We start from the raw sequence: 50,057 nt of genomic DNA on the forward strand, positions 1-50,057 counted from the left end.
TCAGGAAGAGGCCCACCTGGTGTACGCCGGGATCGCCCATGCCGACCCCTTGCAACAGGACCGGCGCCTGGTGGTGGACATCGGCGGTGGCTCCACCGAATTGATCATCGGCCAGGGCAGCCAACCACTGCTCACCGAAAGCCTGGCCATCGGCAGCGGCACCTTCGGCACTCGCTATTTCCCGGGTGGTGTCATCAGTGCCACCGGCCTGTTGGAAGCCGAGCGCGTGGCCTGCCGGCAATTCGAACGGGTGGCCCAGCGCTACCGCGAATTGGGTTGGCAGCAGGCCATTGGTTCATCGGGCACCGCGCGCATGCTGGCCAAGGTGCTCAAGGCCAACGGCCTGAACGATGCCGGGGAGGAGGGCATCACCTACGGCGGCTTGCTGCGCTTGTCCCTGCGCCTGCTGCAGGTCGGGCACGTTCGCCAACTCAGGTTGCTGGGGCTGCAACCCCAGCGCCTCGGCAGCCTGCCCGGTGGCCTGGCGCTGATGTTGGCGGCTTTCAAGGTGTTTGGTGTCGAGCGCATGGCGCCTTCGGAGCCTGGGTTGCGGCTGGGCGTGCTGCATGGGTTGATGAGCCAGCGCCTGAACTGATGCGGGTCGAAGAGGCCTTCGAGGGCCGGTATTGACCCTCGATGCCGATTAACCGGCAGCTACTTGAAGTGCTGCTCGAAGCTCGCCACCTGCTCCGGGCGGATTAGCTGGTAGGGCACCCAGACAAAGGTCTCCACCGGCTCACCCTTGATCAGCTTCAGCGCCGCTTGCATGGCACTGGCCGCCTGAGCCTTGGGGTCCTGGAACACTGAGGCGGCCAGTTGCCCGCGCTTGATCGCGTTCAGGCCGTCGGGCAGACCGTCGATGCCCACCACCGGCACTTCGCCCTTGGCCTTGCCGGCCTGTTGCAGGGCCATGGAGGCACCAATGGCCATCTCGTCGTTGTTGGCGACGATGGCGTCGACGTCGACCCCGGCCAGCAGCCAGTTGCTGGTCAGGTCCATGCCTTTGCTGCGTTGCCATTCGGCGCTTTGCTCGCCCACCACCTTGATGCCCGGGTAGTCCTTGAGCACCTGCTTGGCGCCCTCGGTGCGACCCTGGGTGGCGTTCTGCGCGAGGTCGCCCATGATGATCGCGACGTTGCCCTTGCCGCCCATTTTCTCGGCCAGGAAGCGCATCTGCAGTTGCCCGGCCTCGATGTCGTCAGAAGCCACCGCCACCACGCCCTTGGGCAGTTCGGGCTGGTCGGGGCGGCGGTTGACGTAGACCAGCGGGATTTTCGCGGCCACGGCAGCACGGGTGATGTTGGTGGCAGCGGCGGTGTCCACGGGCAGCACGATCACTGCGTCGACCTTTTGCGCGAGGAAGTTCTCGACTTGGCTCAACTGGCGCACCACGTCGCCCTGGGCGTCCTCGAACTGGACCTGCACCTGTTGTTGCTTGGCCGCATCGGCCAGGCCGCTGCGCACGTAGGTCATGAAGTTGTCGTCGACCTTGGCGATGCTCACGCCAATGCGGTAGTCGGCCAGGGCCAGGTGGCTGAACAGGGTCAGGGCCCCGGCAAGCAGAAATGAGTAGCGACGCATGATGGTTTTCCTTTTGTTGTTATGGGATGAAATTCATCAAGATCCATCGGTGCTGCAGTGGGCTCTCGGGGCCGGGCGGTCCGCCGAGAGCCCGGTGCTGTTCACGCCAGGGTGAAGGCGTGGCGGAAGCTTTCCAGGGCCTGTTCGGAATCCCCCGAGGCCCAGCCTTCAAGGCCGACCACTCCCTTATAACCGATGCCGTGCAAGGCCCTGGCAATCGCCGGGTAATGAATTTCGCCGGTGCCCGGCTCCTTGCGCCCGGGCACGTCGGCCACCTGGATTTCACCGATAGCCGCACCGGCGCGCTGGATCAATTCGATCAGGTTTCCCTCACCGATTTGTGCGTGGTACAGGTCCAGGTTCATTTTCAAGTGGGCGCTGCCCACGGCTTCCACCAGGGCCAAAGTGTCGTCGGCACGGGCGAACGGGGTGCCGGGATGATCCACCGCGGTGTTGAGGTTTTCCAGGAGAAACACCTTGCCGGCGTCTTCGCCCAGGCGGGCAATCTGCTCCAGGGTCTTGCACGCCCGCAACCACTGGGCGCCGCTGCTGCGGGCCACGGGCCGTACCGGCAGGCCCCGGTTGTCCAGGCCGGTGCCGTGCAGGTTGAGGCTCGGGCAGTTCAGGCGGGCGGCCACGCCGAGGGATTCCCGGGCGCTGTCCAGCAGATTGCGGATGCCTTCGGGCTCGGTCAGGTTGCCGCTGATGTAGCCGGTCATGGAGGTGAAATCGGCGCCGGTGGCGGCCAGGGCGACGATGTCCTTTTGCGTCCAGTCCCAGATTTCCGCGCTGAAACCGAGGGCGTGGATGCGCTGCACCCGCTCCACGAACGGCAGTTCGAGGAACACCATTTCGGCGCTGACCGCCAGTTTGAACGGGCAGTGGCTCATGACCGGGCTCCTTCCACGCGCACCGCCTTGCCTTGCTGGAACGAGTCGATGCAGGCCCGGGCGATGGCCAGGGCAGCCCGTGCATCGGCGCCGCTGGCCAGGGGTTGCTCGCCGCTGCGCAGGCAGTCGACAAAGTGGTTGAGTTCGGCGATGTAGGCATCGCGCAGCAGGTCGGTGTCCAGGCGCAGGGTATCGGCCTGGATGCCCGTGGCGGTGTAGCGCAGCAGGTCGCTGTCGCGGATCTCGCCCATGGTCAGCATGCCGGCGCTGCCGAACACTTCGCCGCGCACGTCGTAGCCGTACAGCGCCTGGAAGCTGGCCTCGGCGGTGGCCAGGGCACCGTTGTCGAAGCGTATGCTGACCACAGCGGTGTCCAGCAGGCCCTTGGCCTTGTATTCGGGGGCGATCAGGGCGTCGGCCATGACGTGGACTTCAACCGCCTCGGCGCCCGGGTTGAGGTAGCGCAGGGTGTCGAAGTCGTGGATCAGGGTTTCCAGGAAGATCACCCATTGCGGCGAAGCGGCGGGGTTGTTCAGGGCCGGGTCGCGGGTCAAGGAGCGCAGCAGTTGCGGGGTGCCGATGCGCCCGGCGAGCACGTCCTGGTGAGCGGCGCGGAAGCTGCGGGCAAAACGCCGGTTGAAGCCCACCTGCAACGGCACCTGGGCATCGGCGGCGGCCGCGATGGCACGGTCGGCTTCCACCAGGGTGATGGCCATGGGTTTCTCGCAGAAGATGCCTTTGCCGGCCCGGGCGGCGCTGATCACCAGTTCGGCGTGGCTGCGGGCCGGGGCGGCGATCAGCACGCCATCGACTTGCGGGTCGTCGAGCAGTTGCTGCGGGTCGGTGTAGACCCGTTCGACCCCCAGTTCCGCCGCCAGGCGCGCGGCTTGGCCGGGCGTTGGGTCGGCGATGGCCACCAGGTGCGCGCCGGGAATGTGCCGGGCAGCGGTCTGGGCATGGAAGCTGCCCATGCGACCGGCGCCGATAAGGCCGAGGCGGATGATCTTGGGTGCTGGCATAAGGTGATTCCTTGTTGTTGTGGGTCGGGCTCGGGGCGCATCGCAGCGCCGTCCCTGACCCTTCAGCAAGGCCTGTGCCAGTTTTTAAGTGATTGATATTTATGGCTATTTTATGAATTCACACGCTTGAAGTGTGCATGTCGATGACATGTCTATAATGACATGTCAAAAATATGAACATGGTCAGGAAGCCCTCATGCCCCTCACGTTGCTGCCCACCGCCATCGGCCCGGACGACCTCGATTACATCACCGCCCTCGGCCCGGTGGCGTTGAACGAGGGGCCCATTCCCCAGGTGCAACAGGCCTGGGAGCAGTGTCTGCAGGGGCACCTGGAACGGCCGGCCGGTGTGCGGCAGGTGATCTGGGCTTCGTGGCGGCGCAGCGTCGAGGCCGGGTTGGACCCGCAGGACGCCGCCTACCGTTTTGTCAGCCCTGAAGCCCTGGCGGCCACGCTTTCCGCCAACCGCCAACTGATCGCCACCGCCGAACAGATCATGGGCGGGCTGCTGGCCTATAACCCCCGGGGTCATATCAACCTGACTGACGCCGAAGGCACCACCCTGGCGTTCTGTGGCCTGGACCTGACCCCCGTGGGCAGCCGCTTGCTGGAGTCGGTGCAGGGCACCAATTGCACCGGCCTGGCCCTGGCCGAAGACCGCCTGGTGTATGTGCTGGCCGAGGAAAACTTCGCCAGTGGCCTGCGCCAGCGGCGCATGCATTGCGCTGCCGCGCCGATCCGCGATGCCCAGGGCCGGACCCTGGCCATGCTGACCCTGACCGCCGAACCTGGCTGGTTCCATTTTCATACCCTGGGCACGGTGCAGGCGGCAGCCGAGGCGGTGTCACGGCAGATGGCCCTGCACACCCTGCTGGAAGAACAGCGCACGGTGCTGGAAGTGCTCAACGAAGGCTTGGTGGTGCTGGACCAGGAGGGCCGGATCAAGGCCCTCAATCGTTATGCCCGGCAGCTGTTCCGGGTCGGTTCGGAACTGCTCGGGCAGCCTTTCCAGCAACTGGGGCAGAGCGAGCTCAAGGAGCAGGTATTGCTGCGCGCGGGCGAAGGGCTGCGGGACCTGGATTGCACCTTCGAACTGCACGACCGCACCCAGCTGGCGTGCCTGGTGTCGGTGTGCGCCCTGGAACAGGGTGGGCGCATTGTTTCGCTGCGGGAGAACCGGCGCATCCGCGAAATCACCCGGCGCCTCATCGGCACCCAGGCCAGCTACACCTTCGACACCATCCAGGGGAACTCCCGGGTGATCCAGGATGCCTTGCGCCTGGGGCGGATCGCCAGCCGCAGCGATTCCACCACCCTGATCCTCGGCGAAAGCGGCACCGGCAAGGAGCTGTTTGCCCAGGCCATCCACAACGCCAGCGACCGGGCCAGCGGGCCCTTTGTCGCGGTCAACTGCGGGGCCATTCCCCGCGACCTGGTGCAGAGCGAATTGTTCGGCCACGTGGAAGGCGCCTTCACCGGTTCGGCCCGGGGTGGCTCGGCCGGCAAGTTCGAGCTGGCGGACGGCGGCACCATTTTCCTCGACGAAATCGGCGACATGTCCTTCGACGCCCAGGTCAGCTTGCTGCGGGTGTTGCAGGAGGGCGAGGTGACCCGGGTCGGGGCGAAAAAATCCCAGCGGGTGGATGTGCGCATCATCGCGGCCACCCACCGCAACCTCAGCCAGGCGGTGGCCCAGGGAGCGTTTCGCGAGGACCTGTATTACCGCCTCAACGTGCTCAACCTGACGGTGCCACCCCTGCGCCTGCGCCGCGAAGACATCGCCCTGCTGGCCTGGCACTTTCTCCAGCGCTGCGCCCAGTCCCTGCGCAAGGCGGTGCAGGGCATCGCTCCTGCAGCCATGGAAGCCTTGGCCGCCTACCCCTGGCCGGGCAATGTGCGCGAGCTGGAAAACACCATCGAACGGGCCACCAACCTGGCCAGCGGCGCGCAGATCCAACTTGGCGACCTGCCCCTGGAGATCCTCCAGGGCCCGCGTCGGCCAGGCCTGGCCACCAGCGCCGAGCCCCGGGCGGCGCTGGACCTGAGCACCCAGGAAATGCAGGCAATCATCGCTGCCCTGCGCGCCAGCGGCGGTAATATCCGCCTCGCCGCCCGCCAGCTCAACGTCTCCCGCGGCGGCCTGTACAACAAAATGAACCGCTTCGGCCTGAGCGCCGACAGCTTCCGTGGGGGCGCGGAGGGCTAGGTGCCGGGCTGCTGGAATCACCTCGCGCCGCCCCCATCGACCCCGATCATGCGGCGCTTTTTTTTACTCATGGAAAAGGATGGCCTTATGCGCGAACGTCAATCGGCCCGGTGGCTGGTCTTGAACCCCGACCGGGCGCTGCTGTTGTTCCACTTCCGGCACCATGACGATGCCCTGGCCGGGCGCAGCTATTGGGCCACGCCCGGTGGTGGTGTCGAACCCGGCGAGAGCTTCGAGGCTGCGGCGATTCGCGAGCTCTGGGAAGAGACCGGGTTGCGTATCGAGCACGCGGGGGCATCGGTGGGCGAGCGCAGTTTCCCCATGCTTTTGCCCAGTGGTGAAAAGGTGCGGTCCGTCGAGCGCTACTACCTGCTGCAGGTGAGCGATGCCCGGCTGTCCCGGGAACAATGGACTGTCGAGGAACAGCGGGTCATGGCCGACCATCGCTGGTGGTCCAGGGCTGAACTGGAAGCCACCCACGACACGGTTTATCCCCTGGGCCTGCTGGAAATGCTGGAGCAAGCGGGGGCGTTCTGACGGGCCGCGGCGTGGTTTTTCTGCCCGTCAGTCTGTTGGCGATGCCAGGGCTTCAGTCGTGCTGCGGCCAGGCGTCGGTGATGCTGTGCCACGGCGCCTTGTCGGCCACGTAAAGGTGTTTTTGTCGGGGGGCGAGGAAGGGCGTGTCCAGGCTGCCGAGGGCGATCGAGACCCAGTCGGCGTAGGCGCCCTGGGTGTTACTCCAGAACAGTGAGGCACCGCAACGGCCACAGAACTGCCGGGCCACACCGGGGGAGGAGGCGTAGCTGTTCAGCGCCTCTGGCTCACCACTGATGTGCAGGCTTGAGCGCGGCACGCTGGCGTAACTGGCAAAGGCTGCGCCGTGACCTTTGCGGCATTGGCTGCAATGGCAATGGGTCACGGCTTTGGGTGGGCTGCTCAGCCGATACTGCACGGCGCCGCACAGGCAACGGCCGTGGTAATCGGCGGGGGCTTCAGTAGAAGTCATAGTAGATCGCCCATTCGCCGCTCTCCCGGTGCTTCCAGAACATCAGGCTGCCGCTGTGGATCACGTTGAGGTTGATCTTGGCGTCGGACGAGATTTGCATGACAAATTCGAAGCCGTCGCCGGGGTCGATGCCGGCCTGGCAAAAGGACGGGTAGCCCCCCAGTTTGTGCTCGTAGCAGTGGCTCACCAGGTCGTAGTAACAACTGATGGTGCCGTCTCGTTCGAGGCTGAGGACTTCCAGTTCCAGGTCCCGGGGGATACCGCCGCCGTCCCACAAGGGATAGTCCTCGGCAACGACTTCGGCTTTCAAAGGAAAGGGTTTTAGGAAGGCCTTGGGCGCCGTCAGCTCCTTACGCACCAGCACGTCGTCGGCGCGGTATTCGCGAATCACCCAGTTGTTGCCCATGGGTTCCAGCTCATCGGGGAAGGGGTTGCCGACGAACAGGGTCAGGACTCGCACGCCTTCCAGCCATGGGCTGCTGAAGGGCAGGGCCGGCAGGTAAAACTGGGCGAAGGGCAGCAGCGGCTCACCCTGCGGGTTGCAGGGCAGTTCTTCGTCGGGGCCGTACAGAAAGACGCGACCCAACCAGCTTTCTTCATCGCTGTGGGTGGGGCGAAAACCGCCGGCGCTGAACTTCACGGCCGGCTTGGCCAGGCGTTGCTTGAGCTCCTGAATGTCCATGGTCAGGTGATCTATCCCTATCGGTCAGTCGTGGAAAAGGGCGCTACTGTGGGCGGTTTTGCCCGTGCTTGGCAAGCCTGGTGGCCAGGGAAAACAGGTCACGCCCGGGGCGCGGTTTGGCATAAGATCCGCCCCAGCATTTTTGCATTCAGGGACAGGCAGCACCGTGAACTGGGACGATCTGAAGTTTTTCCTGGCCGTGGCCAAGGCCCACAACATCACCGATGCCGGGCATGCCCTGAAGGCCTCGGCGTCCACCGTTGCGCGCAAGGTGGCCGCCCTTGAACAGGCCCTGGGCCAGGGCCTGTTCGTGAAGAACACCACCGGCTATTTCCTCAGCGAAGCCGGGCAGGCGCTGTTGCCCCTGGCCCTGGAGACCGAGGCGCGCTTCCTGCAGATGCAACGTCAAGTGGCCCATCCCGGCAGCGGCCTGGAAGGCAGCGTGCGCATCGAGTGTCCGGAACTGATGGGCACCCACTTGATCATTCCCGGCTTGCTGGGCTTTCGCGAGCGCTACCCGCAGATCCGTTTCGACCTGGTCAACGCCGCACGTTCCAGCAAGCTGGCCCACAGCCAGAGTGACGTGATCCTGCGGTTGCGCCGAGCCGAGAGCGGCCCGTTCACCCAGCGTCGGGTGGGCCGGCTGGCCCAAGGGCTATTCTGCTCCGACGCCTACGCCGCACTTCAGGGGCTGCCCGGGTCGGCGGCCGATCTGCCGGCCCATAGCCTGATCGGCTGGAGCGAGGACATGGCCCACATGCCCCTGGCGCGCTGGCTGGCGCAGATCAGCGACGGGCAGGGCTTGTGGTTGCGGGTGCCGACCCTTAATGCCCAGCTCCAGACGGTGCAGGCCGGCCTGGGGATCGCGGCCTTGCCGGCCTATGTCGGGCATCGCCTGGGGTTGTGCCCGGTGCTGCCGATGCTGACGGCACCGGGGGCGGAGATCTGGCTGCTGCGCAATCAGGCGAGCCAGGGGCTGGCGCGGGTCGACCGGGTGGTGGAACACCTCGACCAGTGGTTGCAGCAGCACGCGGCCGAGTTGCAGTAAGCGCGTCGAGTCCGCTCAGATCGACCAGGCCCTGAACAGCATCCAGCCGGCCACGGCCACCAGCAGCAGCCCGAATACGGCGTTCTGCAGCACCAGCCAGCCGGGTCGGGTACACATCAGGCGCTGCACTGTCGCCCCCAGGGACACCCACAACAGGTGGGCGCAGAAGTTCAGGGTGATCAGCGCCGCGCTGAGCATCAGCACCTGGGTCGGGCGGGCGTCGTCCACGGGCAAAAAACTCGCGAACATCACCAGCAACATCACCAGCCCCTGGACATTGCCCAGTTGAACCACCACACCGTCGCGCCATTGCAGCGGCCTGGAGGGCTCGGCGCTGGCGGTTGGCGGGCGTCGCAGCAGGCGCAGGCCGCGCCAGAAAATGTAGGCGCTGCCGGCTATTTGCAGGCTGCGCATCAGTGTCGGGTAGGCACTCAGGCTGTGGTACAGCCCGAGCCCCATCAGCAGTGCGAGCAGCAGGTAAGTGAGGTCGAGCCCGGCGATAAACCTCAGAGAATGGCGCACGCCACTCTGCGCCCCGGAGGTGGCCACCATCAGGTTGCCGGGGCCGGCGCTCAGGGCCAGGGGCGCCATGGTGGACAGCCACAAGGCCCAGTTGATGTCGACGATGGCCTGCACAGGCGCTTCCTTGTTGGCAGCGCGGAGTGCGCCGCAGGCAGTCTATGGCGGGTGATGGCGGGTGGTTAGCACCAGGAATGGAAAACGATTTTCCAGACGGGAGTGTCGCTCGGTGTCAGCGAGGCGCGGTGCTGGGGTCTTGATGGGCGGCTTGCAGCCAACGGGTGAACTCACGCAGCCGCTGGCTGAACCCCGGGACCGGTGCCGCACTGTACCGGGCGTGCTGCAGGAAAAAAGCGCTGGCCGCCGCCATGGCCGGGTAGCCTTCGACAAACAGCTCGGCATGCTCTTCCAGGCTGGCCGGCCAACGCGGCTCCTGCTCCGTGCGCAGCAGGTTGGTCGAGCGTATGAGCTTGCGTGCGGCCTCGCGCTGCCAGCGGGGCACGTCCACGGATTGCCCGGCGCCATCGATGCGATCGGCGTACCCCAGGAGGACGCTGGCGAAGTCGCCATTGACCGCGATGGCAATGGCCCGGGACGGCTTGAACGGCGTGAAGTGTGTGCTCAGGTCGTTGCCCCACAGGCAGCGGCAGTGGTGCTTGAGCCAGTAGCCCCAGCTCGCCCGATGTTCGGGGGCCAGCACCTCGGCGCGCAGGCCGATGTCGAAATCGATCTTCAGCACTTCCGGATGCTGCGCCGCCAGGGTCTGCCGCAGGCATTCCAGGTCTGCCTGTTCCTCGGCGCTGGCCGGGCGCTGCAGCACCAGGGTCAGGTCCAGGTCCGAGGCCCCCAGCTTGGCATCGCCCCGGGCCACGCTGCCGTACAGGTACAGGCCGTCGAGCAGGTTCGGGAATTGCTGGCTCAAGCGGCGGCACACCTGGGCCACCAGCCCCCGGAATTCGGCCTGGATCGGGCCGTCGGGGGCGGCGGCGATACAGCCGTCAGGGGTGGGCGAGGTGGCCATGGGCGCTCCGGGGTGGGGCGTTTTACGCCGTTTGCCGGCGCATGGTCAGGATCGCGCTGCCGAAGAAGATAAAGGTGGAACCGACCACGCGATTGACCCACTTGGAAAACGCCGGGCGCGTCAGCACGCCTTTGGCCCGCGAAGCGAGCAGGGCGTAAGCGCTGAGGGAGATCAGCGACAAGGCCATGAAGATCAGGGTCAGGATCAGGAACTGTGGAACCAGCGCCGCCTGTTGATCGATGAACTGCGGGAACAGCGCGGTGAAGAAAATCGTCGCCTTGGGGTTGGTCGCCGCCGTCAGGAAGGCCGACTTGTACAGCTTGAGCGGCGAGGGCATGGCCTCTTGCGGCTGGCCGTCGCTGGTCACCGCCAGGGTCGGGGTTTTCTTCAACAATTGCTTGGCGCCGAGGTAGAACAGGTAGCCGGCACCGGCGATCTTCACTGCGTTGAAAATCAGTTCGGAGCTGGCGATCAGCGCCCCCAGCCCGAGCATGGCGGCGGCCGACATGCAGAACAGGCCGCTGACGTTGCCCAGCGATGACCAGAGGGTCGACTTGGCGCCGTACGCCACGCTGTTGTGCAGGGCCATCAAGGTGGCAGGGCCAGGGCTGGCGATGGAAATGGCAGCGACCAGGGTGTAGGTCAAAACCGAGTGAACATCCATTTTTCGGGCTCGATAAACAGGGGAAGAGGGCGCGATTCTAACGAGAATAATGGCGGCGCGTCAGCCTGCGCTTGTTCAATTCGGCGCCGAGCATGCGGCCGGCAGATTCTGCGCGGCCTATTTCTGCGGGCCAGTGTTCCAGCAAAGTGGGGGCGACGCGTGTCAGTTCATCGGCGTTAGCCGGCTCAGTTGTTCGCTGCTGGGAAAGCCCAGGGTGCGGTAGCGCGGGGGGTAGTGCTCGCGGTCCGGGGCCAGCAGTTCACCCAGGTGGGTTTCGACGTCGTGCCAGGCGACCACCTGGGTGTCGGTGGCGCCCTGGTGGTTGGGACGCACCAGGATGATTCGGTCGGCCTTCGGCAGCGAGGTGTCGACGCCTTCGGTCCAGGTCGCCATCGAGAAGGTCTTGTTGGGATCGCTGGTGTGCTGATAAAGCAGGTAAGTGGCGACGAACAGGTCGTCGTTGAAGGTTTCATGGATTTTTTCCAGGGTTTCCTTCTGCACGCTGTAGAGGCTGTGCCACAGCCTGCGCTGCAGGTCGTCCAGGCGTTCCTGGAGCGCGGCCTGGGCCACATTGAAGGGCACGATCCGCCGGTCATCGTAGGTGTAGACCTGGCTCGACAGGGCGCGGCCGTTGTCCATGGCCTGGAAGCTCAATTCGATCATCTCCTGCAGGCCGTCGAGGTCCTTGTCGCCGGTCACCAGCAGCACGTCATGGGTGGGCATCATGAACACCGGCCGGCCTTTGATCGGCGCCCGTTGCAGCACGTCGGGGAGCAAGGCGCGGCTGGCGTCGTAGCCGTCCTTCCAGGCGCCCAGGTAGAGCCCGGGGATGATTTCCTCGAAGGCGTCGGGGGTGCTGTCGCGCAGGTTGTCCAGGGCCATGGCCAGGCCCTGTTCCAGGGTGATGCCCCAGTCGTTCTGGGGGCCCTGGGTCAGGGTCGAGGTGGCGTCGGGGTAGTCCACTGCCAGCAGCAATACGCAATCCTTGCCCAAGGGCTGATGAGCCAAGGTGAGGGGCGAGTCCCAGCCCTTGCTGCGCACCTGGAACAGCCGAACTTCTTCGAGCATGCCGAGGCTGCGAATCACTGGCCGCAGCAGCGGGCGGACCTCTTCGAAGGGCTGGGGGGCCTTGTCCTGGGTGCCCAGCAGGATGTTCACGTAGTGGGTCAGCACCTGGGGGCGCTGAGCGGGGGCGGCTTGCTGGTACTCGTGGTAGGCATTGTGCAGATTGAAGTAGCACTGATCGCCGTAACCCACGCGAAATTCGTCCGCCTGGTAGTCGAGGTCACTGCGGTAGCCGCCTTCGCGAGCGGCCTGGATGATCTTCTGGGCAAAGGCATCGGGTGTCGGCGGGCGGTTGAACAGTCTGTCGAATAATGCCTTGAGCATGTACCGGGTCCTCCATGGGGGCGAGTGGCGCATGATGCGGGTCCTGGCAGGTGGGGTAAAGCTGCACGCGCCCTGGAGGCTTGGGAACCCGGCATCGGGCACGGCCAGCTTTTTCCTCGCCAGCGACGACAAAAATCATAATTTCGCTATTGCCCGGCTCCGAACAGAATGCGCCCAACCCCCACCTTTCGAGGCACTCCCGGGGCAGCCATGATCCGCATCTGTAGGGGCAAGCCATGATCGACCAGAACCAAGCCGGCACCAGCGCCGCACCGTCATTTATCGACACGCTCATCGTGGGCGCCGGGCAGGCCGGCGTGGCCATGAGCGAGCACCTGAGCAAGCTCGGCGTGCCGCACCTGGTGCTGGAGCGCGAGCGCATCGCCGAACGCTGGCGCACCGGGCGTTGGGACTCCCTGGTGGCCAACGGGCCGGCCTGGCACGACCGCTTTCCGGGGTTGGAATTCGACGGCCTGGACCCCGATGCCTTCGCCTCCAAGGACCAGGTGGCGGATTACTTCGAAGCCTACGCCAAGGCGTTCAACGCGCCGATTCGCACGGGCGTGGAGGTGCACCGGGTGCAACGCAATGCCGACCGCCCGGGCTTTACCGTGACCACTTCCGAGGGGGTGATCGAGGCCCAGCACGTGGTGGTTGCCACCGGCCCGTTCCAGCGCCCGGTCATCCCACCGATTGCCGCACAGGCCGGGGCCATCAGCCAGATCCACTCGGCCGACTACCGCAACCCGCAGCAGTTGCCCGAGGGCGCGGTGCTGGTGGTCGGGGCCGGTTCGTCGGGGGTACAGATCGCCGACGAACTGCAACGTTCCGGGCGGCAGGTGTACCTCTCGGTGGGCGCCCACGATCGCCCGCCGCGCTCCTATCGCAACCGTGATTTCTGCTGGTGGCTGGGGGTGCTCGGCCAATGGGACGCCGAAGGCGTGGAACCGGGCAAGGAACACGTGACCATCGCCGTCAGCGGTGCCCGGGGCGGCGAGACCATCGACTTCCGCCGCCTGGCCCAGCAGGGCATGACCCTGGTGGGGCTGACCCAATCCTTCAGCAACGGGGTGGTGAACTTCGAGGCCAACCTGGCCGAGAACCTGGCGCGGGGCGACGAGAACTACCTGGCGCTGCTGGATGCCGCCGATGCCTACATCGCCCGCAATGGCCTTGACCTGCCCCTGGAGCCTGAAGCCCGCGACATGCTGCCGGACCCAGCCTGCGTGAGCCAACCCATTCTCCAGCTGGACCTGGCCAAGGCCGGCGTGACCTCGATCATCTGGGCCACCGGCTACGGTGTGGACTACCAGTGGCTGCAGGTCGATGCCTTCGACGCCAACGGCAAGCCTCGCCACCAGCGCGGCGTGTCCAGCGAGCCCGGGGTCTATTTTGTCGGCCTGCCATGGCTGTCGCGGCGCGGTTCGGCGTTTATCTGGGGTGTGTGGCATGACGCCCGGCACATCGGCGAACACATCGCCAAGCAACGCAAATACCTGGATTACCGTGACGCCTCGCAACGCCAGGCCGAGCGTGATTCCTCACCCGTAACCACCCGCCTGATGGGAGCCCGTTGATGCCTACTCATACCCGCATTCGTATGTTCAACACCAAAGACACCTACCCCAACCAGAGCCTGGACAACGACCTGTGCCAGGCCGTGCGGGCCGGCAATACGGTCTATGTTCGCGGCCAGGTGGGCACCGACTTCGAAGGGCGCCTAGTGGGCCTGGGCGACCCGCAGGCCCAGGCCGAGCAGGCGATGAAAAACGTCAAGCAACTGCTGGAAGAGGCCGGCAGCGACCTCAGCCATATCGTCAAGACCACCACCTACCTGACCGACCCGCGCTACCGCGAGCCGGTCTACCAGGAAGTCGGCAAATGGCTGAAAGGGGTGTTCCCGATCTCCACTGGCCTGGTGGTGTCTGCCCTCGGCCAGCCGCAGTGGTTGATGGAAATCGACGTGATCGCGGTTATCCCGGACTGAACCCTGGTGCGCCGGCCGTGCCATACAGGCGGTCGGCGGCGGGCTTGACTGATTGCACGTCCCCCTTTTGTGCCTGGCCCTTGCCGGCCGGGCACCAGCCCTTGAGTTCAAGGAGGTTTCATGACCTTTTCCATCGTTGGCCGTTGTGCCGAAACCGGCCAGTTGGGCATTGCCATCAGCTCTTCGAGCATCGCCGTAGGCGCCCGTTGCCCCTGGCTGCGGGCCGGGGTCGGCGCGGTGGCCACGCAGAACATCACCCTGCCGGCATTGGGCCCGCAGATCCTTGACCTGCTGGCCGCCGGCCAGGAACCCGGCGTTGCCCTGGACAGGGCCTTGAACAGTAATGGCTACAGCCAGTACCGCCAGGTCGCGGTGCTCGACAGCCAGGGGCGCAGCGCGATGTTCAGCGGCACCCAGGCGCTGGGCAACAGCCAGGTGCTGGCGGGCGAGCAGTGTGTGGCCGCCGGCAATCTATTGGCGAGCACCGAGGTGATCGGGGCCATGGTCGCCGCTTTCGAACACGCCGAAGGCAGCCTGGCCCAGCGCTTGCTGGCCGCCATGCACGCTGCTGTGGCCGCTGGCGGTGAAGCCGGGCCGGTGCACTCGGCGGCGCTGTCGGTGGTCGAGGAATTGACCTGGCCGATTGTCGACCTGCGCGTGGACTGGGCCGATGACGACCCGATCGGGCAACTGGACCGGCTCTGGCAGGCTTACCAGCCGCAGATGCAGGACTACCAGACCCGCGCCCTGAACCCCACGGCGGCCCCCAGTTATGGCGTGCCGGGCAACGAGTAATGCGCTTCCTGGCCGGGTGCGATTCATCGCCCGGCCGCTTTTTATCGCCATGCCCCAGGAGCCCCGTCCATGCCCACCAGTCGTGAATTGCTGGCCAAGCTGATTGCCTTTAACACCGTCAGCCGCGAGTCCAACCTGGCGCTGATCGCGTTTGTCTTCGACTACCTCAAGGCCCAGGGGGTGGACGCCGAGTTGGTCTACAACCCCGAGCGCACCAAGGCCAACCTGTTCGCCAGCATCGGCCCCAGCGACCGCGGCGGCCTGGTGCTGTCGGGCCACACCGACGTGGTGCCGGTGGCAGGGCAGGCCTGGACTGTCGAACCGTTCCAACTGACCGAGCGCGACGGCAAGTTGTACGGGCGGGGCAGTGCCGACATGAAAGGCTTTATCGCCTCGGTGTTGGCGGCCGTGCCGCAGTTTCTTGCGCAACCGCTGCAAGTGCCGGTGCACCTGGCGTTCTCCTACGACGAAGAAGTCGGTTGCCTGGGGGTGCGTTCGCTGCTGGCTGAACTCGAACAGCGGCCGCACCGGCCCATCGCCTGCCTGATCGGCGAGCCCACCGAGCTCAAGCCGGTGCTCGGTCACAAGGGCAAGCTGGCCATGCGTTGCCAGGTCAAGGGCGCGGCCTGTCATTCGGCCTATGCGCCCCAGGGGGTCAACGCCATCGAGTACGCGGCGCGCTTGATCGGCAAGCTGGGGGACATCGGCGAGCAACTGGCCCAGGGGGCGTCGCATGACCGGCGGTTCGACCCGCCATTCTCGACAGTGCAGACCGGGATGATCCAGGGCGGCCGGGCTTTGAACATCGTGCCGGCCGAGTGTCAGTTCGACTTTGAGGTGCGGGCCTTGCCCGATTTCGATGCGCAGCAGGTGGTGGATCAGTTGGCCGACTACGCCGAACACCAGCTGTTGCCGGCGATGCGCGCCCGCAGCAGTGCCAGCGATATTGCCTTTGAGCCCTTGTCCGCCTACCCGGGGCTGGCCACCGACCCCCAGGGTTCGTTGGCCGAGTTGCTGGCGCGTATCAGCGGCAGCCGGGAATTCGGCACCGTGGCTTTTGGCACGGAGGGCGGGCTGTTTCACCAGGCCGGCATTCCGGCCGTGGTCTGTGGCCCGGGCAGCATGGACCAGGGGCACAAGGCCGATGAGTTCGTCAGCCAGGAGCAGCTCGACGGCTGCGACGCCATGCTCGCGCGCCTGACCGATTGGCTGCGCAGCGGCGCCTGAGGGCGTCCTCACTCGCACCGCGCCCAGCCGTTGTCGCTTAGGGGCAGACGCCGGCAGCCCCGGCACTCAGTTGTTCCTTGCAGTAGGCCACGAACAGCTGGGCGGGTTTGGTCGGCTGGGCGCGTTTCAGCCAGGCCGACACCAGCCCCGAGGTCGATACCTGCTCGGCCAGGTTTACGGCCACCACTTTCTTGCCGTCGTAGGTGCATTCCGAATGGGGCCGGGTGACCAGCAGGGAGAAGCCGAAGCCCTGGCCGACCATGCCCCGGACCATTTCGATGGAGGGCGAGCTGAAGACAATGTTCGGCGTCAGCCCCAGCTCAGTGAAGATGCGCACGAAGTAGGTGCGGCTGGGCAGCACGTCGAGCAGGATCATCGGCTCCAGGCACAGGTCGCGCAGGGACACCTCGGCCTGCTCGGTGAAACGGTGCCCCTCGGGCAGCAGCGCATAGGGCTTTTGCGGCGGCATCAAGGGCTCGGTCTCGATGGTGTTGTCCAGGTCGTGCTCGTAGAGAAAAGCCAGGTCGAAGGTGCCGGCGGTCAGGCCCTGCACCAGTTCCTGCTGGTCACCGTCGCGGATGCGGATGTCCACCCCGGGGTAGCGCTGGCGAAAACCGGCAATCAGGCGCGGCAGGTACAGCGGCGCCACCGTCTCGAAACAGCCGATATCAATCTGCCCGGAAACAATGTCGTTGTCGGCCATGGCGTTCTGCTCGAACTCATGGGCCATGCGCAGCAGTTCCTGGGCTTTGCGATAGAAGCGCGTGCCGCTGGGGGTGAGCGACACCCCTTGGGCGTGGTGGCGGATAAACAGCTGCACGCCGAAGCTTTCTTCCAGGCCCTTGATTGCAGTCGAGATCGACGGCTGGGCGATGTACAGCTTGCGCGAAGCCTCGGCCACGCTGCCGGCCTCCACGGTGGTCACGAAATACTTGAGTTGGCGCAAGGTGTAAGTAGCCACGGGAACCTCTGTCGGGTGATGGCGGCGCAGTTCATGGGCGGCGTTTGGCCGGGGGGCGAGCGGCGGTGCTGGAGGCTGGGATCAGGCGCCAGGACGGTGCCCGTCGAATCTGCACCATACCTCAGCCGGGCGCGTCGGGCGTGTGCCCTCTGGCGAGCTTTTTTATCGCTCCCAAGCATATTTTTACTAATTTTCCTCGGCCCGGGGATGTCGCACTATCGAACCTCACTGAACGCACCAGGCGGTCGGCGTGATCGGTTGGCCCCTACAGCGCCTGCCACACCCCGTCGCCAAGAGCCCAGGAGAAACCCGCAATGACCGCGCCATCGAGCAACCGCCGTGACACCGCCGAGTACCAGGCGCTGGATGCAGCCCACCACATTCATGCCTTTCTCGACCAGAAAGCGCTGAACGAGGAGGGGCCTCGGGTGATGGTGCGTGGCGAGGGCCTGGCCCTGTGGGACAACGACGGCAAGCGCTACCTCGATGGCATGTCCGGGCTGTGGTGCACCCAGCTCGGTTACGGCCGCAAGGACCTGGCCGCTGCGGCCACCCGCCAGCTGGAGCAACTGCCGTACTACAACCTGTTTTTCCACACCACCCACCCGGCCGTGGTGGAGCTTTCGGAGCTGTTGTTCAGCCTGTTGCCGAGCCACTACAGCCACGCGATCTACACCAACTCCGGCTCCGAAGCCAACGAGGTGCTGATCCGCACGGTGCGCCGCTACTGGCAGATCCTGGGTCAGCCGCAGAAGAAAATCATGATCGGCCGCTGGAACGGTTACCACGGCTCGACCCTGGGGGCCTCGGCCCTGGGCGGCATGGCGTTCATGCATGAGATGGGCGGGATGATCCCGGATGTGGCGCACATCGACGAGCCCTACTGGTTCGCCCACCCAGGCGACTTGAGCCCGGCCGAATTCGGGCTGCGTGCGGCGCGGCAACTGGAAGACAAGATTCTTCAACTGGGCGCCGAGAACGTCGCCGCCTTTGTCGCCGAACCCTTCCAGGGTGCCGGCGGGATGATTTTCCCGCCGGACAGTTACTGGCCGGAAATCCAGCGCATCTGCCGCCAATACGATGTGCTGCTGTGCGCCGATGAGGTGATTGGCGGTTTCGGACGCACCGGCGAATGGTTCGCCCACCAGCACTTCGGCTTCGAGCCGGACACCCTGTCCATCGCCAAGGGCCTGACCTCGGGCTATATCCCCATGGGCGGGCTGGTGCTCTCCCAACGCATGGCCCAGGTGCTGGTGGAGCAGGGCGGGGTGTTCGCCCACGGCCTGACCTATTCCGGGCACCCGGTGGCGGCCGCCGTGGCCATCGCCAACCTCAAGGCCCTGCGTGATGAAGGCATCGTCACCCGGGTCAAGCAAGACACCGGCCCCTACCTGCAAAGCTGCCTGCGGGAAGTGTTCGGCAATCACCCGTTGATTGGCGAGGTGCAAGGCACCGGCCTGGTGGCGGCCTTGCAGTTCGCCGAAGACAAGGCCACGCGCAAGCGCTTCGCCAACGAAAACGACATGGCCTGGCGTTGCCGCACCCTGGGCTTTGAAGAGGGCCTGATCATCCGCTCTACCCTGGGCCGGATGATCATGGCGCCGGCCCTGGTGGCCGGGCGCGCCGAGATCGACGAACTGATCGACAAGACCCGCCAGGCCGTCGATCGCACGGCTCGGGAGTACGGCCGCCTCTGACCTGCCGACCCTGCTGAGCGCCGCGCGCATGACGCGTCGGTTCGGCTTTCCTGGACGAAAGCATTTGCCCATAACGATGCCGGGCCCAAGAGCCCGGCACGATGGAACTTAATTGGCCTCTGGCCAGCACTGCCCCGCCATAAATCCTTTAAAAAACCAGCTGTGGGAGCGTTCCATGTCCATATCCTTGCGTACCTGTGTTCCTTTTTCATTGGCCCTGTTGTGCACCGGTGTGTTCGCCGAGCCTCAGTCCCTGACCGTCATCTCCTTCGGCGGCGCCACCAAACTGGCCCAGGACAAGGCCTATTTCCAACCCTTCAACGCCAGCGGCGCCGGGCGCATCGTGGCCGGCGAATACAACGGCGAGCTGTCGAAGATCAAGGCCATGGTCGATGTCGGCCACACCAACTGGGACGTGGTCGAAGTCGAGAGCCCGGAGCTGTTGCGCGGTTGCGATGCCGGCCTGTTCGAGCGCCTGGACGCCAGCCGCTTTGGCGACCCGGCGCAGTATGTGCCGGGCACCTTCACCGAATGCGGGGTGGCCACCTACGTCTGGTCGATGGTCATGGCTTTTGACCAGGACAAGCTGGCCAAGGCACCGTCGTCCTGGGCCGACTTCTGGAACCTCAAGGACTTCCCGGGCAAGCGCGGCCTGCGCAAGGGCGCCAAGTACACCCTGGAAATCGCTCTGCTGGCCGATGGCGTCCCGGCCGATCAGCTGTACAAGGTGCTGGGCACCCCTGAAGGCGTGAGCCGGGCCTTTGCCAAGCTCGATAAAATCAAGTCGAGCATCCAGTGGTGGGAAGCCGGTGCGCAGCCGGCGCAGTGGCTGATTGCCGGCGATGTGGTGATGAGTGCGGCCTACAACGGGCGTATCGCCTCCGCGCAGAAAGAGGGCATGAACTTGGGCATCGTCTGGCCGCAGAGCCTGTACGACCCGGAATACTGGGCCGTGGTCAAAGGCACGCCGAACAAGGCCCTGGCCGAGAAATTCATCGCCTTTGCCAGCCAGCCGCAGACCCAGAAAGTCTTCTCCGAAACCATCCCCTACGGGCCGGTCCATCGCGAAGCCCTGGCGCTGCTGCCGGCCCAGGTGCAACAGCAATTGCCGACCGCCGAAGCCAACCTGGCCAAGGCCCGGGCGGTGGATGCGGAGTTCTGGGTGGACCATGGCGAGGAGCTGGAAGAACGCTTCAATGCCTGGGCGGCTCGCTGATCGTCGGGCATTGATCCAAAGGGTTCGGTGGCAGTTTTTCCATTCGATTGACCACCGACCAGGCCCGCGGACGGTAAACTGCCCGCCCACAGGGTGGCCTCATCGATGCCCCTTGTGGTGTTGACTGTCCGCGGCGACCGACGATGTCGGCGCGGCGGCCTGACCGAGCAGCGCTTTGCCAACCCCTTCAGCAAGAGATTTTTCATGGCCAACCACGACCTGACCTTTATTCCCGACCCTGACGCCGACTCCATCTCTTCCGATGTGGCCGGCTTCGGCGGCCTGCTGGTCTCGACCCAGATCCCCACCCATGCCGATGGCAGCCTGGAACTGGGCGACATCACGCTGCAGAGCGAATGCACTTTGCAGGCGCTCAAGGTGGCGCTGGAGAAGGCCGGCAGCTCCATGGACCGGGTGCTGCACCTGACCATTTACCTCACTGACATGGCCGACCGTGCCGCGTTCAACGAGGTCTACCAGCGTTTCTTTGCCAAGCCCTGGCCGGTGCGTGCCGCCGTCGGCGTGGCCGCCCTGGCGGTCGAAGGCATGCGTGTGGAAGTCACCGCGATGGCCGCCAAAGCCTGATTTTCGGGCATGCCCGAGCGTTTATCCGGCGGCCTCGCACAACGCGCGGTCGCCACCGGGCAGCGCACGGGTGCCGGTCACGCGTTTCGCCGCTACAATGCGCGCCTCGACCGTGACAAGCCTGACTAAAAAAATATGTCTCTGCCCAAACATCACCTGGAATTGCTCAGCCCCGCCCGCGACGTGGCCATTGCCCGTGAGGCCATCCTGCACGGCGCCGATGCCGTGTACATCGGTGGCCCCAGCTTCGGCGCTCGCCACAACGCCTGCAACGAGGTGAGCGAAATCGCCGAATTGGTGGAGTTCGCCCGGCGCTATCACGCGCGGGTCTTCACCACCATCAACACCATCCTCCACGACAATGAGCTGGAGCCGGCACGCAAGCTGATCCACCAGCTCTACGACGCCGGAGTCGATGCGCTGATCGTCCAGGACCTGGGCGTGATGGAACTGGACATTCCGCCGATCGAGCTGCACGCCAGCACCCAGACCGATATCCGCACCCTGGCCCGGGCCAAATTCCTCGATCAGGCCGGCTTCTCCCAGCTGGTTCTGGCCCGCGAGCTGAACCTGCAGGAAATCCGCGCCATCGCCGACGAGACCGACGCGGCCATCGAGTTCTTTATCCACGGCGCTTTGTGCGTGGCGTTCTCCGGGCAGTGCAACATCTCCCACGCGCAGAATGGCCGCAGCGCCAACCGTGGCGACTGCTCCCAGGCCTGCCGCCTGCCGTACACCCTGAAAGACGAAAAGGGTGGGGTGATCGCCTACGAGAAGCACCTGTTGTCGATGAAAGACAACAACCAGAGCGGCAACATCCGCGCCCTGGTCGAGGCTGGCGTGCGTTCGTTCAAGATCGAGGGCCGCTACAAGGACATGGGTTATGTGAAGAACATCACGGCCTATTACCGCCAGCGCCTGGACGATGTGCTCGAAGACCGCCCGGACCTGGCTCGCGCCTCCAGCGGCCGTACCGCGCACTTTTTCCTGCCCGACCCGGACAAGACCTTCCACCGTGGCAGCACCGACTACTTTGTCACCGACCGCAAGATCGACATCGGCGCCTTCGATTCGCCGACCTTCACCGGCCTGTTGGTGGGCGTGGTGGAGAAGGTCGGCAAGCGCGACCTGCAGGTGGTGACCCACGAGCCGCTGTCCAACGGCGACGGCCTCAATGTGCAGATCAAGCGTGAGGTGGTGGGCTTCCGCGCCAACATCGCCGAGCCCAAGGGCGAGTTCGAGGAAGACGGTGAAAAACGCTACCGCTACCGCGTCGAGCCCAACGAGATGCCCGAGGGCATGCACCGCCTGCGCCCGAGCCACCCGCTGAGCCGCAACCTCGACCACAACTGGCAGCAAGCCCTGCTCAAGACCTCCGCCGAGCGCCGGGTCGGCGTGTCCTGGTTGGCCCGCCTCAGCGAGCAGCGCCTGGAACTCAACGTCACCAGCGAAGAAGGCATCCGTGCCAGCGTCGCCCTGGACGGTCCGTTCGGCGTGGCCAACAAGCCGGAGCAAGCCCTGGAACAGCTGCATGACCTGCTTGGCCAACTGGGCACCACCCAGTACCACGCCACGGACATCAAGCTCGATGCGCCCCAGGCGTTTTTCATTCCCAACTCGCAGCTCAAGGCCCTGCGCCGTGAAGTTATCGAGGCCCTGACTGCCGCGCGTATCGAGGCGCATCCACGGGGTGGGCGCAAGGCCGAGACCAACCCGCCGCCGGTCTATCCGGAATCGCACCTGTCGTTCTTGGCCAACGTCTACAACCAGAAGGCCCGGGACTTCTACCACCGCCACGGGGTCAAGCTGATCGACGCGGCCTTCGAGGCCCACGAGGAAACGGGCGAGGTGCCGGTGATGATCACCAAGCACTGCCTGCGTTTCTCTTTTAACCTGTGCCCCAAGCAGGCCAAGGGCGTGACCGGGGTGCGGACCAAGGTGGCGCCGATGCAACTGGTGCACGGCGATGAAGTGCTGACCTTGAAGTTCGACTGCAAGCCTTGCGAGATGCACGTGATCGGCAAGATCAAGGGCCACATCCTCGGCTTGCCGCTGCCGGGCAGCGCGGCAGAACAGGTGGTCGGCCACATCAGCCCCGCCGACCTGCTCAAGACCATCCCCCGCGCACCGCACTGAGTGCAGGACGAGCGCGACGCCGGTGCGTCGCGCTCGTGCCTTGGGCCCGTGGCGCACGGGCCTGCTCCGCGTCATCGCCGGTGCGCCTTGCACAATGGCTGAATCCTGAATGAAACCAGTGGTCTCTCGGCTGTCGAGTCTATAAGCTCGCGGGCGCTTTTCAGGGCGTGACCCTGCCTGGCGCTTATCTTTTTTGGAGATCAATGACATGAAGTCCCTGTTTCGTCCCGCTGCGCTGCTGGTCCTGGCCCTGCCTTTGGTCCTGGCCGCTTGCGGCGACAAAGAACCTGAGCAGCGTGCCGCGTTCAGCCAGTTCCTGCAGACCCGCATCCTCGACAAAGCCGGCCTGCGGGTTCCGCAACTGACGGCGGATGAAAGCAAAGCCTTTGGCGACTACAGCAACCACTACGCCGTCATTACCGATTTCTCGACGAGCATGGACAACTCGGTGCAGCCCTTGGGCGAGCTGGTGAAAAAAGGCTCGATGCGTACCCTGGACGATGTGGTTGCCCGGCGTGACGAAATCCGCGCCATCCAGACCGGGCTTGGCGATATCGCCACCCAACTGACTCAGGAACAGGCCAAGGCCGACGCCGCCCACGCCCAGCTCAAGCAGCCCGAGGACCTGAAGGCGGTGTATGACAAGGCCTACGACAGGACGGTCAGCGTGCCGGCGCAGACCTTCCGCGAAGTGCTGCCGCAGCTCGCCGCGACCTTCGACAGCAGCCTGAAAGTGGCCGATTACGTGACCGCACACAAAGCCCAGATCCAGATCTCCGGTTCGATGCTGACGGTCAGTGACCCCAAGGTTCAGGCTGAATTGAACCGGCTGCTGCAGGACCTGGGCGAGCAGGGTAAAAAGGCCCAGCAGGCACAGGTCCGCTTGCAGAAGCTGAAGTTCGGTCGCTAAGCCGAAGCCAAAAAAAACGCCACTCGACTGAGTGGCGTTTTTTTATCGGCCGTTGGGGCCCGGGTCGCTTAGTGGCGGTCCAGCCACACGGTCTGGGCGTTGCAGAACTCGCGCACGCCGAAGTGCGACAATTCACGGCCAAAGCCGCTGCGCTTCACACCGCCAAAGGTCACTCGCGGGTCGCTGGCGCAGTAGCCATTGATAAACACCCCACCGGTTTCCAGGCGCTCGGCAAACTGCTCGGCCAGTTCGACGTTGCGGGTGTAGACCGTGGCGGCCAGCCCGAACTCGCTGTCGTTGGCCAAGGCCAGGGCATGCTCGGCATCGCGGGCGGCGATGATCGAGGCCACGGGGCCGAACAGCTCCTGTTTGAACGAAGTCATCTGGTCAGTGACGTCGCCCAGCACTGTCGGCTGGTAGAAGTTGCCGGCGCCGTCGGCCTTGCCGCCACCGAGCAATAGGGTCGCGCCTTCTTCCAGGGTGTCGCGCACTTGTTGGTCCAGCTCGTCACGCAGGTCAAAGCGTGCCATGGGGCCGATGTAGGTCTCGGTCAGCAGCGGGTCACCCACGGCCAGTTGACGGGTGGCCTCGACGAATTTGCGGGTGAACTCCTCAACGATCCCTTGTTCGACGATCAAGCGCTTGGCTGCGGCGCAGACCTGACCGGTGTTCTGATAGCGGCCGATCACCGCTGCTTTGACGGCGGCGTCGAGGTCAGCGTCGTTGAGCACGATAAACGGGTCGGAACCGCCCAGTTCCAGCACGCATTTTTTCAGCGCAGCACCGGCTTGGGAACCGATGGCGATGCCGGCGCGCACGCTGCCGGTCAGGGTTACGGCGGCAATCCGACGGTCGGTGATGGCGCTGGACACGCCGTCCGGGGTGACGTTGATCAGTTCGAACACACCTTCGACAAAACCGGCGCGCTGGAAAGCGTCGCGCAGCAGGTAGGCACAGCCCATGACATTCGGCGCGTGCTTGAGCACGTAGGTGTTGCCGGCGATCAAGGCCGGCACCGCGCCGCGCAGCACTTGCCAGATCGGGAAGTTCCACGGCATCACCGCCAGGATCGGTCCCAATGGGCGGTATTCGATGCGGGCCTTGCCGCCTTCCACCAGGGTCGGTTCGGCGCTGAGCATGCCGGGGCCTTGGGCCGCGTACCACTCGCAGAGCTGGGCGCATTTCTCGACTTCGCCACGGGCCTGGGCAATCGGCTTGCCCATTTCCTGGGTGATCATGGTCGCCAGTTGTTGCGCGTCGTTGCGCAGCTCACGGGCCAGGGCAATCAGGGCGGCGGCCCGTTGTGCCACTGGGGTATTGCGCCAGGTGGCAAAGCCACTGGCCGCGCGGGTCAGGGCGGCGTCCAGAGCCGAGGCGGATTCAAAGGCGTATTGGCCGATCTGCTCGCCCGTGGCCGGGTTGATGGAGATGGCGTGGGTGACGCTGGAAACCTGAGTCATGGCACCGTCCTGCTGGGTGGGGGAATGGGTGCAGGTTACGGGGATGTTTATTTTCTGAAAACTGAATAATACTGAGTCAGTTGTTCACGTTTGGAGAATGAAGTGGATCTGGTCCAGTTGGAAATATTCAAGGCCGTGGCTGAGCACGGCAGCATCAGCGCCGCCGCTGCGCAGATTCATCGGGTGCCCTCGAACCTGACCACGCGCATCAAGCAACTGGAACAGGACCTCGGCGTGGACTTGTTTATCCGCGAGAAAAGCCGCCTGCGCCTGTCGCCCGCCGGCTGGAGCTTTCTCGACTACGCCCGGCGCATCCTCGACCTGGTGCAGGAGGCCCGCGCCACGGTGGCCGGCGAAGAGCCCCAGGGGCCATTTTCCCTGGGCTCCCTGGAAAGCACGGCGGCAGTGCGCATTCCCGGGTTGCTGGCGGCCTATAACCAGCGCTACGCCAAGGTCGAACTGGACCTGACCACCGGGCCCTCCGGCACCATGATCGACGGTGTGCTGGCCGGCCGCCTGGCCGCCGCCTTTGTCGACGGTCCGGTGTTGCACCCGGCCCTGGAAGGCGTGCCGGCGTTTGAAGAGGAGATGGTCCTGATCGCGCCCCTGCATCACGCGCCGATCCATCGGGCCCGGGAGGTCAATGGCGAGAACATCTACGCCTTTCGCGCCAACTGCTCCTACCGCCATCACTTTGAACGCTGGTTCACCAAAGACGCCTCGGTGCCGGGGAAAATCTTCGAGATGGAGTCCTACCACGGCATGCTCGCCTGCGTCAGTGCTGGCGCCGGCCTGGCCCTGATGCCCCGCAGCATGCTCGACAGCATGCCTGGCTGCAGCACCGTCAGCGTCTGGCCGCTGTCGGAAGATTTCCGCTACCTGCGCACCTGGCTGGTCTGGCGCCGCGGCACCGTATCGCAAAGCCTGACCATGTTTGTGCGCCTGCTGGAAGAGCGCGGGGTGGTGCCGGAGGCGGGGCCGTGAGGCAGGTAATAAAACGGGGCGTCGAAACGCCCCGCAACAACGCCCAGGGTGTCAACCTCAAGCCGGGTTAGCGGCCGCGCTGGACAATGCCCTGGGCCCGGGCAATCACCGGGGCGTCGACCATCTGCCCGTCCAGGACAAAGACCCCTTCGCCCGAGGCGGCAGCCTCGATGATGCGTCGCGCCCAGTGCAGTTCTTCGGCGCTCGGTTGCAGTGCCTGATGGATGATCGGCACCTGGCTCGGATGGATGCACAGCGCGCCGCCAAACCCCATGTCCCGGGCGAACTGCACGGCACCGAGCAGGCCGCGGTGGTCGTCGATGGACGGGAACACACCGTCCAGCGCCGGGGCCAGGTTGGCCACGCGGGTGGCCAGCAGCACGGCGTAGCGGGCATGGCTGAGAAACGCCTCGGCGGTCCGGCTGCCGCTGCTCAGGTTCAGGTCCAGGCCCAGGTCGAGGCTGCCGAACGACAAACGTTCCACCCCCTCGGCGTCGGCAATCGCCTGCAGCGCCGCCAGGCCTTTGGCGCTTTCGATGATGGGCCAGACTGCTTTGCCGGTCAGCCACGCGGCGTGCACCTGGGCCGGGCTTTCGGCCTTGGGCAGCAGGATGCCGCTGACCCCGGCGTGGCGTCGGCACAGCGCCAGGTCGTCGTGGTGAGCCCAGTGCCCCGGGCTGTTGACCCGCACCAGCAGCCGGGCTTCGGGGTGTCCGCTCAAGTAGCGATCGAGGTTATCGCGGGCTTGCTCCTTGAGGGTTTCCTGTACCGCATCTTCTAGGTCGACGATCACCCGGTCGGCGCCGCTGGCGAGGGCCTTGGGGATGCGTTCCGGGCGGGTGGCCGGGACAAACAGGGCCGAGCGCACAAGGGTGGGGTTCATGCCGAGGCTCCTTGGCTGTATTCGATCTCGCCGAGCTGTGCGCTGCCGTCCTGGTTCCCGGCCCAGACCTGGGCCTTGCCGGGCTCCATAAGCCGCCCACCGACCTCGAACGGCTGGGGTGAAATCAACGGGCGCAAGCCCCGGAAACTGAAGCGCCGCACCTGTGCCGTCGGGTGCGCGCGGGTGAAGGCGCGCAGGTTCAGGGTGGCGATCAAGGGGCCGTGGACCACCAGGCCCGGGTAGCCCTCGACTTCGGTCACATAGGGCCAGTCGTAGTGAATGCGATGGCCGTTGAAGGTCACCGCCGAGTAGCGAAACAGCAAGGTCGCGTCGGGCTCCACGGCTTCGCGCCATTGGCCGGGCGGCAGCGTCTCGGTGCCGCCGAGCTTGGGTGGGGTGGGCTCGCGGTAGACGATGTCTTGCTCGTCCTGCAGTGCCAACTGGCCGTCCTGGAAGTACTCATGGCGCAGGGTGACAAACAGCAAGGCGCCGGTGCGTCCGTGTTTTTCCTCGACCTTGATAATGGTCGACACGCAGGCCACCTCGGCTTCGACCTGCAGCGGCTGGTAGAACGCCAGGCGGCTGCCGGCCCACATGCGGTTGCGGTTGTCCGCCGGGGGCAGGAACCCACCCAGGGCCGGGTGGCCGTCGCGGCCCAACTCCCGAGCGGCGACCGGCTCCTGGAAAAATGCCCAGTGCCACAACAGCGGCAAGGCGTCGCCCGGTTGCGGGGCCACCTCGCCCAGGGTGGCGGCGATGCGCTTGACCAGGTTGAAACTGATGCGGTCCTGGCTCTCCTGGCGGCGGCCAATCCAGGCAGAAAAATCGACATTGCTCATCATCAACGCTCCTAATCGAGGGGGGATCAGATCTGTGCGGTCAGTTCCGGCACCGCATCAAACAAATCCGCCACCAGGCCGTAATCGGCCACCTGGAAGATCGGTGCTTCTTCGTCCTTGTTGATCGCCACGATCACCTTGGAGTCCTTCATACCGGCCAAATGCTGGATCGCCCCGGAAATGCCGACGGCGATGTACAGCTGTGGCGCGACGATCTTGCCGGTCTGGCCGACCTGCATATCGTTGGGCACAAAGCCTGCGTCGACCGCCGCGCGAGAAGCGCCGACCGCTGCGCCCAGCTTGTCAGCCAGGGCGTACAGGTGCTTGAAGTTGTCGCCGTTCTGCAGGCCGCGGCCGCCGGAAACGACGATCCTGGCCGCAGTCAGTTCTGGGCGGTCGGAGGTGGCCAGCTCTTCACCAACGAAGGACGACGTACCTGGGTTGTGGACAGCTGCAACGGTTTCAATTGCCGCTGAACCACCTTCAGCCGCCACCGGATCGAAACCGGTGGCGCGTACCGTGATGACCTTCACCGCCGCCGAGGATTGCACGGTGGCGATGGCGTTACCGGCGTAGATCGGGCGCTTGAAGGTGTCAGCGCTTTGCACCGAGATGATCTCGGAGATCTGGTCAACGTCCAGCTGCGCAGCAACGCGCGGCAGGATGTTTTTACCGTTGGAGGTAGCGGCAGCCAGGATGTGGCTGTAGCCAGCACCCCCCGCCTTGCAACCCAGAGCCGCTATCAGAGGGGCGACGTTTTCCGGCAGTTGGTGAGCGTAGGCGGCATTATCGGCAACCAGTACTTTGCTCACGCCAGGGATGTTTGCTGCGGCTTCAGCCACGGCGCCGATGTTGTGGCCAGCCACCAGAGCGTGGATATCACCACCGATTTTAGCGGCAGCGGCCACGGTGTTCAGGGTGGCCGGGGCCAGCACTTTGTTGTCGTGTTCAGCGATTACCAAGACAGTCATGATCACGCTCTCCAATTCAAAGCACCTTCGCTTGGTTTTTCAGTTTTTCGACCAGTTCAGCCACCGAGTTGACCTTGATGCCTGCGCTGCGGGCAGCCGGCGCTTCGACGTTCACGGTCTTGTGGGTGGAGGCGGTGGAAACGCCCAACGCATCCGGAGTCAGCACTTCAAGCGGCTTCTTCTTGGCTTTCATGATGTTCGGCAGGGACGCATAACGCGGCTCGTTCAAACGCAGGTCGGTGGTCACGATCGCGGGCAGTTTCAGGGAAACCGTCTGCGCGCCGCCGTCGATTTCACGGGTCACGGCAACCTGGCCGCCACTCACTTCGACGTTCGAAGCAAAGGTGCCCTGGCCGTAACCGGTCAGCGCAGCGAGCATCTGGCCGGTCTGGTTGTTGTCGCTGTCGATGGCTTGTTTGCCCAGGATCACCAGCTGCGGCTGTTCCTTATCGACCACGGCCTTGAGCAACTTGGCCACAGCCAGGGCGTTCAATTCATCGGCGGATTCGACCAGGACGGCGCGATCGGCACCCAGGGCCAGGGCGGTCCGCAGTTGTTCTTGAGCCGCCGCAGGACCGATGGACACCACGACAATTTCGGTGGCGATACCCAGCTCTTTGAGGCGTACGGCCTCTTCCACGGCGATCTCACAGAACGGGTTCATCGACATCTTGACGTTCGCCAGGTCGACGCCGGAATTGTCCGCCTTGACGCGAACTTTCACGTTGTAATCGACCACGCGTTTCACAGCTACCAGGGTCTTCATGGGGCAGTGTTCTCTCGACAATCTTTAATCGTTGCAGGCGGGTTGCCTGTTGGTCGGGGCGGCTAGATCGCTCCGCTGGCGCGCATTTGCCGGATGCTGTCGGCGGACAGGCCCAGCTCATGCAGGACTTGCTCGGTGTGCTGGCCCAGGCCTGGCACGGCGTCCATGCGTGGCTGGAAGGCGCTGCTGCTGGCCGGTGGCAGCAGGCTTGGCACCGGGCCGGCGCTGGTCGCGACCTGGCGCCAACGCTCGCGGGCCTGCAACTGTGGGTGGTCCCAGACGCCTTGCATGTCATTGACCCGGGCGTTGGCGATCTGCGCCTGATCCAGGCGCTGCATGACCCCGTCGAAGTCCAGTGTGGAAAAGGCCGCCACGATCAGCTCGCGCAGGGCGTTGCGGTTTTCCACCCGCTTGAAGTTGGCGGCGAAGCGCGGGTCTTGGGCCAACGTCGGTTGCAGCAGGACTTTTTCGCAGAACAGCTGCCACTCCCGCTCGTTCTGCAAGCCCAGCATCACCGTGCTGCCGTCGCCGATGGGGAAGGGGCCGTAGGGGTAAATGGTGGCGTGGGCCGCGCCGGCCCGGGGCGGCGGCGGTGCCCCTTGGTAGGCGTAGTACAGCGGGTAGTTCATCCACTCCACCAGGGCTTCGAGCATCGACACGTCGAGGTGGCTGCCCACCCCGGTGCGCCCACGCAACAGCAGGGCGGAAAGAATGCCGGTGTAGGCGTACATGCCGGCGGCGATGTCGGCGATCGAACAACCGGCCTTGGCCAGGTCTTCGGCGCCGGGTCCGCCGGTCACCGATAGAAAGCCGCCCTCGCTCTGGATCAGCAGGTCGTAGGCCTTTTTCTTCTCGTAGGGCCCGCCGGCGCCGTAGCCGGAAATGTCACACACAATCAGCCGTGGAAAGCGCGCGTGCAGGGCCTCGAACGACAAGCCCATGCGTGCCGCGGCACCGGGGGCCAGGTTCTGCACCAGCACATCGGCGTCGGCCAGCAGGCGGTCGAGCACCTCGGTGGCGGCGGTCTGCTTGAGGTCCAGGGTCAGGCTTTCTTTCGAGCGATTGGTCCACACAAAATGCGAGGCCAGGCCGTTGACGCGCTGGTCGTAGCCACGGGCGAAATCGCCGCTGCCGGGGCGCTCGACCTTGATGACCCGGGCGCCCAGGTCGGCCAGTTGGCGGGTGCAGAAGGGCGCGGCAATGGCGTGTTCCAGGCTGACCACGGTGATGCCGTCGAGGGGGCGTACAGGGGAGGGCTGGCTCATGTTTTATCTCTCTTGTCAGGCTGTGCGCAGCAGCGCCGACCAAGGCCGGCGCGGTGGACGACGGGCTCAGAAGGAGCGGGGCAACTCCAGCAGGTGCTCGGCCACGTAGGACAAAATCAGGTTGGTGGAGATCGGCGCCACCTGGTACAGCCGGGTCTCGCGGAACTTGCGCTCGACGTCGTATTCGCAGGCAAAGCCAAAACCGCCGTGGGTCTGCAGGCAGGCGTTGGCCGCCTCCCAGGACGCCTTGGCCGCCAGGTACTTGGCCATGTTGGCGCTGGCACCGGCGTTCTGCCCGCTGTCGTATTCCTCGCAGGCACGCCAGCGCATCAGGTCGGCGGCCTCGATTTCGATATGGGCTTCGGCGATGGGGAATTGCACACCCTGGTTCTGCCCGATCGGCCGGCCAAACACCACGCGGTCGCGGGCATAGGCGCTGGCTTTTTCGATAAACCAGCGGCCGTCGCCGATGCATTCGGCGGCAATCAGGGTGCGCTCGGCATTCAGGCCGTCGAGGATGTACCGGAAGCCTTTGCCTTCTTCGCCGATCAGGCTGTCGGCGGGGATCTCCAGGTTGTCGAAGAACAGCTCGTTGGTCTCGTGGTTGACCATGTTGGCGATGGGCTGCACGGTCAGGCCGTTGCCGATGGCCTCGCGCAGGTCGACCAGGAAGATCGACATGCCTTCGGATTTTTTGCTGACTTCGGCCAGCGGCGTGGTGCGGGCCAGGAGGATCATCAGGTCGGAATGCTGGACCCGTGAGATCCACACCTTCTGCCCGTTGATCACGTACTTGTCGCCGCGCTTGACCGCGGTGGTCTTGATTTTGGTGGTGTCGGTGCCGGTGGTGGGTTCGGTGACCCCCATCGATTGCAGGCGCAGTTCGCCGCTGGCGAGTTTGGGCAGGTAGTAGCTTTTCTGCGCCGCACTGCCGTGGCGCAGCAGGGTGAACATGTTGTACATCTGCCCGTGCACGGTGCCGGAGTTGCCGCCGCAGCGGTTCACTTCCTCAAGGATCACCGAGGCTTCGGCCAGGCCCAGGCCGGAGCCGCCGTACTCTTCGGGGATCATCGCCGACAACCAGCCAGCGTCGGTCAGGGCCTTGACGAAGGCCTCGGGAAAGCCCTTTTCTTCGTCGATCCGGCGCCAGTAGGCTGCGTCGAATTCGGCGCACAGGGCACGCACGCCCTCGCGGATGGCATTGAGTTCTTCAGCGTTGCGATCAGTCATTATTGTTTTCCTCAACGAGCCACCCGGGGCCAATCACCCCGGGTGGGCAGGGGGCAGCGGGGCAATCAGATCGGGGCGAAACCCAGGGCCGCGCGGAAGCGGTTCTTGATGTAGTGACCGTCACGCGGAGGCAGGACCCGTGGCGGGTTTTCCGCCTTGATCTTGATTGTCGCCAGCTTGACCCCGGCACGACCGGCAAAACGCTCACGCAGCTCATGCACACCCTGCATGTCGCGGATTTCCGCAGTCCAGCTGAAACCGCACGTGTTGGCCACCTGATCCAGGCTGATGCCAAAACCGGCGTGGCTGACTTGCATGCCGGTTTCACCGAAGTGGCCGTTGTCGAGCACGGCGATGGTCAGGTTCGCCGGTTTTTGCAGGGCCACCGTGGCCAGGGCGCCGAAGCCCATGAGCAATTCACCGTCGCCGGTGATCACCACCACGCTCTTGTCCGGCTGGGCATTGGCCAGGCCCAGGCCCACGGTGATCGCGCTGCCCATGGCGGCCCACAGGTAGTAGTTGCCGTCGTGATCGCCGGCGGCCATCACGTCGTAGGAAGCCGAGCCCAGGCCGGTCACCACCAGCAGGTCTTTGCGGTCGGCGAGCAGGGCCTTGACCACTTCACGGCGGCAGAGGGTGTGGTGAGCGCTTACTTGACCCATTTCTTTTCTCCAATCAGACGCTGGCCCAGCAACAGGGCGCAGGAGGAATCACCGTTGAATGCCATGGTGGCGGCACCGTGCAGCAGCGGGGCGACGTCTTTCGGGTCATCGGCGCGCCAGGTCATGACCTTCATCAGGTTCAGCGAGGCTTCGGTGACTTGGCCCATGGGGTTTTGCCAGGCGTTGAACTCGGCCCAGTCGCCGCGCATGGTCACCACCATCAGCAGCGGGAAGCCGGCGCAGACTTGCAGTGCCAGGGTGTTGATGCAGTTGCCGACGCCGCTGGACTGCATCAGCAGGGCGCCGCGTTCGCCGCCCAGCCAGGCACCGGCCAGGTAGCCGATGCCTTCTTCTTCAGTGGTCAGGACCACCGCCTTGATGTCCGGGTCTTCGTAGGCCATGCGGATTGCCGCCGAGTGCCCCGCGTCAGGCACGAACACCAGGTGTTTGACCCCGGCGGATTTGAGGACGTGGAACACATCCTCCTGCCAATCGATGCCCATGCTGTGTTCAGCTGCTGTTGACATGCCAATCTCCCAAGCCGTGCTGCTTTTGTGTTTTCAGCCATTCTGGGAGGGCGGGGCGCGCACGACGACTACCGTTTTTGTCTTTGAGATATGCCCATTTTGTATAGCCCGGCGGCGAACCGGCGAGGCTTCTGGCCGTGGCGATAACGGGGGGGTATGGCTGGGAGCAATGGCGGCCGCCAGGCAGCAAACGAGGGGTGCACGCCCTCCCTGGCGTGCACTGATCTGGCGGAGTGATGGCCTTGCGCCAGGCGCCTGCCTGTCAGGCCAGGTCAGTACAGAAGCGGCGAATGGCCTCGCAGGCCTTGCGCAACGACGCATCATCCAGGGCATAGGCGATGCGGATGTAGGGCCCCAGGCCAAAGGCACTGCCATGCACCACGGCGACATTCGCTTCATCGAGCAGGGCATGGGCGAAGTCTTCGTCGCTGTGCAACATCCGACCGGCCGGCGAGGTGCGGCCGATGACCCCGGCGCAACTGGCGAAGGCGTAGAACGCCCCGGCCGGGACTCCGCACTCCAGCCCCGGGGTGTCGTTGAGCAGCGCCACCATCAGGTCCCGCCGTCTCTGGAACACGTCGCGGCTGTCCTGGATGAAGTCCCTGGGGCCTTCGAGGGCGGCGAGGGCGGCCTGCTGGGAAATCGAGCAGGCGCCGGAAGTCTGTTGCCCCTGGAGCTTTTCCATGGCGTCCAGCAGCCAACGCGGCCCGGTGGCAAAACCGATGCGCCAGCCGGTCATGGCATAGGCCTTGGACACGCCGTTCATGGTCAGGGTGCGTGGGGCCAGGCGTGGCTCGACCTGGGCCAGGGTGTGGAACGGCTGGTCTTCGAAGATCAGGTGTTCGTAGATGTCGTCCGCCAGGATCAGCACCTGGGGATGGGCCAGCAGCACCTCGGCCAGGGCCAGCAGCTCGTCGCGGCTGTACACCGCGCCGGTGGGATTGGACGGCGAATTGAGGATCAGCCAGCGAGTCTGCGCGGTGATCGCGGCGGCCAGCGCGTCGGGCGTCAGCTTGAAGCCGTCCTTGGCCTCACAGGTCACGACCCGGGTCTGAGCGCCGCACAGTTGCACCATCTCCGGGTAGCTGACCCAGTACGGCGCCGGCACGATGACCTGGTCGCCCTCGTTGAGGGTCGCGGCCAGGGCGTTGTAGATCACCTGCTTGCCGCCGTTGCACACCAGGGTGTCCTGCCAACTGACGTCGAGGCCGTTTTCGCGGCGGAACTTGGCGGCCACCGCTTCGCGCAGGGCACGTACCCCGGCCACCTGGGTGTAGCGTGTGTGGCCCTGTTCGATTGCATTGATCGCGGCCTCGCGGACATGCCGCGGGGTATCGAAATCCGGCTCGCCGGCGCACAGCGAAATGATCTCGGCGCCCTGGGCCCGGCGCTCGGCTACCCGGTCCATGATGCGGTAGGTGGCTGAGGGCCGGGCGTCGGCCAGGCGCTGGTTGAGGCGTTGCAGGTCGGCGCTCATGCCCGGGTTCTCCAGTCGGTCAGGTTCATCAGTTCCAGGGTCGAGCGGCCTTCGCTGAGGGCCTGCATCATCTGGGCTTCCTTGTGCGCCCGCGCTTCGCCTTCGGCCAGGGTGCGGGCGGCATCAGCCTTGGGGATCACGATGACGCCGTCGTCATCCGCCACCAGCAGGTCGCCGGGGGCCACCGGTACGCCGTTGAAGTTGAAGGCTTGCCCCACCGACGGCGCGCTGACCTTGAGGGTGCCCTTGACCGAGACGCCCCGGGCGAACACCGGGAACTGGCGTTTTTTCAGGGCGGCGATATCCCGCACGCCACCGTCGATCACCAGGCCCACCACGCCCGCGGCTTCAGCGGCCACGGTCAGCACCTCGCCCCAGTAACCGGCGATAAAATTGCCGGTGCCCACCACCAGCACGCTGCCTCGGGGCGCGCGTTCCATCGCCAGGTGCAAGGCCAGGTTATCGCCGGGAGAGCACTCCAGGGGGTAGACCGGCGCGGCGATAAAGGCCCCGTCCCAGACCGGGCGGATCGCGCTGTCGACTGTGCAGGGCAGGTGGGAGGCTTCATACAGGGTCGAACTGCCCAGGACTTTGGCCCGTGCGTGGAAATCCAGGGGAAGCGGCAGCGGGGTCATCAGACTTTCCTTTGCAGGTTGTGATAACCCAGGGCAGCCCGGGCTTCCTTGAGGGTTTTACCCTGGGCGATCAGGGCGCGAATATCGGCTTCGACGGCCTCGATCTGCCGGGCGGCGGCCGCCACTTCAGCGGCACGCTGGCGGGGCACCACCACCACGCCGTTGGCGTCGGCGACCACGATGTCCCGGGCACAGACCCGGACCGCGCCGATGGACACCGGCTGGTTGAGTGCCTGTACCTGCACCCGGTCCTTGCCGGTGCGCATGAAACGACCCTTGCTGAACAGTGGGTAGCCATCGCCCAGGGCCTTGCTGACGTCGCGGCATACGCCGTCGATCACCGTCGCGGCGATCTGCCGGCTGCCGGCGTATTGGGTCATGATGTCGCCCCAGACGGTGCAGTCGGTGCGGCCGCCGTTGTCGATCACCACCACATCACCGGGGGCCACGTCGTCGATAAAGTCGCCCACGGTGCCGGGTGGCACGCTGGCGCTGACGTACTGCACGGTGAACGCCGGACCGACCACCACCTCGCGGTAGTTGTCCAGGGGCGCCAGGCCCAGGCATTGCCCGGGCAGGCCGAGCTTGTCCAGGGCGTCGGACACGCCGGGGGTATCGAGGCCGGCAAACAGGGCCACCAGGGCCTGGTCTTCAAGGTTCATCGGGCGTGCTCCACGTGGATGGCTTCGAACTGGGTGTCATGCATCACCTCGGCCACCGAGCGCCCGCTGCGCACGGCCTCGACCATGCCTTCCTGGCGCCGAGCGATGCGCTCGCCGAGGTCGAGGACCTTGGCGATTTCGGCCTGGGCCACAAACACCGTGCCGCAACGGTCGGCGATCACATAGTCGTCCTGGCTGACCTCGACCCCGGCCACCTGGATCGGCACGGCGGCAGCGATCTGCACCAGCCGATTGCGCGCACTGATCATGGTGACGCCACGCCCGTACACCGGGTAGCCGATGGATTCGCTGCCTTCGATGTCGCGGCTGTAGCCGTCGATTACCGTGCCGCGCACGCCCTTGCCAAGGGCGGCGTTGGCCAGGATGTCGCCCCAGCAGGAAATGCCCGGCAGGCCGCCGGCGATGACCAGCAGCCGATCGTCACTGGCGATCTGTTCGACCACCGGGGTAATCAGGTGCACGGTAGGCTGGCGGTCGGACTTGGCTGCCAGCAGCACCGTGCTGGCGCGGCCGACGATCTTCGGGCAATCCCACAGTGGGCGCAGGCCCACGGTGGCGCCGGGCAGGCCGAGGAAATCGAGGGCATCGGAGACCGTGTTGGTGTCCAGTGCTGCCAGGCGTTCAAGCAGACTCTCATGGGTCATGGGGGCAAGCCTCAGGGGATGGAGGCGCCCAGTTTCAGCGAGCAGGTTTGATAGGTATATTACGAATCGCATAAGCCTTACATACGATTAAACTATGGATCTGCCATGATCAATTTCCGCTTGATTCGCCACCTCTGGTTGTTCCTTGCCGTTGCCGAAGAGCAGAACTTCGGTCGGGCCGCCAAGCGCCTGGGCATGTCCCAGCCGCCCCTCAGTGAGCAGATCCAGGTGCTGGAGCAGGCACTCAAGGTCAAGCTGTTCGAGCGCTCGCGGCGCGGCGCCCAACTGACCCCGGTGGGCGCGGCTATCCTGCCGGCGGTGCGCAATTTCGCCGAGCAGTTGCAGCGCCTGGAGCTGGCGGTGGAGGAGGCGGTGGCCGGGCAGTCGGGCCTGTTGACCATCGGCGCGATCTCCAGTGCCATGTTCGACCTGCTGCCGGGGCTGATCGAGCGGCTCAAGCTGGCCCATCCGCAGTTGACGGTGTCGGTGCGCGAGATCGACAGCGTCGAAGCGGTTCCGGCCCTGGAAGCGGGGGACATCGACCTGGCGTTCGCTCGGCTGGACGGTGATCTGGGCGCGTCGATCCAATCCCTGGCGCTGACCGAAGACCGACTGATGGTGGCCTTGCCCAGTGACCACCCGCTGGCCTCGCGCAAACGCATCAGCCTGTCGAGTCTGGCCAGCGAGCCCCTGGTGATGTTCTCGCGCAAGGTCAGCCCGGTGTATTTCGATAATCTGATCGCCACCTGCCGGGCCAGCGGCTTCTCGCCACGGGTGCTGCACGAAGTGCGCTCGGTGGCTTCGCAGATCGCCTTTGTCAGCTGTGGCCAAGGCATTGCCCTGGTGCCGGCAGCGCTGAAAAAGCTGGCGCCGGATAACGTGGTGCTGCGGCCCTTGAGCCAACCGTTGAATGTGGTCACCACGGCCCTGGCGTGGAACGCCGAGCGTGCCAATCCGCTGGTGGCGGAAGTGGTGGCAGGGTTTCGCGAGCGCACCTGAGGTGGCATCGACCCGGGGCGGACCATAGGTTTGAGCTATGGAAACCTTCGCCAATCCGTTATTTACAGCGGGCAGCAGGGCGGGGAGATTATGCGCCCGTTCGCCGGCTCACCCGCCCGGTGCCACGCCTTTTGTGCCAGGAGCCCTCGCCGTGCCTTTATCCGCTCGCTTCACTCAATACCCACTGCCGCTGCTGGTGGACGGGGTCCGATTGCAACTCGACACCCTGTACCGCGACGGCTCCCTGGCGCCGATTCTGTTCCTCCATGGTTTCGGCTCGACCAAGGAAGACTACGCCGACATAGCCCTGCACAGCGCCTTCGACGGGCATCCGGTGCTGGCCTATGACGCACCGGGTTGCGGTGCCAGCCACTGCAGCGACCTGGAGCGGATCGACATCCCGTTGCTGCTGCAGACCGCCTTGCAGGCACTGGAGCACTTCGGCATCCAGCGTTTTCATCTGGTGGGTCATTCCATGGGCGGGCTGACCGCTCTGTTACTGGCCCATCATTGCCCCGAGCGGGTGCTGAGCTTTGTCGACATCGAGGGCAACATCGCCCCGGAAGACTGCTTCCTCAGCCGGCAGATCGTCGAGTACCCCGCGCAAGACCCCGAAGCATTCTTCAGCGCCTTTATCGAACGCACCCGGCAGGCGCCGGCCTATGCCAGTGCGCTGTACGCCGCGAGTCTGCGGCACAAGGTCCGGGCCGGCGCGGTGCGGGGGATTTTCCAGTCCATGGTCGAGCTGTCCGACCACGGCGCGCTGATGGATAAATTCCTCGGTCTGCCATGCCCGCGGCTGTTTATGTATGGCGAGCAGAACGCCTCGTTGTCCTACCTGGCCCACATCCAGGCCCAGGGTGTGCAACTGGCGCCGATTGCTGCGTGCGGGCACTTCCCCATGTACTCCAATCCGACTGCGATGTGGCAGCAGATCGCTGACTTCCAGGGGCGCGCTCCGGTGCAATAAGGCGCCCTGCGCAAGCCGTAAAAAAGGGCCCCTGAATCAGGGGCCCTTTGCCGTGGGGCAGCGTTCAGCGTTGCGGCTTCAGACGCTGGCGGCCTGCGGTCGGGCGCTGCCCTTGAAGCCAGTGCGCTGCTCGACTTCGCCCGAGCCGCTGATGTAGCCGTGGCGCGACAGGTTGGGCATCAGCATCGAGGCGATAAAGGTCACGCTCACCACTGCCGCGACGTAGAAGAAAAAATATTCCTCGATGCCCTGGGCGCGCAGGGACAGGGCGACGTATTCCGCCGTGCCGCCAAAGGCGGCGTTGCCCACCGCGTAAGGGAACCCCACACCCAGGGCACGCACCGCCGGGGGAAACAGTTCGGCTTTGACGATCCCGGCAATGGGTGTGTACAGCGAGGCAATGACCAGCCCGCCGAACACCAGCAGAAACGCCACGAACGGGTTATTGACCGACTGCAGGGCGTAGAGCAGCGGGACTGCCAGCAGCAGGGCCAGCCCGGAGAACAACAGCATGTGGGTCTTGATGCCGATGCGATCGGCCAGCAGGCCGAACAGCGGTTGGCAGAACATAAAGCCCACCAGGGCTGCGGTCATGATGAAGCTGACGGTCTCCGGGGAGAAGCCGGCGGAGATCACCAGGAATTTCTGCATGTAGGTGGTGAAGGTATAGAAGTACAGCGAACCGCCAATGGTGAAAGCCAGGACCAGGGCCACCGCGCGCTTGTGTTTGAACAGGCCCCGCAGCGAGCCGGCGTCTTTGCGCTGCATGTCTTTTTTCGACGCGGTTTCATGCATCGACCGACGCAGGTAGACCACCACCACCGAACTCAGGGCGCCGATGAAGAACGGAATTCTCCAGCCCCATTCGCGCAGCGCCTCGGCACTCAGGGTTTGCTGGAGGATGACCACGGTCATCAGGGCCAGGAGTTGCCCGGCGATGATCGTGAAGTACTGGAAGGAACCATAGAAACAGCGCCGGCCGGGGGTGGCGATTTCACTGATGTAGGTCGCGCCGGTGCCGTACTCGGCACCCACCGACAGCCCCTGGATCAAGCGCGCGATCACCAGCATCACCGGCGCCGCGACGCCGATGCTTTCGTAGGTCGGCATCACCGCGATCAGCAGGGAGCCGGCGCACATCATGAACACCGAGATGATCATCGACACCTTGCGACCGCGAGTGTCGGCGATCCAGCCAAAAATCCAGCCACCCAGGGGCCGCATGAAAAAGCCCACGGCGAACACCCCGGCAGTGGCCAGGAGTTGGCTGGTGGTGTCGCCCTTGGGGAAAAACGCGGCGGCAAAATAGATGGCGGTGTAGGCGTAGATAAAAAAGTCGTACCACTCCACCAGGTTGCCCGAGCAGGCCCCCATGATGGCTTTGACCCGGTTCGGCGGGCTCGCTGGATCAGGCACGACACTGTGGTTGGTGGGGGATGCAGACATGGGGTTCACCCTGTGTTCTAGGCGAGACGAAACGAGGAACACGCTGAGGCGTTTCCGACGTGGCGGGCTCGCTGGGTTGACGGGCTGGACGCGACAGCGTCAGCCGGCTGGGGGCTAATTAATCCGCGGCGCAGAGGGCCGGTGGATGAACGCGGCAGGCCGAAGGGGGATGGCTCGGGTAGCCTTGATGGCCTGGCGGGTAACGGTAGGCGGTGGGGTGAAACGCAGGGATGTAACCCATGGTGCAGGCCCTCGTATCTTATTGTTGTAGTGAGTCGTGCGCTCTGGGCGCCGACGGTGGTTGCACGCTACCCCAGAGTCCTGGAGGGCATAAGCCGTCGGCCTGGCCTAACTGATATACCTAAATTTTATAGCTGGCCCCGCAGCCCCGACCCACAGGGCGGTACAGCCGCTTGCAGGCTCCCGGAGCCGCGGTTTACGCGGTTCTGCCGGCACTCACCGGCGGGCAAATCGGATTACACTCACGCCACTGTCGACGCATCTCGCGCCGCGCACGATTCTGACTGGCCTGGTAATGGATGTCGTTCAACTCAAAACCCTGATTCATGTGGCCGAGCTGGGCAGTCTCAGCAAGGCCTCGGACCGTTTGCATATCGCCCAACCGGCCCTCAGTCGACAAATCCGCTTGCTGGAAAAAGAGCTGGGCGCCTATCTGTTCGAGCGCCATGGTCGGGGCATGGTGATCACCGAGGTGGGCCGCGAAGTCCTGGCCCATGCCACGCGCATCATGGAAGAGATGGAGTCGATCCGCAGTTCTGTGGTGGGCGGGCGCTCAGCGTTTCGCGGCACCGTGGTCATTGGCACCACGCCGACGGTGGCGGAAATCGTCACCGTGCCCCTGGTGCGCAAGATCCGCGATGCCCACCCGAACCTGGCCGTGCGCTTCTCTTCGGCATTCAGCGGTTACCTGCTGGACTGGGTGCAGCGCGGCGAGTTGGAACTGGCCATTTCCTACGACCCCCAGCCCTTGCACACCCTGCGAATCGTTCCGGTGATGATGGAGAACCTGCTGCTGGTGGGCCCCGCCAGCGCCGGGTTGCGCATGGACACGCCGGTGAGCTTCGCCACCCTGGCTGAGCAGCCTCTGGTACTGCCCAGCGCGCGCCATGGCTTGCGGGTGATCCTCGACCAATGTGCCCGTGACGTCGGGATCAAGCTCAAGACCAGCGTTGAAGCGGATTCCTTCGGGGCCATGATCGACCTGGTGCGCAACGATTTTGGCTTGACCGCGTTGCCGCTGGCGTCGATCTACAGCCAGGTCGAGTCCGGTGCCTTGTGCGCGGCGCCGCTGGTTGACCCGGTGCCCATGCGCAAGTTGGTCCAGGTATTTCCCGCGGATCGGCGGGTCAGCCCGGCTGCCAAGTTTGTCGGCGACGCCTTTATAGAAATCGCCGCCGATCTGGTGACTCGCCATATCTGGGCCGGGCACCTGCTCTGATCTCGACCCTTTCCACCTGAGCGTTTCACGGAGGCTCGCGTTGCCTGCCCACCCAACACCCTTGCTGCTGATTCCCGGATTGCTCTGCGATCAGCGCTTGTTCGCCGCACAGACGGCGGCCCTGGAACCCGACCGGGTTGTCTGCATCGCCGACCTGAGCCTGGATACCAGCATCGTCGCCATGGCCCGGCGCACTCTGGACGCGGCGCCGCCGCTGTTCGCCCTGGCGGCCCTGTCCATGGGCGGTTACGTGGCCATGGAAATCATGCGCCAGGCCCCCGAGCGGGTGCTCAAGCTGGCACTCCTGGACACCATGGTGCGGCCCGACGATGAAGCGCGAGCCAAGGCTCGGCGCGGCCTGCTGGCCCTGGCGCAGATGGGCAAGTTCAAGGGCGTGACCCCGCAATTGCTGCCTCGGTTGATGCACCCGCGTTGCCTGGGCAGCACCGTGGCCGATACGGTCCAGGCAATGGCCGAAAGCATTGGCAAGGAGGGCTTTGTTCGTCAGCAGCAAGCGATCATCGAGCGCGCGGACTACCGGCCCGTGCTGGAGACCATCCGGGTTCCGACCTTGATCGTGGTCGGCGAAGACGACGAAATCACCCCCGTTGCCGAGTCCCGGGAAATCCATCGCGGCATCCCCCAGTCAAGGCTGGTGGTGTTGCCGCAATGTGGGCATCTGCCGCCCCTGGAATACCCGGAGTTGACCACCGAACTGTTGCGCCGTTGGCTGAGTGACGAAGCACACGTCTGATGCCTGCAACTCACCCTGTTCCCCCTGACTGATGGCCGTACCTTGAACGAGCAGATTCGATTGCCCGGCGTCGTGGGCATTTCCCTCCTGGGCCTGTTGCAGATTCTGGTCTGGGGCGGGTCGTTCTTCCTGATGGCAGTGATGGCCGAGCCGATCATGGACGAGACCGGCTGGGCCAGCCAATGGGTGTACGGCGCCCTGTCCCTGAGCATCCTGGTCTCGGCCTTGCTGGCACCGCTGACCAGCCGCCTGATTGCCCGCTACGGCGGTCGACCGGTGCTGGCCAGTAGCGGCCTGGGAGTGGCCATCGGCTTGTTCCTGCTGGCCACTGCCAGCTCGCTGCCGCTGTTTCTGCTGGCCTGGGCCGTCATCGGGGTCGGCATGGCGCTCGGGCTTTATGAGGCGCTGTTTGCGGCGCTGGGGGCCGCGTATGGGGAGCGGGCGGGCAGTGCGATCACCGGGGTCACCCTGATTTCGGGCTTTGCCACCACCTTGTCCTGGCCAGCCGTGGCCCTGGCCATCGAGCACCTGGGCTGGCGCGACACCTGCCTGGCCTATGGGGTGTTGCTGGTGATGGTGGTGGCCCCGGCGTACTTCTGGGCGCTGCCTCGAGGCGGTGTGCCCCGGGCGAAAAGCAACGTGGCGGTCGAACAGCCGCTGTCCATCGATTCGCGGACCTACCTGCTGCTGACCCTGATCTTTGCCCTGGGCGCAGTGATCATGACCGCCATGTCGGTGCAGTTGGTGTCATTGCTCCAGGGCCAGGGTAATTCCCTGGCGGCGGCCATCGGCCTCAGCGCCTTGCTCGGGCCCAGCCAGGTGGGGTCGCGGGTGCTGCAAGTGTTTGCGCGCAAGCGCCACCCGATCTGGACCACCCTGATCTCGGTGGTCCTGGTAGCCATCGGCCTGGTGTTGGTGGCGGCGGCGCCAGCCCTGACAGCCTTGGGCCTGGTGTTGTATGGCGCCGGCAATGGCCTGCGGGCGATCGTTCGCGGCTTGTTGCCCCTGGCGCTGATGTCGCCGGCCCAGTACGTGCTGTTGATGGGGCGCATGGCGCGGCCGTCGTTGATTGGCCAGGCGCTGACGCCATTGGCCGGCGGCTACCTGGCGCAGACCCTGGGTGCCGGCAGTGTGCTGGCGAGCCTGGGCGGCCTGGCGCTGTTGAATGTGCTGCTGGTGCTGTTGTTGATGCGCCGGGTGTAATACCCGGTTCAACCCTTGGCCGAAGGCGCTGGCAGCAGTTCGTTGATCAGGTTGAACAGGGTGGTTTTGACCGCGCTGTTCAGGTCCGCCCAGGCCAGGCCGGTGGTGGCCTGGTAGGTGCCGAGCTCCAGGGGCCTGGACTGGACGTTGGCGGGCAATGCGCGGCCGGCGTTGGCCGGTAGCAGGCCCACCCCGAGCCCGGCAGAAACCAGGGCCAGCATGGTGGTGAATTCCCCCAATTCGGCGGCAATCGGCAGCGGCGCACCCTGGCGGTTCAGGGCCTGCATCAGTTCATCGTAGAAGCCGGGGGCGTAGCGCCGGGCCAGGATAAACAGCGGCACATTCGCCAAGTCCTTGGGGTGCAGTTGGCTGCAGGCTGCCAGGGGATGAGCGTCGGGCAGGGCGACGATGAAGCTTTCCCGCAGCACCTCGCGGGTGTGGATACCGGGGTGGATTGCTGGCAAGCGCATCAGGCCGAAGTCCAGCTGGCCGTTTTTCAAGGCCACGGCTTGGTCCGGGCCGGGCATGTCCTTGAGCTCCAGTTCAATGCGTGGGAAGCGCTGGTGCACGGCGCGGATCAAGGTCGGCAGCAGCTCAGGCAGCACCGACGAGACAAACCCCAGACGCACCCGACCAATTTCCCCACGCCCGGACGCCCGGGCCACGTCGGCCGCATGGGCGGCCTGGTGCAGGGTCGCCTGGGCCTCGGGCAAGAAGATCGCGCCCACTTCGGTGAGGGCCACCGAGTGCCGGTTGCGCTCGAACAGGCGCACACCCAGTTCCTCTTCCAACAACTTGATCTGCATGCTCAGGGCCGGTTGCACGATGGCCAGGCGCTGGGCCGCGCGGCCGAAATGCAGCTCCTGGGCCAGGGTGACAAACGAGCGCAGGTGTTTGATTTCCATCCGGGGGCTCCAGGGGGCAGGGTCTGAAAGCGCTGATCATAGATTTTGATTACCAGATCAGCAATGACGATTGGACGCCGTCCCCGGGCTGCGGTGAAGTGACGGCAAGGCCGGTACAACAATAAGCGGTCGTTTTGCGGAGAACAGCATGTCATTCAACACCAGTAGCTTTCAGCTCCATGGGCGTCGTGCCCTGATCACCGGTTCGTGCCGCGGCATCGGCCTGGAACTGGCCCGGGGCCTGGGCGCCGCCGGGGCCAGTGTGGTGATCAATGATCGCAATGCGGAGAAGGCGCGACGGGTGGCCAGCCAGTTGCGCGACGAAGGGATTGAGACCGCGTTTGCGGTGTTTGATGTCACCGATCGCGAGCAGCTGTTGGACGCCATCAACCGCGTGGAAGCGGACACCGGGCCCATCGACATCCTGGTGAACAATGCCGGCATCCAGCGGCGTGCGCCGCTGGAGGACTTTGCCGCCGAGGACTGGCACGCCCTGATGCGGGTCAACCTCGACGGGGTGTTCCACGTTTCCCAGGCGGTGGCCCGGCACATGATTGCGCGCCGTCGCGGCAAGATCATCAACATCTGCTCGGTCCAGAGCCAACTGGCGCGCCCGACCATCGCTCCGTATGCCGCCTCCAAGGGCGCGGTGAAAATGCTCACCCAGGGCATGTGCGCCGAGTGGGCGCGCCATGGCATCCAGGCCAACGGCCTGGCCCCCGGCTACTTCGCCACCGAGATGAATCAGGCCCTGGTGGACAACCAGGAATTTTCCCAATGGCTGTGCAAACGCACCCCGGCCGGGCGTTGGGGCCGGGTTGAAGAACTGTGCGGCGCGGCGGTGTTCCTGGCGTCGGCCGCCTCCGATTTCATCAACGGTCAGACCCTGTTCGTCGACGGAGGCCTGACCAGCGTCGTTTGAACCCATTGCCCGTACCTGAAAAAAACAACAACAGGGGACACCCATGAGCACTCTCAAACAACCCTCGCCACCACTCGCCGAGTTGGGCGCGTCGCCTGCCCGGCACAGCGCTTCGAACACCGTCGTCAAAGGCTTTGCAAGCAAGCGCTGGCTGTACCTGATTCCGCTGATTTTCATCACCTACAGCCTGGCGTACCTGGACCGCGCCAACTACGGCTTCGCCAGTGCCGCCGGGATCGAGCAGGACCTGGGCATCACCAAGAGCACCTCTTCGCTGATCGGCGCCTTGTTCTTCCTCGGGTACTTTTTCTTCCAGGTGCCGGGGGCGATCTACGCCCAGCGCTACAGCGTGCGCAAACTGGTGTTCTGGAGCCTGATTCTCTGGGGTTTCTGCGCCATGGCCACGGGGCTGGTGACCAACATTCCGATGTTGATGGTGATCCGCGTGTCGCTGGGGATTGTCGAAGCGGCGGTAATGCCGGCAATGCTGATCTTCATCAGCAACTGGTTCACCCGCAAGGAACGCTCCCGGGCCAATACCTTCCTGGTCCTGGGCAACCCGGTCACGGTGCTGTGGATGTCGGTGGTCTCGGGGTACCTGATTCACGCCTGGGGCTGGCGCGAGATGTTTGTCATCGAAGGCGCGCCGGCGGTGCTCTGGGCCTTTGTCTGGTGGCGCCTGGCGCGGGACAAGCCCGAGCAGGTCAGCTGGCTGACCCAGGATGAGAAAGCCCAACTGGCCGCCACCCTGGCCGATGAGCAGAAGGGCATGAAGGTGGTGCGCAATTATCGCCAGGCCTTTACCAGCCCGGTGGTGTTGCAGCTGTGCTGCGTGCATGCGCTGTGGAGCATCGGTGTCTACGGTTTCATCATGTGGCTGCCGACCATCATCAAGCAGGCTGCTGCCGCGGACATTGTCACTGTGGGTTGGTTGAGCGCGGTGCCTTATGTGGCCGCCGTCGCCGCCATGCTCGCGGTGTCCTGGGCCTCGGACAAACTCCAGCAACGCAAACACTTTGTCTGGCCGCTGCTGGCGCTGGGCGCCTTGGCGTTCTTCTGTTCCTACCTGCTGGGCTCCAGCCATTTCTGGTTGTCGTTTGCCTTGCTGAGTGTTGCCGGCGCCGCGCTGTACGCACCGTACGGGCCGTTTTTTGCGCTGATTCCGGAAGTCCTGCCGGCCAATGTGTTCGGCGGCGCCATCGGCCTGATCAACGCGTGCGGAGCCTTGGGGGCCTTTGTCGGTTCATGGATCGTCGGCTACCTGATCGGCCTCACGGGCAACCCGGGCGCCGCGTACCTGTTCATGACCGGGGGCGTGTTGGCCTCGGCGCTGCTGATGGCCTGGGTCAAGGTCGGGCGCGATGCCCGTCAGTCGGCCTGAGCCAGCCAGCGCTCAAGCTGCGTGCGCTCCCAGGTGCTGAGCAGGCTGACCGGGTCGGTGCCATAGCGCTGCCAAGTGTCGAGCGCACCCTCGCGACCCTCCGGGCTGCGGCAGCCCTGGCACAGGTGCAGGTGCTGGCCATCAAAGTCCAGCACCAGGCGCCAGCCTTGCACATCGACCCCCACCCAGCCCGGCTCGCCGGCAGGGCCCAGGTGCAGCATCGGGTGAATACCCAGGGCGGCGTCGCGCAACGTCTGGTAGACCTCGCGGGCAGTGAGCGGCGGCAGTGGCGGCACGAAGGGGGCTCCGGTAAGTCGTTGGGCGTGGTTGGATGAAGGGGGCCGAGGATAAAGCCTCGGCCCGGGTCTGTCAGCGGGGTGCCAGGCGCTCTGTAACTGTACGTGCCCGCTGACATCCCCCTCTTTGCGCTTAAACCAGATACCGCTTGAACCAGGCGATGGTCCGGTCCCACGCCAGGTTGGCGGCTTCTTCATCGTAGCGGGGGGTGGAGTCGTTGTGGAAGCCGTGGTTCACCCCGGGGTAGATGTAGGCTTCGTAGGTTTTGCCGGCGGCTTTGAGCGCTTGTTCGTAGGCGGGCCAGCCTTCGTTGATGCGGGTGTCCAGCTCACCGTAGTGGATCAGCAACGGCGCCTTGATCCGCGCCACGTCGGCGGCTTCAGGCTGGCGGCCGTAGAAGGGCACGGCGGCCGCCAGTTCCGGATAGGCCACGGCGGCGGCATTGGCCACGCCGCCGCCATAACAGAAGCCGGTGATGCCGACTTTGCCGGTGCTGGCGTCGTGGTGCATCAGCCATTCAATGGCGGCGAAGAAGTCGTTCATCAGTTTTTGCGGGTCGACCTTGGCCTGCAGGTCCCGTCCCTTGTCGTCGTTGCCGGGGTAACCGCCCACCGAACTCAGGCCATCCGGGGCCAGGGCGATGAAACCGGCCTTGGCCACACGCCGGGCGACGTCTTCGATGTAAGGGTTCAGCCCGCGATTTTCATGGGCCACCACCACCGCCGGCAGCTTGCCGCTGGCCTTGGCCGGGCGCACCAGGTAGGCCCGCACCTGCCCGTGGCCTTTGGGCGAGGGGTAGGTGACGTATTCGGCGACGATCTCCGGGTCGGTAAAGGACACTTGTTCGGCCAGGGCGTAGTTCGGGGTCAGCGCCGCCAGGGTGGCACTGGCGGTCAGGCCCACCAGGGTGAAGGCCGCCGCGCGGTCGAGAAACTCCCGCCGGTTGATCTTGCCGTGGGCGTAGTAGTCGTAGAGTTCGAGCAGTTCCGGGGCGAAGTCTTGCGCGGTCAGACGGTCCATCGGGGGGCTTCCTTATCAATCACTCGCGGTATCCCCGGGGCGTTGGGCCTCGAAGGCTGACGAACACGGCTTGAAGTGGGTTGATTAAAGCAGCCTTTGGCGCCCCGGCAAATGGCCGATTTGCCGAGCGGTGCCGCACCGGGGCGGCTGGCCGAGGAGTTTTTGGTGCTGGTGACAGCACCTCCGTCGGGCCGGGGAAACGGCCGCCGGGGCAGGGCGAGGAATATTCGCCAGGCGCCTCAAGTCGCCCGTTGCCACGCCGATAGCGTATCGAGCTGCCAAACAGTTTCCAGGCTTCGCGTTTCCCCCCGCATGGCCAGTGCTCGGGTCCATGCACAAGAACAATAAAGAGGACAGCCATGACCATTCTTCAGCGAGTGATCGGCGGGTTTGCCGTGTTGGTGCTGTTATTGCTGGCCATGGTGGGGATCAGCTATCAAAGCACCCATTCGATCAGTGATCGCTTGACCATCATCACCGGCCAATCAGCGCCGTTGAGCCGGGCCGCCAGTGAGTTGTACGTGCATATCCTGCGGGCCAACCAAGCGTTGCTGGCGATCCTGATCAGCCAGGAACCGGCGCAGATCGATGCCGGCAAGGCGCCGTTCAACGAGAGCCTGGCGCGCTTCAACCAATTGCTCGACAGCATCCCGGCCTACATCGGCGAGCGCCCCGAGCTGCAGGCCAACCTGGCCCAGGAACGCCAGCTCAGCGGCGCCTATGCCGAGCAGGCCCAGGCGCTGATGGCGACCCACCGCCAGCACGTGGCGCAAGTGGCGCTGACCCGAGGCTTGCAGGGCTACAGCAACAGCCAGGGCGCACAGCTGACCGGCTACCTGCGCGATTACATCGCCCGAGAGCGCAACGCCGGGGTGGCGGAGAACGCCGCCGCTGCCGAGAAACTGCTGCTGGAAGTCAACAAATCCTATGACGGCCTGGCCGCCCACGCCGCCACGCCGGACATTGCCACCTTGCAGCGCCTGCTCAACCTGCAGGACGAGGTGATCCGTTCCCGCGCCCAGGCCCTGGTGGCTGTGGACCCGCGTGTGGGGCGCATCGCCGGGGTGATGGTCAACCGCCTGTTGAGCGACCTGACCGCCAGCGATGGCCTGTACCAGGCGTATCGCCAAGAGGCGACCCTGGCCCAGCAGGTGCTGCAACAGCGCCAGGGCGTGGAAAGCCGGCTGCAAGCCACCCTCGACAAAATCGGCGAGTTCGGCGGCCAGTCGCTGGACGTGGCCAACGCCGCCAAGAGCGACGCCGACGCCACCATCAGCACCAGCCGCAGCCTGTTGCTGATCGCCTGTGTGCTGGCCGTGCTGGCGGCGGTGGTCATCGGCACCTGGGTCGCGTTCAGCCTTCGCCGGCCCCTGGCGGCGTTCCGCGAGGTGCTCAAGACCCTCACCGGTGGCGACATGCGGGTGCGCTTCGATGTCAGCCGCAAGGATGAATTCGGCGAGCTGGGCGGCTACCTCAACGAGTTGACCCAGGCCCTGCAGAAAACCTTCCGTGAACTGATTGGTTCGGCCGACACCCTGGCCCAGACCGCCAGTGACAATGCCCAGATCAGCGAGCGCACGACCCGGGTGGTGGATGAACAGAAAGACCGCCTGCACTCCGCCGCCTCGGCCATGACCGAGATGGAAAGCACTGTGGAAGAGGTGGCCCGCCGGGCCCAGGACACCCGCAACGCGGTGGATGACACCAGTGACCTGACCCACAAGGTGCAACAGCGCGTGGCCGAGACCATCGTCAACATCCGCCAGCAGGCCGAACAGGTGAACAAGGCCTCGGCGGTGACCGATGAGTTGCAGAAGTATGGGCAGAACATCGATGGCATCGTCGATGCGATTCGCACCATTGCCGAGCAGACCAACCTGCTGGCCCTCAACGCCGCCATCAGGCCGCCCGGGCCGGTGAGGCCGGACGGGGCTTTGCGGTGGTCGCCGACGAAGTGCGCAACCTGGCCCGACGCACCCAGGAGTCGGTGGAAGAAACCCGCACGGTGATCGAAGCCCTGCAGCAAGGCACCCAAGTGGTGGTGGACGCCATGCACAACAGCCACAGCCAGGCCTGGGCATTCCACCGCCCCCCGTTGCGATTGCTACTGAACCAGGTGAATAGCATCCGGATTGA

48 protein-coding genes and 1 pseudogene (1 of these 49 running past the window's edge) are annotated in these 50,057 nt (G+C 65.1%); 22 read left to right on the forward strand and 27 right to left on the reverse strand.

The features are described 5' to 3' along the window. Nucleotides 1-595, forward strand: the 3' portion of a protein-coding gene (locus tag M1B34_RS10880) for a Ppx/GppA family phosphatase (RefSeq protein WP_268265128.1). Its footprint begins 347 nt before the window's first position; the window shows 595 of its 942 coding nt (coding positions 348-942); the start codon falls outside the window, past its left edge; it ends in the stop codon at nt 593-595. A gap of 59 nt (nt 596-654) precedes the next feature. Here the strand turns inward: M1B34_RS10880 and M1B34_RS10885 are convergent, their stop codons facing one another. From M1B34_RS10885 to M1B34_RS10895, 3 genes are all read right to left on the reverse strand, one after another. Continuing rightward, nucleotides 655-1,581, reverse strand: a complete 927-nt coding sequence (locus M1B34_RS10885; protein WP_268265129.1) for a sugar ABC transporter substrate-binding protein — start codon at nt 1,579-1,581, stop codon at nt 655-657. A gap of 101 nt (nt 1,582-1,682) precedes the next feature. After that, nucleotides 1,683-2,471 carry a TIM barrel protein gene (locus M1B34_RS10890; RefSeq protein ID WP_268265130.1) on the reverse strand — a complete coding sequence of 263 codons (789 nt, stop codon included), beginning with the start codon at nt 2,469-2,471 and terminating at the stop codon, nt 1,683-1,685. Then, complete coding sequence (locus tag M1B34_RS10895) at nt 2,468-3,490, reverse strand: Gfo/Idh/MocA family oxidoreductase (RefSeq protein WP_268265131.1); 1,023 nt, start codon at nt 3,488-3,490, stop codon at nt 2,468-2,470. Before M1B34_RS10895 ends, M1B34_RS10890 begins: the two co-directional genes overlap by 4 nt. A gap of 196 nt (nt 3,491-3,686) precedes the next feature. Between M1B34_RS10895 and M1B34_RS10900 the strand changes: the two genes are divergently transcribed. Together M1B34_RS10900 and M1B34_RS10905 are read left to right on the forward strand one after the other, a co-directional pair. After that, entirely contained in the window at nt 3,687-5,696 is a 2,010-nt protein-coding gene (locus tag M1B34_RS10900) for a sigma-54-dependent Fis family transcriptional regulator (protein ID WP_268265132.1), read from the forward strand. A gap of 87 nt (nt 5,697-5,783) precedes the next feature. Continuing rightward, nucleotides 5,784-6,233, forward strand: a complete 450-nt coding sequence (locus M1B34_RS10905; RefSeq protein ID WP_268265133.1) for an NUDIX hydrolase — start codon at nt 5,784-5,786, stop codon at nt 6,231-6,233. A 52-nt stretch (nt 6,234-6,285) separates the two neighbouring features. Here the strand turns inward: M1B34_RS10905 and M1B34_RS10910 are convergent, their stop codons facing one another. Together M1B34_RS10910 and M1B34_RS10915 are read right to left on the reverse strand one after the other, a co-directional pair. Further along, complete coding sequence (locus M1B34_RS10910) at nt 6,286-6,702, reverse strand: GFA family protein (RefSeq protein ID WP_123331612.1); 417 nt, start codon at nt 6,700-6,702, stop codon at nt 6,286-6,288. Beyond that, on the reverse strand, nt 6,689-7,384 hold the full coding sequence (locus M1B34_RS10915) for a YwqG family protein (RefSeq protein WP_268262101.1): 696 nt from the start codon (nt 7,382-7,384) through the stop codon (nt 6,689-6,691). Before M1B34_RS10915 ends, M1B34_RS10910 begins: the two co-directional genes overlap by 14 nt. Nucleotides 7,385-7,550: 166 nt before the next feature. Here M1B34_RS10915 and M1B34_RS10920 point away from each other — a divergent pair, with 166 nt between their 5' ends. After that, nucleotides 7,551-8,432, forward strand: coding sequence for a LysR family transcriptional regulator (locus tag M1B34_RS10920; protein ID WP_268265134.1), 882 nt, complete (start codon nt 7,551-7,553; stop codon nt 8,430-8,432). Between the two features lie 15 nt (nt 8,433-8,447). Here M1B34_RS10920 and M1B34_RS10925 read toward each other — a convergent pair whose 3' ends face one another. The 4 genes from M1B34_RS10925 to M1B34_RS10940 all read right to left on the reverse strand — a co-directional run bounded on the left by M1B34_RS10925 (nt 8,448) and on the right by M1B34_RS10940 (nt 12,025). Next, entirely contained in the window at nt 8,448-9,068 is a 621-nt protein-coding gene (locus M1B34_RS10925) for a LysE family translocator (protein WP_268265135.1), read from the reverse strand. Between the two features lie 115 nt (nt 9,069-9,183). Then, the gene (locus tag M1B34_RS10930) at nt 9,184-9,972 is read right to left on the reverse strand and encodes a nucleotidyltransferase domain-containing protein (protein ID WP_268265136.1); all 789 of its coding nucleotides are present in this window, start codon (nt 9,970-9,972) and stop codon (nt 9,184-9,186) included. Between the two features lie 22 nt (nt 9,973-9,994). Then, nucleotides 9,995-10,636, reverse strand: a complete 642-nt coding sequence (locus tag M1B34_RS10935; RefSeq protein WP_268265137.1) for a LysE family translocator — start codon at nt 10,634-10,636, stop codon at nt 9,995-9,997. Nucleotides 10,637-10,798: 162 nt separating this feature from the next. Next, nucleotides 10,799-12,025: a DUF1444 domain-containing protein gene (locus M1B34_RS10940; protein WP_268265138.1), complete on the reverse strand. Its 1,227-nt coding sequence runs from the start codon at nt 12,023-12,025 to the stop codon at nt 10,799-10,801. A gap of 236 nt (nt 12,026-12,261) precedes the next feature. Between M1B34_RS10940 and M1B34_RS10945 the strand changes: the two genes are divergently transcribed. The 4 genes from M1B34_RS10945 (at nt 12,262) to argE (ending at nt 16,034) form a co-directional block, all read left to right on the forward strand. After that, a complete protein-coding gene (locus M1B34_RS10945) occupies nt 12,262-13,602 on the forward strand; it encodes a flavin-containing monooxygenase (protein WP_268265139.1) in 1,341 nt (446 codons plus the stop codon). After that, entirely contained in the window at nt 13,602-14,012 is a 411-nt protein-coding gene (locus M1B34_RS10950; protein ID WP_123331628.1) for a RidA family protein, read from the forward strand. Before M1B34_RS10945 ends, M1B34_RS10950 begins: the two co-directional genes overlap by 1 nt. A gap of 120 nt (nt 14,013-14,132) precedes the next feature. Further along, on the forward strand, nt 14,133-14,807 hold the full coding sequence (locus M1B34_RS10955) for a DUF1028 domain-containing protein (RefSeq protein ID WP_268265140.1): 675 nt from the start codon (nt 14,133-14,135) through the stop codon (nt 14,805-14,807). 69 nt (nt 14,808-14,876) lie between these two features. Next, a complete protein-coding gene (argE, locus tag M1B34_RS10960; RefSeq protein WP_268265141.1) occupies nt 14,877-16,034 on the forward strand; it encodes an acetylornithine deacetylase in 1,158 nt (385 codons plus the stop codon). Nucleotides 16,035-16,071: 37 nt separating this feature from the next. On the opposite strand, the gene M1B34_RS10965 is transcribed toward argE, so the two are convergent. Beyond that, on the reverse strand, nt 16,072-16,995 hold the full coding sequence (locus M1B34_RS10965) for a LysR family transcriptional regulator (protein WP_123331635.1): 924 nt from the start codon (nt 16,993-16,995) through the stop codon (nt 16,072-16,074). A gap of 314 nt (nt 16,996-17,309) precedes the next feature. Between M1B34_RS10965 and M1B34_RS10970 the strand changes: the two genes are divergently transcribed. The 5 genes from M1B34_RS10970 to M1B34_RS10990 all read left to right on the forward strand — a co-directional run bounded on the left by M1B34_RS10970 (nt 17,310) and on the right by M1B34_RS10990 (nt 23,539). Continuing rightward, complete coding sequence (locus tag M1B34_RS10970) at nt 17,310-18,692, forward strand: aspartate aminotransferase family protein (RefSeq protein WP_268265142.1); 1,383 nt, start codon at nt 17,310-17,312, stop codon at nt 18,690-18,692. 175 nt (nt 18,693-18,867) lie between these two features. Further along, nucleotides 18,868-19,908 (forward strand): ABC transporter substrate-binding protein, encoded by a 1,041-nt coding sequence (locus tag M1B34_RS10975; protein ID WP_268265143.1) that lies wholly within the window; start codon nt 18,868-18,870, stop codon nt 19,906-19,908. A 204-nt stretch (nt 19,909-20,112) separates the two neighbouring features. Next, complete coding sequence (locus M1B34_RS10980; RefSeq protein WP_123331641.1) at nt 20,113-20,493, forward strand: RidA family protein; 381 nt, start codon at nt 20,113-20,115, stop codon at nt 20,491-20,493. 135 nt (nt 20,494-20,628) lie between these two features. Continuing rightward, complete coding sequence (locus M1B34_RS10985) at nt 20,629-22,629, forward strand: peptidase U32 family protein (RefSeq protein ID WP_123331643.1); 2,001 nt, start codon at nt 20,629-20,631, stop codon at nt 22,627-22,629. Nucleotides 22,630-22,837: 208 nt separating this feature from the next. Continuing rightward, a complete protein-coding gene (locus tag M1B34_RS10990; RefSeq protein WP_268265144.1) occupies nt 22,838-23,539 on the forward strand; it encodes a DUF3053 domain-containing protein in 702 nt (233 codons plus the stop codon). A 68-nt stretch (nt 23,540-23,607) separates the two neighbouring features. Here M1B34_RS10990 and M1B34_RS10995 read toward each other — a convergent pair whose 3' ends face one another. Next, nucleotides 23,608-24,999 (reverse strand): aldehyde dehydrogenase family protein, encoded by a 1,392-nt coding sequence (locus M1B34_RS10995; RefSeq protein WP_123331647.1) that lies wholly within the window; start codon nt 24,997-24,999, stop codon nt 23,608-23,610. Between the two features lie 102 nt (nt 25,000-25,101). Here M1B34_RS10995 and ptrR point away from each other — a divergent pair, with 102 nt between their 5' ends. Beyond that, nucleotides 25,102-25,983, forward strand: coding sequence for a putrescine utilization regulator PtrR (gene ptrR, locus M1B34_RS11000; RefSeq protein ID WP_268262089.1), 882 nt, complete (start codon nt 25,102-25,104; stop codon nt 25,981-25,983). A 67-nt stretch (nt 25,984-26,050) separates the two neighbouring features. On the opposite strand, the gene M1B34_RS11005 is transcribed toward ptrR, so the two are convergent. The 12 genes from M1B34_RS11005 to M1B34_RS11060 form a co-directional block, all read right to left on the reverse strand. Continuing rightward, nucleotides 26,051-26,866, reverse strand: a complete 816-nt coding sequence (locus tag M1B34_RS11005) for an HpcH/HpaI aldolase/citrate lyase family protein (protein ID WP_268265145.1) — start codon at nt 26,864-26,866, stop codon at nt 26,051-26,053. Further along, nucleotides 26,863-27,705, reverse strand: a complete 843-nt coding sequence (locus tag M1B34_RS11010) for an HTD2 family dehydratase (protein WP_268265146.1) — start codon at nt 27,703-27,705, stop codon at nt 26,863-26,865. The genes M1B34_RS11005 and M1B34_RS11010 overlap by 4 nt, the downstream gene beginning before the upstream one ends. 26 nt (nt 27,706-27,731) lie before the next feature. Continuing rightward, nucleotides 27,732-28,676 carry an electron transfer flavoprotein subunit alpha/FixB family protein gene (locus M1B34_RS11015; RefSeq protein WP_268265147.1) on the reverse strand — a complete coding sequence of 315 codons (945 nt, stop codon included), beginning with the start codon at nt 28,674-28,676 and terminating at the stop codon, nt 27,732-27,734. Between the two features lie 16 nt (nt 28,677-28,692). Beyond that, nucleotides 28,693-29,442, reverse strand: a complete 750-nt coding sequence (locus M1B34_RS11020; protein ID WP_268265148.1) for an electron transfer flavoprotein subunit beta/FixA family protein — start codon at nt 29,440-29,442, stop codon at nt 28,693-28,695. A 62-nt stretch (nt 29,443-29,504) separates the two neighbouring features. Beyond that, on the reverse strand, nt 29,505-30,707 hold the full coding sequence (locus M1B34_RS11025; protein WP_268265149.1) for a CaiB/BaiF CoA transferase family protein: 1,203 nt from the start codon (nt 30,705-30,707) through the stop codon (nt 29,505-29,507). 66 nt (nt 30,708-30,773) lie between these two features. After that, nucleotides 30,774-31,937, reverse strand: coding sequence for an acyl-CoA dehydrogenase family protein (locus M1B34_RS11030; protein ID WP_268265150.1), 1,164 nt, complete (start codon nt 31,935-31,937; stop codon nt 30,774-30,776). A 65-nt stretch (nt 31,938-32,002) separates the two neighbouring features. Next, entirely contained in the window at nt 32,003-32,599 is a 597-nt protein-coding gene (locus M1B34_RS11035) for a thiamine pyrophosphate-dependent enzyme (protein WP_123331661.1), read from the reverse strand. Then, nucleotides 32,587-33,126, reverse strand: a complete 540-nt coding sequence (locus M1B34_RS11040; RefSeq protein WP_123331663.1) for a thiamine pyrophosphate-binding protein — start codon at nt 33,124-33,126, stop codon at nt 32,587-32,589. Before M1B34_RS11040 ends, M1B34_RS11035 begins: the two co-directional genes overlap by 13 nt. Nucleotides 33,127-33,388: 262 nt before the next feature. Then, nucleotides 33,389-34,603 carry a pyridoxal phosphate-dependent aminotransferase gene (locus tag M1B34_RS11045; protein ID WP_268265151.1) on the reverse strand — a complete coding sequence of 405 codons (1,215 nt, stop codon included), beginning with the start codon at nt 34,601-34,603 and terminating at the stop codon, nt 33,389-33,391. Next, complete coding sequence (locus M1B34_RS11050; protein WP_268265152.1) at nt 34,600-35,238, reverse strand: RraA family protein; 639 nt, start codon at nt 35,236-35,238, stop codon at nt 34,600-34,602. Before M1B34_RS11050 ends, M1B34_RS11045 begins: the two co-directional genes overlap by 4 nt. Then, nucleotides 35,238-35,900, reverse strand: a complete 663-nt coding sequence (locus M1B34_RS11055) for an RraA family protein (protein ID WP_123331670.1) — start codon at nt 35,898-35,900, stop codon at nt 35,238-35,240. Before M1B34_RS11055 ends, M1B34_RS11050 begins: the two co-directional genes overlap by 1 nt. Then, the gene (locus M1B34_RS11060) at nt 35,897-36,565 is read right to left on the reverse strand and encodes an RraA family protein (protein ID WP_123331672.1); all 669 of its coding nucleotides are present in this window, start codon (nt 36,563-36,565) and stop codon (nt 35,897-35,899) included. Before M1B34_RS11060 ends, M1B34_RS11055 begins: the two co-directional genes overlap by 4 nt. Nucleotides 36,566-36,670: 105 nt before the next feature. Between M1B34_RS11060 and M1B34_RS11065 the strand changes: the two genes are divergently transcribed. Both M1B34_RS11065 and M1B34_RS11070 read left to right on the forward strand, forming a co-directional pair. Continuing rightward, nucleotides 36,671-37,564, forward strand: a complete 894-nt coding sequence (locus tag M1B34_RS11065) for a LysR family transcriptional regulator (protein WP_268265153.1) — start codon at nt 36,671-36,673, stop codon at nt 37,562-37,564. 151 nt (nt 37,565-37,715) lie between these two features. Then, the gene (locus M1B34_RS11070) at nt 37,716-38,534 is read left to right on the forward strand and encodes an alpha/beta fold hydrolase (RefSeq protein WP_268262082.1); all 819 of its coding nucleotides are present in this window, start codon (nt 37,716-37,718) and stop codon (nt 38,532-38,534) included. Nucleotides 38,535-38,612: 78 nt separating this feature from the next. Here the strand turns inward: M1B34_RS11070 and M1B34_RS11075 are convergent, their stop codons facing one another. Next, nucleotides 38,613-39,980, reverse strand: coding sequence for an MFS family transporter (locus M1B34_RS11075; RefSeq protein WP_123331678.1), 1,368 nt, complete (start codon nt 39,978-39,980; stop codon nt 38,613-38,615). Between the two features lie 517 nt (nt 39,981-40,497). Between M1B34_RS11075 and M1B34_RS11080 the strand changes: the two genes are divergently transcribed. From M1B34_RS11080 to M1B34_RS11090, 3 genes are all read left to right on the forward strand, one after another. Then, nucleotides 40,498-41,439, forward strand: a complete 942-nt coding sequence (locus M1B34_RS11080; protein WP_221178433.1) for a LysR family transcriptional regulator — start codon at nt 40,498-40,500, stop codon at nt 41,437-41,439. A 40-nt stretch (nt 41,440-41,479) separates the two neighbouring features. Beyond that, nucleotides 41,480-42,193 carry an alpha/beta fold hydrolase gene (locus M1B34_RS11085; protein ID WP_268265154.1) on the forward strand — a complete coding sequence of 238 codons (714 nt, stop codon included), beginning with the start codon at nt 41,480-41,482 and terminating at the stop codon, nt 42,191-42,193. A gap of 93 nt (nt 42,194-42,286) precedes the next feature. After that, nucleotides 42,287-43,396 (forward strand): MFS transporter, encoded by a 1,110-nt coding sequence (locus M1B34_RS11090; protein WP_268265157.1) that lies wholly within the window; start codon nt 42,287-42,289, stop codon nt 43,394-43,396. Nucleotides 43,397-43,404: 8 nt separating this feature from the next. Here M1B34_RS11090 and M1B34_RS11095 read toward each other — a convergent pair whose 3' ends face one another. Beyond that, on the reverse strand, nt 43,405-44,301 hold the full coding sequence (locus M1B34_RS11095; RefSeq protein ID WP_123331683.1) for a LysR family transcriptional regulator: 897 nt from the start codon (nt 44,299-44,301) through the stop codon (nt 43,405-43,407). Between the two features lie 148 nt (nt 44,302-44,449). Here M1B34_RS11095 and M1B34_RS11100 point away from each other — a divergent pair, with 148 nt between their 5' ends. Both M1B34_RS11100 and M1B34_RS11105 read left to right on the forward strand, forming a co-directional pair. Continuing rightward, nucleotides 44,450-45,223, forward strand: a complete 774-nt coding sequence (locus M1B34_RS11100; protein ID WP_268265155.1) for an SDR family NAD(P)-dependent oxidoreductase — start codon at nt 44,450-44,452, stop codon at nt 45,221-45,223. A 43-nt stretch (nt 45,224-45,266) separates the two neighbouring features. Continuing rightward, nucleotides 45,267-46,604, forward strand: a complete 1,338-nt coding sequence (locus tag M1B34_RS11105; RefSeq protein WP_268265156.1) for an MFS transporter — start codon at nt 45,267-45,269, stop codon at nt 46,602-46,604. On the opposite strand, the gene M1B34_RS11110 is transcribed toward M1B34_RS11105, so the two are convergent. Continuing rightward, a complete protein-coding gene (locus M1B34_RS11110) occupies nt 46,592-46,891 on the reverse strand; it encodes a DUF7693 family protein (protein ID WP_268265158.1) in 300 nt (99 codons plus the stop codon). The two genes, M1B34_RS11105 and M1B34_RS11110, sit on opposite strands and share 13 nt — an antisense overlap. 142 nt (nt 46,892-47,033) lie before the next feature. After that, nucleotides 47,034-47,921, reverse strand: a complete 888-nt coding sequence (gene yghX / locus M1B34_RS11115; RefSeq protein ID WP_123331689.1) for a YghX family hydrolase — start codon at nt 47,919-47,921, stop codon at nt 47,034-47,036. Between the two features lie 359 nt (nt 47,922-48,280). Here yghX and M1B34_RS34305 point away from each other — a divergent pair. Next, nucleotides 48,281-49,995: pseudogene (locus tag M1B34_RS34305) on the forward strand (methyl-accepting chemotaxis protein); the annotation flags it as partial. Nucleotides 49,996-50,057 lie beyond the last annotated feature (62 nt).

Source organism: Pseudomonas morbosilactucae, from assembly GCF_023241715.1.
Lineage (GTDB): Bacteria > Pseudomonadota > Gammaproteobacteria > Pseudomonadales > Pseudomonadaceae > Aquipseudomonas > Aquipseudomonas morbosilactucae.

Bases quoted from the DNA above. Each gene is read 5' to 3' on its own strand.
- M1B34_RS11060 (WP_123331672.1), bottom strand. From the start codon at position 36,565: ATGACCCATGAGAGTCTGCTTGAACGCCTGGCAGCACTGGACACCAAC.
- M1B34_RS11010 (WP_268265146.1), bottom strand. From the start codon at position 27,705: ATGAGCAATGTCGATTTTTCTGCCTGGATTGGCCGCCGCCAGGAGAGC.
- M1B34_RS10985 (WP_123331643.1), top strand. From the start codon at position 20,629: ATGTCTCTGCCCAAACATCACCTGGAATTGCTCAGCCCCGCCCGCGAC.
- argE (WP_268265141.1), top strand. From the start codon at position 14,877: ATGCCCACCAGTCGTGAATTGCTGGCCAAGCTGATTGCCTTTAACACC.
- M1B34_RS10945 (WP_268265139.1), top strand. From the start codon at position 12,262: ATGATCGACCAGAACCAAGCCGGCACCAGCGCCGCACCGTCATTTATC.
- M1B34_RS10955 (WP_268265140.1), top strand. From the start codon at position 14,133: ATGACCTTTTCCATCGTTGGCCGTTGTGCCGAAACCGGCCAGTTGGGC.
- M1B34_RS10980 (WP_123331641.1), top strand. From the start codon at position 20,113: ATGGCCAACCACGACCTGACCTTTATTCCCGACCCTGACGCCGACTCC.
- M1B34_RS10975 (WP_268265143.1), top strand. From the start codon at position 18,868: ATGTCCATATCCTTGCGTACCTGTGTTCCTTTTTCATTGGCCCTGTTG.
- yghX (WP_123331689.1), bottom strand. From the start codon at position 47,921: ATGGACCGTCTGACCGCGCAAGACTTCGCCCCGGAACTGCTCGAACTC.
- M1B34_RS11055 (WP_123331670.1), bottom strand. From the start codon at position 35,900: ATGAACCTTGAAGACCAGGCCCTGGTGGCCCTGTTTGCCGGCCTCGAT.
- M1B34_RS10940 (WP_268265138.1), bottom strand. From the start codon at position 12,025: ATGCTCAAGGCATTATTCGACAGACTGTTCAACCGCCCGCCGACACCC.
- M1B34_RS10910 (WP_123331612.1), bottom strand. From the start codon at position 6,702: ATGACTTCTACTGAAGCCCCCGCCGATTACCACGGCCGTTGCCTGTGC.
- M1B34_RS10915 (WP_268262101.1), bottom strand. From the start codon at position 7,384: ATGGACATTCAGGAGCTCAAGCAACGCCTGGCCAAGCCGGCCGTGAAG.
- M1B34_RS11065 (WP_268265153.1), top strand. From the start codon at position 36,671: ATGATCAATTTCCGCTTGATTCGCCACCTCTGGTTGTTCCTTGCCGTT.
- M1B34_RS11025 (WP_268265149.1), bottom strand. From the start codon at position 30,707: ATGAGCCAGCCCTCCCCTGTACGCCCCCTCGACGGCATCACCGTGGTC.
- M1B34_RS10895 (WP_268265131.1), bottom strand. From the start codon at position 3,490: ATGCCAGCACCCAAGATCATCCGCCTCGGCCTTATCGGCGCCGGTCGC.
- M1B34_RS11050 (WP_268265152.1), bottom strand. From the start codon at position 35,238: ATGACCCCGCTGCCGCTTCCCCTGGATTTCCACGCACGGGCCAAAGTC.
- M1B34_RS10995 (WP_123331647.1), bottom strand. From the start codon at position 24,999: ATGACTCAGGTTTCCAGCGTCACCCACGCCATCTCCATCAACCCGGCC.
- M1B34_RS10890 (WP_268265130.1), bottom strand. From the start codon at position 2,471: ATGAGCCACTGCCCGTTCAAACTGGCGGTCAGCGCCGAAATGGTGTTC.
- M1B34_RS10935 (WP_268265137.1), bottom strand. From the start codon at position 10,636: ATGGATGTTCACTCGGTTTTGACCTACACCCTGGTCGCTGCCATTTCC.
- M1B34_RS11005 (WP_268265145.1), bottom strand. From the start codon at position 26,866: ATGAACCCCACCCTTGTGCGCTCGGCCCTGTTTGTCCCGGCCACCCGC.
- M1B34_RS11095 (WP_123331683.1), bottom strand. From the start codon at position 44,301: ATGGAAATCAAACACCTGCGCTCGTTTGTCACCCTGGCCCAGGAGCTG.
- M1B34_RS11045 (WP_268265151.1), bottom strand. From the start codon at position 34,603: ATGAGCGCCGACCTGCAACGCCTCAACCAGCGCCTGGCCGACGCCCGG.
- M1B34_RS11075 (WP_123331678.1), bottom strand. From the start codon at position 39,980: ATGTCTGCATCCCCCACCAACCACAGTGTCGTGCCTGATCCAGCGAGC.
- M1B34_RS10970 (WP_268265142.1), top strand. From the start codon at position 17,310: ATGACCGCGCCATCGAGCAACCGCCGTGACACCGCCGAGTACCAGGCG.
- M1B34_RS10990 (WP_268265144.1), top strand. From the start codon at position 22,838: ATGAAGTCCCTGTTTCGTCCCGCTGCGCTGCTGGTCCTGGCCCTGCCT.
- M1B34_RS11105 (WP_268265156.1), top strand. From the start codon at position 45,267: ATGAGCACTCTCAAACAACCCTCGCCACCACTCGCCGAGTTGGGCGCG.
- M1B34_RS10930 (WP_268265136.1), bottom strand. From the start codon at position 9,972: ATGGCCACCTCGCCCACCCCTGACGGCTGTATCGCCGCCGCCCCCGAC.
- M1B34_RS10885 (WP_268265129.1), bottom strand. From the start codon at position 1,581: ATGCGTCGCTACTCATTTCTGCTTGCCGGGGCCCTGACCCTGTTCAGC.
- M1B34_RS11035 (WP_123331661.1), bottom strand. From the start codon at position 32,599: ATGGGTCAAGTAAGCGCTCACCACACCCTCTGCCGCCGTGAAGTGGTC.
- M1B34_RS10950 (WP_123331628.1), top strand. From the start codon at position 13,602: ATGCCTACTCATACCCGCATTCGTATGTTCAACACCAAAGACACCTAC.
- M1B34_RS10905 (WP_268265133.1), top strand. From the start codon at position 5,784: ATGCGCGAACGTCAATCGGCCCGGTGGCTGGTCTTGAACCCCGACCGG.
- M1B34_RS11040 (WP_123331663.1), bottom strand. From the start codon at position 33,126: ATGTCAACAGCAGCTGAACACAGCATGGGCATCGATTGGCAGGAGGAT.
- M1B34_RS11015 (WP_268265147.1), bottom strand. From the start codon at position 28,676: ATGACTGTCTTGGTAATCGCTGAACACGACAACAAAGTGCTGGCCCCG.
- M1B34_RS11020 (WP_268265148.1), bottom strand. From the start codon at position 29,442: ATGAAGACCCTGGTAGCTGTGAAACGCGTGGTCGATTACAACGTGAAA.
- M1B34_RS11030 (WP_268265150.1), bottom strand. From the start codon at position 31,937: ATGACTGATCGCAACGCTGAAGAACTCAATGCCATCCGCGAGGGCGTG.
- M1B34_RS11100 (WP_268265155.1), top strand. From the start codon at position 44,450: ATGTCATTCAACACCAGTAGCTTTCAGCTCCATGGGCGTCGTGCCCTG.
- M1B34_RS10900 (WP_268265132.1), top strand. From the start codon at position 3,687: ATGCCCCTCACGTTGCTGCCCACCGCCATCGGCCCGGACGACCTCGAT.